This is a genomic window from Actinomycetota bacterium, from assembly GCA_035759705.1.
In the GTDB taxonomy this organism is placed as follows: Bacteria; Actinomycetota; CADDZG01; order JAHWKV01; family JAHWKV01; genus JAJCYE01.
In genome coordinates, this window is the sequence record DASTUJ010000172.1 from 1 (window position 1) to 48,775 (window position 48,775).

Here is a 48,775-nt window from a genome sequence, read left to right on the forward strand (position 1 = left end):
GGTCCAGGTGACCTGGCGCAGGTCGTGCGCCGCTTGGGAGAAAGACCAGGGAAGGCTGATCCCAACCTTCTCCTGGGCCTCGACGTGCCCGACGACGCTGCCGTCTACCGGATCAACGACGAGACGGCAATCGTCCAGACCGTCGACTTCTTCACCCCGGTGGTGGACGACCCCTACCAGTGGGGCGCAATCGCCGTCGCCAACGCTCTCTCCGACGTCTACGCCATGGGCGCTACGCCGCTGACCGGGCTGAACCGGGTGGGCTGGCCGAAGGACCTGGACATGGACCTGCTGGCCCGGGTGCTCGAAGGGGGCGCCGACAAGGCCGACGAGGCCGGCTGCGCCGTGGTCGGCGGGCACACGGTCGACGACCCGGAGCCCAAGTTCGGCATGGCGGTCACCGGGGTGGTTCACCCGGACAAGATCGTCAAGCTATCGACCGCCAAGCCGGGGATGTCGATCATCCTCACGAAGCCGCTCGGGATGGGGATCATCGCCACCGCCTGCAAGGCGAACCGCATCGACAAGGCCCTGCTGAAGCGGGGCACCACGCTTATGGCCACCCTCAACAAGGCGGCCGCCCAGGCGATGGTGGAGGTTGGCGCTGCCGCCTGCACCGACGTCACCGGCTTCGGCCTCCTGGGGCACCTGAGGGGAATGCTGAACGCCAGCGGGTGCGCCGCCAACCTGGTGGCCGACCACGTGCCGATCCTGGACGGCGTCGGCGGCCTGGCGAAGGAGGGATTCGTCCCCGGCGGCACGCAGCGCAACCGAGATTATTTCGGACCCTTTGTAGAATTCGATTCGGACATCGACCCGATGGTGAGGATCATCCTGTTCGATGCACAAACCTCGGGAGGGCTTCTCATAGTGGTGGAACGATCCAAGCAGGACGCGATGGTGAAGGCCCTCCGCAGGCTCGGGACCCCCTCCGCATCGGTCATCGGACGCATCACCGACGGCCCGGCCGGGACGATCAAGGTGGCGGGACGCTACTGATGAAGCTGACGATCCCGCAGGACATCTACGACGGCATGATCCAGCACTGCCGGGACGACTACCCCAACGAGGCGTGCGGTTTTATCAGCGGGCTGAACGGTGAGTGCACCAAGCTCTACCCCCTGCCGAACGCTGCCGCGTCGCCGATCTACTACCGCCCGGGCGACAAGGAAATGATCGCGGCGATCAACGACATCGACGAGCGTGACGAGGAGCTGGTGGCCATCTTCCACAGCCACGTCGCCAGCGCCCCGGTGCCGTCGCCCACCGACCGGCGGGAGGCCCACTACCCCGATGCGGTCTACCTGATTGTTTCCCTCATGGACGGCGACAACCCTCTGACCAGAGGCTGGCTGATCAAAAAGCAGGACTGGCGGGACGAGACCGGGGACGTAATAGAAGTGGACCTGGTGATATCGTGAGCCAATGTCAGTAAAGGTAAGTATCCCCGCGGCATTGCGCTCCGCAGTGGGGGGATCGAAGGCGGTTGAGGCTGAGTCGGGACCGGTCAGCGCAATTCTGGCGGACCTCGGTGAGAGGTACCCGGCACTCAAGGAGCAGATCTTCACCGCCGACGGCACCCTCCATAAGTTCGTGAACGTCTACATCAACGACGAGGACGTGCGGTACCTCGAGAAGCTCGACACCAAGGTTGCCGACGGTGACACGGTCGCCATCCTGCCGGCGGTGGCAGGCGGCAGCCTCCGGGCCTAAACGCCTCCCATGCTGGTTGACAACATGATGGGACTGGTGGGGAACACCCCGCTGGTCGGCATCAACAGCTTCTCGCCCAACCCCAACGTGCGGATCTGGGCGAAGCTCGAGGGCCAGAACCCCACCGGGTCCGTGAAGGACCGGGTGGCCAAGGCCATGATCGAGAAGGCCGAGGGCGAGGGCCTGCTGAGCCCGGACAAGGTACTGCTGGAGCCCACCTCCGGCAACACCGGTATCTCCCTTGCGTTCCTGGCCAGGCAGAAGGGCTACAAGCTCGTCTGCGTGATGCCGGAGACCGCCTCCAAGGAGCGGGCCCAGATGATCAAGATGTTCGGCGGCGACATCGTGCTGTCTAACGGCATCGAGGGGTCCAACGGCGCCATCAAGCTGGCCAAGCAGATGGTGGAGGCCGACTCCAAGTACCTGATGCTCTACCAGTACGGCAACGACGCCAACCCGGGGGCCCACTACGAGACCACCGGCCCCGAGATCCTGCGGGACCTGCCCGGTGTCACTCACTTCGTGGCGGGGCTGGGGACGGGAGGCACGCTGACCGGCGTCGGCAAGTTCTTCCGGGACAACAAGCCCGAGGTACGCATCATCGCCGCCGAGCCGGAGCAGGGGGACCTGGTCTACGGCCTGCGCTCGCTGGACGACGGTTTCATCCCGCCGGTGCTCGACGAATCCGTTCTCCACGGCAAGATCAAGGTCAACTCGAACACGTCGGTGAAATTCACCCAGGACCTGGTCGCCCAGGAGGGCGTCTTCGCCGGGATCTCGTGCGGAGCGACGGTGTACATCGCCCAGAAGCTGGCCGGCAAGATCGAGTCCGGCGACATCGTCTGCCTGTTCGCCGACGGAGGGTGGAAGTACCTGTCCACCGACATCTGGGACATGCACACCGACATCGCAGCCAAAAAAGTCGAGTACATGCCCTGGTGAGTACCGGGGACGACAGGGCGATCGGCATTTTCGACTCGGGGGTTGGGGGCCTGACGGTCACCGACTCGATCATGAAGCTGCTTCCCCAGGAGAACCTCATCTACTTCGGCGACACCGCCCGCTGCCCCTACGGGCCGCGCTCGATCGACGAGGTTCACGGGTTCCTGAAGGAGATCATGGCGTTCATGTCCGAGCAGGACGTGAAGATGCTGGTGATCGCCTGCAACTCCATGACCGCCGCCTACGAGAAGTTCCGGCCGCCCCACAAGGTGCCGGTGATCGGCGTGATGGAGCCCGCAGTCCGTGCCGCCGTCCGGGCCACCCACAACGGCAAGGTCGGGGTGCTGGGGACCCAGGCGACCCTGTCTACCGGCCAGTACGAGCGGTTCCTGCAGGCTGCCGGCAAGGACCTCGAGGTGCATACCCAGGTCTGTGGAGGTTTCGTGGAACGGGTCGAGGAGGGAGACACGTTCTCCGAGGAGCTGTTCGCCCTGGCCGAGGAGTACCTCAAGCCCCTCATGGCCGCCGATGTCGACACCCTGATCCTCGGGTGCACGCACTACCCCCTGCTCACGGGGGTACTTCACTCGGTCACCAACGGCGAGGTCGAGCTGATCTCGTCCGCGGACGAGGTGGCCAAGGACATCTACTCCAAGCTGGTGGAGCTGAACCTGCTGCGCCGGGAGCGCACGGTGGGCACAAGGCGCTTCATCACCTCCGGGGACTCCGAGAGCTTCCGGGCCGTCGGGTCCCGCTTCCTGGCCGGGCTGGACAAGGTGGAGAGCATTCCGTGGGCCGACCCGGTGAGGGCGTCCGCATGACCCCCCGCACGACACCTCCGTTCGAGGCGATCGTCCTCGGAGCCAGCGGCACCTACCCGAAGCCGGGCGGAGCCACCTCGGGGTTCCTTCTGAGGGTGGGCAAGTTCACGGTGTGGATGGACTGCGGAACCGGTACCTTCGCCAACCTGCAGCGCCACACCGACTACCGCCAGCTGTCCGCGGTGGTCATCAGTCACCTCCACCTGGATCACTTCCTGGACTTCTACTCGTTCTACTACGCGATGCGGTACGGCAAGGACTCGCCCGGCCCAACCGGGCTCGAAGTCTATGCTCCGGCGGGGGCCGAGGAGCATATGGCGAAGCTCCTGTCGCCCACCTCCGACGACGGGTTCGGCGGCTTCTTCGACTTCAACCCGGTGAGGTCCGGCGACAAGATCGCAGTGCCCCCGTTTGTGTTCACCTTCAAGCGGACCGTTCACCCGATCGAGACCCTGGCGGTCAGGGTCGAGGCCAACGGGCGCTCGCTGGTCTACACCGCCGACACCGCGTGGAGCGAAGAGCTGATCGACTTCGCCCAGGGCGCCAACGTGCTGGTCGCCGAGGCCACGCTTCAGCAGCCCGACGCAGGCGGCCAGAAGGTCCACATGACCGCCGAGGAGGCGGGAAGACTGGCCCACGACTCCCGGGCCAGCCGGCTCGTCCTGACGCATCTGGCGCCCGGTCTGGACCCTACGGTTAGCATGGACCAGGCGGCCCAACACTTCCGGGGCAAGATCCTGGTGGCCGTCGACAACCTGAACATCTAGGGCTTTCGCCCGCATCGACGCCAGGAGGCACAATTCATGACTCGCAACGACGGGCGCAGCCCTGATCAGCTTCGCCCGGTGAAGGTCCAGCGCGGGTACGTGGAGTACGCCGAGGGCTCGGTCCTCTACGAGTGCGGCAAGACCCGGGTCCTGGTGAACGCCACGGTCGACGACCGAATCCCGGAATGGATGCGCGGGAGCGGCAAGGGCTGGGTCACGGCCGAGTACTCGATGCTCCCCCGGGCCACCTCCACCCGTACGCCCCGTGAGGTCAACAAGGGCAAGCTCGGCGGGCGGACGCAGGAGATCCAGCGCCTCATCGGCCGGAGCCTGAGGGCGATCTGCGACATGAAGCTGATGGGGGAGCGCACGATCTACCTGGACTGCGACGTGCTGCAGGCCGACGGGGGCACCCGCACGGCGTCGATCACCGCGGCGTACATTGCCCTGGCCGAGGCGTGCGAGGGCCTGGTCAAGGCCGGCAAGCTCGCGGCAAGCCCGGTCGTCGACCAGGTGGCTGCGGTCAGCGTGGGCATGGTGAAGGGCGTCCCGTGCCTGGACCTGGACTACAGCGAGGACTCGGCGGCCGAGGTCGACATGAACATCGTGATGACCGGGACCAACGAGTTTGTCGAGCTGCAGGGCACCGCCGAGGGCAAGCCGTTCTCGGACGACCACCTGGCCGCCCTCCTGGCGCTCGGCCGCAAGGGCATCTGCGACCTGCTGGAGATCCAGCGCAACGCTCTGGCCGAGTAGTGCTCGAGATAGTTCTGGCGACGGCGAACAAGGGCAAGATCGCCGAGATCGTTGAGATCATGTCCGGCCTGCCGGTGACCTTTGTAACCAGGGACCAGATGCCGCCGTGGCCGGAGATCGTGGAGTCGGGCGAAACCTACCTCGAGAACGCTCTGATAAAGGCGCGGGCTCTGGTCGGATTTTCGGGCAAGGCCGCCATTGCCGACGACTCCGGCATCGAGATCGACGCCCTGGACGGGGCCCCCGGGGTCCGTTCCGCCCGCTTCGCCGGGCCCGAGGCGAGCGACGACGAGAACAACCACCGGATGGCGGAGTTGCTCGCCGGCGTGCCTGCGGAGGAGCGCACTGCTCGTTACCGGTGCGTAGCGGTTCTGGTGCTGCCGGACGGGACCACGATCGACGCCGAGGGTACCTGTGAGGGCCGCATCGCTCTGGCTCCGGTGGGGGAGAACGGCTTCGGTTACGACCCGTGGTTCATCCCGTCGGAGCAACCGGAGGGTCAGGAGCTGACCTTCGGCCAGCTGCCGTTGGACTTCAAGCACAGCATCAGCCACCGCGGACAGGCACTGACCGGGCTGGCGGCAAAGATGGAGACCTCAGGCCTGACTTGATGGGCGGCCCCGGGCCCCGGCCGAACCGGCCGGGAAGTGCGGGCGAGAGGACTTGAACCTCCACGGGCTATGCCCACAGGATCCTAAATCCTGCGCGTCTGCCATTCCGCCACGCCCGCAGGCTTGGTCAGCCCGGGTGCTCACCAACTATACAAGCGGAGGTTGCTGGTGCGGATCGGGAAAATGCGAGCCCGAAATTGACCGATCCGTACTGTTCGCCGAACTCGAAAGTGTCGTTTAAAAGTGTGTCGAATCGTTTACTGAGAATTTGACTTATCGACGTTAAGCGGCGTGTATCGTCTGATCATTCGACGCAATCGCCTAAATTCGGCGATGAAGGAGCGAACCTCAAATGCTGCATTACTTCCTATTCGGAGGAGTTCGGGTACAGGGTCCCGATAAGGAAGAGCTGCCGCTGAGCCGCAAGCAATGCCAGGCTCTTGCGATGTTGATGCTTTCGCCCGGCTCAACCGTTGCCTCAGACGTGCTCGTCGACTTTGTGTGGCGCGAGAAGCTCCCCTCGAACCCTCTCAACAGCCTTCAGGATCTGATCAAGCGTTTACGCGTCCTGCTGGGCGACTTCGAACGAACCATCGTCGTGACCAGGTCCGGCGGTTACCGCCTGTTCGTCGACCCCAATCACCTGGACGTGGAGGTGTTTCGCAAGCTGGCCGGGGCGGGGCTGAAGCTGGAGCAGGCAGAACCCCTTGCCGCCAGGCTCCTGCTGGAGCGGGCGCTGGAGAATGCCCGCGGCGATCTTCCCGACATCGCCCCCGACTTTCGAGCCAGCGAGCGGATCGACGACCTCTATCACCTCCGATCCGCAGTGGTCCAGGCGCTGAGCCGGATCGACATGGCTGAGGATCCTGCCGGTCACGGCCAGTCCGACGAGGCCTTCGCGATCTGGTCCCTGGGGGGCAGCCCCGTAGGTATGGCCCTTCGGATCTCCGAGCTGGGAGAGCTCGCCCTCGCCGACCTGGTGGGGACGGTGGCCCGGTTCGGTGGCCGGCTCCACCAACTGTCCCGCGGTCTGCTGCTGGCATCGTTTGCAGAAGGCGGGAGCGCCCTTCGGGCGGCGGGTGATCTTGCCTCGGGCACGCATCCGGCTGCCTGCGCCATCCGGGGCGGCGCTATACGCCACTTTGAGTCCCCCGGTCCGGTCAACGACGTCGACCGGCTGCTGGAGCTTTCGGAGGAGCCGCAAAACGGGCAGATTTTTGTGTCGGACGAGGTACATCGGGCCGCCCCCGCTTTCGGGGGCGGGCGCACGCTGAAGCAGGTCGAGGGCGACAGGTGGATGTTCGACCTCCGGGATCGGAACCAGCAGCCGGAGCTTGGGGAGGAGTTGCCCGACTACTGCTTGATGGGCCTGCTCGGCATCACGACACACGTTCAATGTGGTTCGCCGAGGCTCTACTGGGGGAGACCGGTCCAGATGGCTCAGACGCTGGAGGAGATCTTCTCAGGCGCGAGGGACGCGCACCCGAGCTAGCGCGAGACCTCCGGCTCAGGCAAACCCCATGCGGCCGTCGTCACCGTCGGTGGGGCAGCTGTGGACCGCAGTGGCGGCCTCGGAGGCCTGCTGGAGCACCCGGAGCCCCCGGGTGGTCAGTCCCTTGATCCGTGAGATGACCGGCTTGCCGTCCTCGGTGCGCTCGGCAACCACGTCGAGGCAGCGGCTGCTCTTGAGCATCATCACGAGGTCGGTGAACTGCTCGGCCGGGGCGTCCTGCATCGCGGTGCGTACACGAGCGGTAAGGTCGCCCGGCCCTTCGGCCTCGGCGTCGAGGGTTGCCTGAAGCACCCGAACCATTCCTTCTTGAACGTCGATCATGCTTGGAATTCTATCCCCGACGGAAAACTAGATCAGGCCGAAGATGAACTGTGATGGCGACGAGTCGTCGTCCCCGGTCCAAAACTCGTGCCAGTGGATCGCAAACTCGTCCCGGGTGATGAAGCCGTCGCCGTCCAGGTCGAGCTTGTGGAAGATGTCGGACGAGTCGGCCTCCGGGCCCTTCCAGCCGGTGACCACGTGGCGGTACTCGTCCTCGCTGATCTTGCCGTCGCTGTTCTCGTCGATGGCGTCGAACATGGCGTTCGCCGTGCCGATGACGTCCGCCGACTCCGCCAGGCGATCGACGCTCAGGATCGCCTCGTCGAGGCTTACCCTGTGGTCGTGGTCCTTGTCGGAGCTGTTGAGAACCGACTTCCACCAGCCCAGCATGGTCTCCCGCATCTGGTGATACTCGTCGCTGTCCTGCATCCAGGCCCTCAAGCCCGTCCAGCGGGCGGCGAGGGCCTCGAAATCGTCCTTTTCGAGAAACCCGTCCTTGTCCACGTCCATCGCAGCGAAGACGCCTGCCACCTTGCGCCGCTGAAACTCACTTGCCATTTATCGCTCCGTCCCCGATTTCCGGCAATGTACCAGACGCAGAGCCCTGCAACACAAAGACCGAGCGCAGAGGTCGGTCTGCGCTCGGTCGGGTGGTGGGCCGCCCGGGACTCGAACCCGGAACCTTGGGATTAAGAGTCCCCTGCTCTGCCAATTGAGCTAGCAACCCGCAATCATTTTAGCCGACCGGAGGCTTTCGTCGGAGACCGGCCTCTGTCACCCCCCTGAGCTAGGGTCTGAATTCGGAAATTTGGAGGTATGCCCTGGTGGTTCGTCGCCGTAGGATTCTGTTCTGGCTGGGCTTGATGCTGGCCGTCGTGGGGGTGGTCCGGTGGGCGGGCTCCTCGGGGGCGCTCAAGGCGCCGGATCGGAGTTCTCCGCTTCCGGCTGAGGTTCCGGTCGGTGCTCAGGAGGGAAGGGTGAAGCGGATTGTGGACGGCGACACGTTGATCGTTGCTGTCGACCGCCCCGGTCCAATTCCGGCCGGAGACCACCGGGTGCGCCTGCTGGAGATCGACACCCCGGAAACCGTGCGGCCCAACTACCCGGTCCAGTGCGGCGGCGCAGGGGCAACCGAGTTTGCGAGGGCCGAGCTTCCGGAAGGCTCGGCCGTGTACCTGGTGGGCGACCGCGAGGACAAAGACGAGTTCGGCCGTTACCTGCGCTACCTCTGGGACTTCGAGGGCGAGTTCTATAACGAGAAGGCGGTTGCCGGGGGCCACGCCAAGGCGGTTCTGTTCGAGCCGAACGATCGGTACATCGACCGGATACGCCGTGCGGAGCTGTCGGCAAAGCAAACCAAAAAGGGAGTCTGGGGACAGGTCTGCGCCGCGGCGCAGTAGAGCCGGGAAGGAGCTTGGAATGAGGGGACGGCCAGTGCGGGGTGGCTGTAGGAGGCAATTGGTGGCGGCGGCACTGCTTTTGGTGCTTCTGGCAGGGTGTTCGGACGAGGGTTCGGGCGGCGGGGGGGAAGCGAGCCCCCGGAGCGCTGCATCTGGTGCCGAGGCCGTCGAGCCGGCGCTCTGTGGGACGGACGTTGTGGTCTCGGAGAAGGCGGCCGAAACGTCGGAGCCCCTTACGGTTCCCGAAATGCAAGCCCGCCTGCTGTCCCAGCCGGCGGTCAAGCCTGCCGGATTTACCTCACAGGCGGTTGTTGTGGACGAAGGTCTGGGGAGCTTCCGCATCTCGACTCCCTCCAGCTACTCACCTTTTTGGCGGAACGGAACGCCCGCCGGCGATCTCTTTGACCTTGCGGGCCCGCGCGACCGGGCGTGGGCGGACTTCTGGCAGGGCCAGATGGAGGTCGGCGAGTTGAACGCCAGGGCAATCGCGGTCGACACCTCGAAGAACGACGAGGTCTCGGCGCTGATCATCACCCTCACTCCCGGCATCGCGGAGACGGGAGATGCCATGGCCGACGTCTTTTCCGAAACCTATTCCGGCGGCGGATGGCCCATCCGGGAGGCCTGTGGCGCCCGGGCCAATGGTGAGGATGGGGCCTACGTCGAACACATCGTCCCGGCAGAGGTGGTGGACGGGCCGGCCGACCGGACGCAGCTGCAGTTCCTGATTCCGGACCCTCCCAACGACGTTCTGTGGGGGGTTACCTGCGACGTCACCGAAAAGTCGGTGGTGGAGGTCAAGAAGACCTGCCTGGAGATCGTCAGGACGTTCGAGCCGCTTCCGCCGGTCGACGCCTAACTAGGCCTTCTTCGGCTTTCGCCGGAAGATGCTGCGGCCGGTCAGGGCAATGAACAGGTATGCGCCCACCACGGCGGCAATCAGCCCGAGGGTGGTCAGCGAGCGGGTGTAGTTGCCCGGAGGGTCGGGTGCGCCGGCCCCGTCGTCGTTTCGGAACCGGTCTTCCCGGTCGCCGCTCCCGCAGAGCTCGCCGGCCTGGCACCCCTCCTGTTCGGCAGGCTCGGGGGAAGTTTCCTGAGCCAGGGCGGCGGAAGGCATAAGAAGGGTGGCAGCCAGGAGCCCCGCCCAAAACAACTGGCGCACAGACATCAGAGGACCTTCCTAACCTGGGCGAAGTGGCAGGCGACCCGGTGCCCGGGCGCGTGCTCCTCGGGCTCGGGCACCACGTCCACGCAGACCCGGGGGACGGGCCGCGGCGCGAGCTTACCGACCACAACCGTCTCCTCGGCGCCCTCGGCGCCTAGACGTTCGGCCAGGAAGCACCGAGGGTGGAAGACGCAGCCCGTAGGCGGGTTGAGGGGAGAGGGGACGTCGCCCCGCAGGATGATCCGCTCCCGTGCCCGTTCTACCTGGGGGTCGGGGATGGGCACGGCGGACAGAAGGGCCTGGGTGTAGGGGTGCATCGGCGTTTCGTAGAGCGGCAGGCGGTCCGCAACCTCCATCACCTTGCCCAGGTACATGACCACCACCCGGTCGCTGATGTGGCGCACCACCGACAGGTCGTGGGCCACGAACAGGTAGGTGAGGCCGAACTCGTTCTGCAGGTCCTCGAGCAGGTTGATTATCTGGGCCTGCACCGACACGTCGAGTGCCGACACCGGCTCGTCGCAGATGATCAGCTTCGGCCTGAGCGCAAGCGCCCGGGCCAGCCCGATCCTCTGGCGCTGGCCCCCCGAGAACTCGTGGGGGTACCGGCCGGCGTGCTCCGGACTGAGGCCGACCCGTTCCAGAAGCTCGTTGATGTAGCGGATGCCGCCCATCTCGTCGAAGATCCCGTGGATCTGGAGAGGCTCGGAGACGATCGTCCGGACGGTCATCCGGGGGTTGAGCGACGAGAACGGGTCCTGGAAGACGATCTGCATCTCCCGCCTCACGGCCGCCATCTCCTTGCGGCTGGCCTTCAAGACGTCCTGGTCCTCGAAGAACACCGAGCCCGCGGTCGGCTCGTAGAGGCGCAGCAGCGACCGGGCGACGGTCGACTTGCCGGAGCCGGACTCTCCGACCAGGCCTAGGGTCTCGCCCTCGCCGATCTCGAATGTCACCCCGTCGACCGCCTTGACCGTGCCGACCTGCCGCTTGAACAGGATTCCCCTGGTCACCGGGAAGTGCTTCACCAGGCCCTCGACCTTGAGGATCTTCTTCGGCACCGTGATGACCGGGCTCACGCGGGGATCTTCCCAGGGACATGGGGCTCCGGCAGGTCCCCGGCGAAGTGGCAGGCTGCCGGGTGGGTGGGGTCGCCGGTCCTCGGCACCAGCTCCGGGTATTCGGTGACGCACTTCGAGCGGGCATAGGCGCACCGCGGGTGGAAGGGGCACCCCGTCGGCACGTGAATCAGGCTGGGCGGCTGGCCGTAGATGGGGCTCAACCTCTCTTTGCGCTCCTGGTCCAGCCGGGCGATCGAGCCGAGCAGCCCGAGGGCGTAAGGGTGGAGGGGGTTGTAGTAGAGGTCGTCTACCCCGGCGGTCTCCACGATGTGCCCGGCGTACATGACCGCCACCTTGTCGGCGTGCTCGGCGACCATCCCGAGGTCGTGGGTGATCAATATGAGGCTCATCGCAAACTCCCGCTGCAGCGACCTGAGCAGGTCCAGGATCTGGGCCTGGATGGTGACATCGAGGGCGGTGGTCGGCTCGTCGGCGATGATCAGCGCCGGCTTCATGGCAATCGCCATGGCGATCATCACCCGCTGCCGCATCCCTCCGGAGAACTGGTGGGGGTAGTCGCCGAACCGCTCCTGGGCGTTTTGAATGCCGACCATCTTCAGCAGCTCGACCGCCTGCCGGTTGGCCTCCTTGCGGCTGTCCGAACCGTGGATCCGGAGGACCTCGGCCACCTGCCTGCCGATGGAGTGCACCGGGTTCAGGGAGGTCAGCGGGTCCTGGAAGATCATCGCGATTCGGTCGCCCCGGAGCTTGCGCATCCCGTCGTCGTCCAGGTCCAGCAGGTTGGTGCCGTTGAAGTGGATGGTGCCCGACACCACTTTGCCGGGAGGGGGGACAAGGCCCATGATCCCCAGGGCGCCAACGCTCTTGCCCGAGCCGGACTCGCCGACGATCGCCAGGGTCTCGCCCGGGTTAACCGAGTAGCTCACCCCGTCGACGGCCTTCACCAGCCCGAAGTCGGTGGGGAAGTGGATGCGCAGGTCGTTCACCTCGAGCAGGGGCACAACACCGCCCGCCGCGGCCTCGCCCGACGCCCGGGGAATCGTCCCGGCCGCTTCGCTCACCTGAGCCTCGGATCCATGGAGTCACGCAGGCCGTCGCCGACGAAGATGAAGCCGAGAACGGTGACGACGATGCCGAGACCGGGGAACATCACGAGCCACGGCTGGGTGGTCATGTAGCTCTTTCCCTGGCTGACCATGTAGCCCCAGGAGGCGTTGCCCGTGCTCACGCCGAAGCCGAGGAAGGAGAGGGCCGCCTCCACCAGGATCACCGTGCCGGTGGAGATCATGGCGAACACGATGACCGGCGCCAGGGCGTTGGGGATCACGTGGCGGGTCAGGATCCGAAGGTGCCCGGCGCCCAGCGCCCGGGCGGCCTCTACGTAGTCCGCCTCCTTCACCTGAAGGATGCTGGCGCGAAACAGCCGGGCCACGCTGGCCCAGTTGAACAGGCCGATGGCTATGAACATTGCGAGCAGCCGGGGGAACTCGTTGCCCAGGGCGACGAGCACAATGATCACTCCGACGATGAACGGGAAAGCGAAGAACACGTCCCCGAGGCGGCTGATGACCCCGTCGACCCACTTTCCGAAGTAGCCGGCCAGGGCCCCCAGAGTGAGCCCGATGGCTAGTGAGATGCTGGTCGCCACCATCCCGATGCTGATCGAGATCCGGGACCCGTAGACCACCCGGCTGAAGTAGTCGCGGCCGAGGATGTCGGTGCCGAACCAGTGTTTCGCCGATGGGGGGCGCAGCGACAGCGGCAGGTTCTGCAGCGCCGGGTCGTACGGAGCGATCAGCGGGGCGAAGATCGCGACCAGGCCCAGGGTGAGGATGATGGCGGTCCCGAGGATAGCCAGCTTGTTCTTGCGCAGCCGCCGCCAGACGTCGCCCCAGAGGGTCTGGACGGAGATGTCGCCGCCGCTCCCCGGCAGAACCAGGGCGGTCCCGCTCGGCTTGTGAGCCGCGGCGTGCTCGGCGGCAACCGCCACGCTCTCCCTAACGTGAGGGTCATTCATAACGAATCCTCGGGTCGAGGAATCCGTAGGAGATGTCGACCACCAGGTTCACGACCATGAAGGCCGTTACGAAGATGACCGTTGCCCCGATGATGATCGGGTTGTCGTGGGAGACGATCCCCAGGTAGAGCTGGCGCCCGACCCCCGGCCAGCTGAACACCGTCTCGGTCAGGATCGCCCCGCCGATGAAAGCTCCGAAGTCCAGCCCGAGGTTCGTGACCACCGGGATCATCGCGTTGCGCAACCCGTGTTTATAGGTGACCGCTCGTTTGGAGAGCCCCTTGGCGGCCGCCGTCCGGATGTAGTCCTGCTTCATGACCTCGAGCATGGTGGTCCGGGTCAACCTTGCGGTGACGGCGGTGGAGACCGACGCCAGGACCATCGCCGGCAGGATGTAGCTCCGCAGTCCCTCCGAGACGCCTGAGATGGGCAGGCTGAACGCCGTGTCCTGCAACTGGACGCCGAACAGCATCTGGAGCATGAGGCCGAGCCAGAACACCGGTATGCCGATGAGGATTCCGGTCGACACCGTGACCAGCGTGTCCCAGAACGAGTAGCGCTTCACCGCCGAGATCACCCCCGACACCAGGCCCAGGATCAGCTCCACCACGATCGCCGCCGCGGCCAGCCTCACCGACCAGGGAATGGTTTCGGCCAGGATCCGGCCGACCGGCCGGTTCAGCTGGATCGACGTGCCCAGGTCGCCCTGCGCCAGCGACTTCAGGTACAGGACGTACTGGGTGGTGACCGGCTTGTCGAGGTTGTACCGCTCCCGGATCCTCTGGGCGACCTCGGGGTTCAGGGAGCGGTCGGACCCCAGCGCCTCGGTGGGGTCGCCCGGGAGGATGAACAGGGCGCCGAAAAGCAGCAGGGTTGCCCCGAAGAAGACCAGGACCATCTGGAGCAGCCTTCGGATGATGTATCGGGGCAACCGAGTGCTTTCTTTTTAGTTGTAGCTAGCGGGGGCTAGGGTGCTGCGGTAGCGGTTGGCGTCGGACTCGGAGCGACCGACGGGCTCGCCGCCGGCTGAGTTGCCGCCGGTGTCGCCGACCCGGTGGGGCTGGCCACCCCCGAAGGGGTAGCCGATCCCGACGGGCTCGCCGATTCGGTGGGGGTCTCGTCGGGCGACTCGGAGGCCTCCCCCTTGATGTAGGCGGTTCGCAGCGTCGGGTCCTCGAACGGGTCGATGGCCAGGCCGCCGAACTTGTCCAGCTTCACCAGACGGATCTGCGTCCTCCACCACATCGGGATCAGGGGCATGTCCTCGAGGGCGAGGTCCTCGGCCTCCTGGTAGAGCGCGACACGCGCATCGGACTCGAGCTCGGCCCGGGCCTCGAGAATCAGCTTGTCGTACTCCGGGTTGTTGTAGTTGGGCTTGTTGTCTGAGCTTGTGGAGAACAGCAGTGGGTAGAGGAAGTTGTCCGGAGTTGGGTAGTCCAGGCTCCAGGCCAGGCGGTTCGCACTTGCCGGCGCCCCGCTCTTCATCCAGCCGGTGTAGCCGGCGCTGCCGGTGAACTGGGTGGTGGCCGGGATGGCCTCGACCGGGATCCCGAGCGTCTGGCTGATCTGCTGCGCAACCGCCGCCATCCACTCGTCGTGTCCTGCTCCGGCGTTGAAGTGAAGGGTCAGCTTGTCGAGGTTCACGCCGGACTGCTCGAACAGCTGCTTGGCCCGGTCCGGGTCGTGCTCGCAGTACTCGCAGGGACCGTCCGCTCCGTCGACGCGGGAGCCGGGCATCAGCTCGGGAACGATGGCGGCCGCGGGTGTCCTAAGGCCGAAGAAGACGGCATCGCTGATCGCCTGGCGGTCTATTGAGAGCGAAACCGCCTGGCGGAACAGCTTGTTGTCCATCGGAGCGTGCTGCAGGGTGAAGGCGAGGTAGTCGAACCCGGCCATGTCCCGGATCAGGTAGTTGTCCTCGTTCTGCTGGCGGGCTTCCTGGGTCTTCGGCGGCGGGATACGGGTCCAGTCGAGGTTGCCGGCCTGCCAGTTGACGTAGGCGGTGTCCAGGTCGGCGGTGATCACGAAGTTCACCTGGTCAAGGTATGTCTCGTCTCCGTAGTACTCGTCGTTGCGGACGAGCGTGATCGATTGGTTGTGCTTCCAGGCTTCCTTCAGCTTGAAGGGGCCGTTGCCTATGGGGAACTCGGCCCAGCTGGGCTGCTGTGCGGCCATCGCCTCTTCGGAGGGGATGGGGTAGAAGGGGTTGTGGCCGGCCTTGACCGGGAACTCGGCGTCGGCGGCGGTGAGGGTGAACTTGAGGGTGTAGTCGTCAACTGCTTCGATGCCTTCGACATCCGGAGCGCTGCCGGCAGCGTGCTCGGCGACGCCCTTAACCCCGTCCAGGTGGTAGCCCAGCCCGTCGGGGTTGTTGTACAGGTCGGGGGAGGCGGCGCGGGTTGCACCGCGGACGAAGCTCTCGGCGGTGACTTCCTCGCCGTTGGAGAACTTGGTGCCCTCGCGGAGTTTGAACGTCCACTCGGTGGCGTCGTCGTTGGACTCCCACTCGGTGGCGACCCTGGGCTCCAGGGCTGCGGTTTCCTGGTCGTAACCGACCAGGCCGTCAAAAACCAGGCGGACGATACGTGCATCCTCGGATCCTGAGGAGAGGGGCGGGTCCAGTGAGCCGGGCTCCTGGCTCTCGACCCGTATCTCGCCGCCGCGGGTGGGCTCTTCGCCTCCTGTGGAGCCCCCGTTGTCGTCGTCCCCGCCCGAGTCACCGCACGCGGCGCCCAGCAGGGCAATCAGGAGCAGTACGGCCAGTAGGGCCATGTGCGGGGAGCGGCGCCGCCGCTCGGAGTGGTGGATGGGCGTAGAGGATTTCCGAGCGAGCATGTAGCCTCCCTTGCTGAAGCGAACCGACCGAACATGCGTTACCTACCCAGCGATTTGGGATCTAAGCAATTCGGGTGGAGGTCGGCGCCGTGCGACATTCTTGAACGTGCCGCACGGCGCCGAAGTGGGGTGACCGACGGGATTTGAACCCGCGACATCCCGGACCACAACCGGGTGCTCTACCAGCTGAGCTACGGCCACCATGGGGGTAGATGCTCCGGGCGGAGCACCTTCAAAGCCCCCAAGATGGTAGCACCGCGCCGCCCTGCCTTAAGGCGTTACCCTTCCCGGCATGCGCAAAACTGCTGAGGTCGTGGTCGTCGGCGGCGGGGTGATCGGCTGTTCGGTGGCGTCCGAGCTGGCCCTTGCCGGGGCCGACGTGCTGCTTCTCGAGAGCCGGGAGATCGCACACGGCGCCTCCGGCCGCAACCACGGCCTGGTTTTTTACCCCCAGAATCCCCTGACCGACCCGCTTTACCGCCTGTCGCACGACATCTACCGGGGGATCGCAGCCTCCAGTGAGCTCGACATCTCGCTTGACCCGGATCCGGTGGGGTTCATCATCCTCGTGAGCACCGAGGAGCAGTGGGCCGCCGCGGAGACCGAGGCCAAGGCGTGCGCAGTCGGCGGTATCCGGATCGAACGAATGGACGGCGAACAGCTCCGCGCGGCGGAACCGAACGTCGCCGAGGACCTGCTGGGCGGCTGGTTCATAGAGGACGGCTACCGGCTGGACCCTCGGGCGCTGACGATGGCGCTCGTGCTGAACGCCCGGGCCGCGGGGGCCGAGGTCCGGACCCACGTGGACGTGAAGCAGATCCTGGTGCGTGAGGGCAGGACGGCCGGCGTCGTCTGCGACGACGGCGTGGTCTCGGCCGAAACGGTGGTCCTGGCCGGGGGGCCCTGGTCCCCCAAGCTGGCCCGGTCGGCCGGAGTGGACCTGCCGGTGTCCGGGGCCCGGGGCTGGCTGATGCTCGTGGCGCCCCAGGGCCACATCTGCGACCACCTGCTGGAGTCCTCGGGCTGGCACCTGATGGCCGGCGACCCGGGGCCGAAGATGATCACCGCCGCCGGCTACGGCGAAGGAAGGCTTTCCGAGCCGGACATCGGCCTGTTGATCCAGCCGAGCGCCCACGGGAACCTGCTGGTGGGCGGCTCCCGCATCCCGTCGCTCCGCCAGGACCCGGAGGGCTCCGAGGTCTCTCAGATCATCGCCCGCAAGGCGGTCGCTGCCGTTCCCGCACTGGCCGGCGCCGAGATCCGTGAGGTGTGGTCGGGCGTCCGGCCGATGAGCCGTGACGGCCTGCCCATCTTGGGGTGGGCGCCCGGGGTGGAGGGCCTGTACATCGCCACCGGCCACGGAGGCCAGGGGGTGATGCTGGGGGCCGGGTCGGGCCGCCTGGCGGCAGAGATGATTACCGGAGGCACGCCTTTTACCGACCCCCGACCCTTCGCGGTCGATCGACAGATCTAGGCAAACTCTTAGGAAGTTCTCAATCGGAGTTCAGAACGCCGGACGCATAATTGGTCCCATGAAATCTGCCGCGGCCGTTCGCCGTCTTCCCGCCCGCACCATCGGAACTTTTGCTTTCGCCGCCACCCTGCTTTTCACCCTTCTGGCCCCCGCTCCCGCCCTTGCGCAGTCCCCCACCCCGAGTGAGTCTCCCTCCGCCGGTGAATCCCCCCTAACCGACGCCCGGCCCACCCTGGGCATCCTCGGACTGAGCGCGCCGGACGGCAGGGGAGTGACGGTGGCAAGGGTCGTTCCGAACTCGGGCGCCGACGATGCAGGACTCCAGTCCGGCGACCTGATCACCGACATCGAGGGTAGGAAGCTCGCCACCATAGAGGACCTGACCTCGGCCATCAGCGGGTTCCAGGTCGGCGACACCATCACGTTGACCTACGAGCGGGACGGCCAGAGTCAGACCTCGGAGGCCGAACTTGGATCCAGCCGGGCGAACCGCGGTGCCAACCCGTTCCAGATCCCCAACTTCGAGCCCCGGTTCCCCGAGGACGCCCCCGACGCTCCCAGGAACCCCGACGCTCCCCGGCGACCGGACCGACCCAACCTGAGGACGAGCCCGGTCAACGACACCGACTACCGCCCGGTCATCATCCTGTTCGGCCTGTTGATCACCGCCGCGCTGGTCGCCCTGATCGTGCTGCAGCTTCGAAAGAACCGGCCGGTGAGCGAGACCGTCCAGACCTCGGCCTACGTGCCGCCGGCTGCGGCGACCCACTCCAACCCGCTCGACGTCCTCAAGATGCGCTACGCCAAGGGCGAGATCACCCGTGACGAGTACCTGACGATGTCGTCCGACCTGAACGGCGCAGGGGCACCGGCCGGCGAGAGCCCAACCCAGGAACTCTAGCTTCTAGGAGTTTCGCTCCAGCAGCACGCTCATCCCGTCGGACTGCTGGGACATCCGTCCGAGGAACAGGCTCCCCTTGGCCATCAGGTGCACCCGCTGGGCGTCCCCGGTGGTCAGCCGGCGCAGAGCGTGGGGCAGGTAGCAGACGGCCGAAGCCAGGTGCCCCTGGGTCGGTGAGAACCCGGGCATCCCCTTGGCGGCGGCGAACGCGGCCATCTCGTCCCGGGGGATGTCGCCCCGGCGAACGGCCAGCCCGGCGATCATCTTGTAGTTGCGCTCAGGAACGTTGCCGGAGCCCTGCGGTTCGGTGATCTCCGGGTCGTGGAGCTCGGTGGCAAAGTCGTCGACGTCGGCCATCTTCAGGCCGTTCCGCTCCAGCGGCTCGACCGCCAGGGCCTCCATGATTGCCTGGTTGGAGCCGCCGTGCGCTATCCGGTGGCGCCCCACGGCGTCCAGCCGGATGGAGGGAGACGACCCGTCGTTCGCCTCGATCAGGAAGGCACACCCGCCGACCACGTCCTCCATGACCGGCAGTTCCTTCGCCAGGTGGCCCTGGAACTTCATGCCGAGCTTGGGCAGCGACCCTCCGGCGGCGACGGCAACCCGCTTGAACACGCCGGCCTTCACGAGCGACGCTGCGATGACCAGTGCCGGGATCGGAGCGGCGCAGAAGTTCTTGACGTCGCAGCCCGAAGCCTGACGCAGTCCGGCCACGTCGGCCATGGCTTTGGCCATGTTGCCCCCGCCCCTCTGGTAGCGGTCGCCGACCGCCTCCTCGGCGCAGGAGATGACGTAGTCGATGCTGTCGGGGTCCAGGTCGTTGTCCTCCAGCAGGTGCATCAGCGCCAGGGCTCCGCTGGCCTTGTTGACCAGGTTCTCCAGCATCACGTTGGCGGCGAGAGACTCGTCCTCGGAGTGGGGGCACTGGATGGTGCCGACGATGTTGTCGACCGGCCAGTAGAGGTTTAGCGCTCCGGACGTTCCGGCCTGGCCGGTGATGTCCCGTTTGCCGACCGAAGCCAGCTTGTCCAGGTTGAACCGCTTGGCCAGGGGGTGGGACGACAGGGCGGTCGCAGCCCGGTCGGCGGCGCCGGTGGTGAGGGCGATCAGGTCGAACTCGTCGACTGCGGCCATCAGCCCCAGGAACTCCTCCTCCGGCATGATCTCGCCGTCCGGGCCGTAGCGGGAGGCGCCGTCCATCTCCAGGCGGACGCGGGGCCGCTCGGGCATCTCGCGTGGGTGGATCGCGCCCAGGTACGCCTGGTGTGAGGGGTAGGCCATTGCCTGATCGAAGGAACGCAGGTTGGCGAGGAACTTCGCCTGGACCTCTTCGTTCTTCGGAAGCTCCCGGCTCGGCTTCGAGCCGTGGCGAGCCATCCCGGGCAGGTGCGCCAGCACCTGGGAGGCGGCGGAGATTACTGGTTGGTCGCTCATAGGGCTAATTGTCTCCTGGTTTGAAAACTGTCGGCTTCGAGACGGGGGTGGAGACGGCCTTGAGCGCGGTCTGCACCAGCAGTCTCCGCCACGCCTTCTCCTCCTCCGGCCCCAGGGCCGGATCGCCGGCGGGGTAGGGGATGCCTCTGGTTGGCACTACCCTCGGAGCACCCACCCGAATCGCAATCGGCACGAGGTTGCACAGCAGAGCGGTCGGTATGCCGGACCTCTCCAGCTCTTTCGCAAGCGTTGACCCGCAACGCGTTCCGGTGCCTCAGGTGGAGGTCAGGATCGCAGCCTGGACCCCCTGCTTGCGCAGAGCAGCGGCCCACTCCACGCCGTACCTGGCACCGTCGGCCACCGAGGTGCCGTTGCCGGTGGTGACGAAGTACTCGGCGTACAGGTCTCCGATCGCTCCCTCTTCCTTCAGCTCGCGGGCGACGTCCAGCGGCAGGATGCGGTTGGGATTCTCGTTGGCGACGACCGTCGAGAACCCGCCGTGGACCGACACGTGCGAGCCTTCCTCGATTGCTTCTTCAAGCGGGTAGCGCAGCCATTTGGTGGCGCGGGCCGACTCCAGCCGGCCGGGGTTCCCGGCGGGAACCAGGCCGCCCTCGGTCAGCAGTGCGATCAACGCGTTCGACGGGTCGGAGATCGGGCCGGCCGGGGCGACTGCGCCGAAGTCGGGCATTGGAATTTCGGTGGCGGATCGGTCGCCGGCGAGGCGGGCCAGCGCGAGGTCGACCGCCCGGGAGGCGGCGTTCTTGTCCGCCAGACGGTTTTTTCGGGGGATCGACCCGACGAGGCCGTCCTCGGCGGTCAGTGTCTCGCCCGACGCCAGCTTTTTGACCGCTGCGGCGACCTTTACCAGGGTTGCGCCCATCTCCCGGGCCGTAAGGCCCGTGGCAACGACCGGAGCCGGAGCCGCTTCGGCGACACCGGGGTTCTCGGCGTGCATTGCGGCCAGCGACAGCAGGCCGGCTTTGTGGGCGGCCGCGGCCACCCGGCCGCAGGCGATCCCGTACCGGCCGCTGGTGAAGGCGGGCCCGGCGACCAGCATCTCGGCGCCGGTCTGCTGGATCAACGCCAGGATCTCGCCCGGGGCGCCTTCGTTGGAGGCGGCGTAGTCGTCCCCGCAGAACACCGTGGCGACGATCTGGTGTTCGTCGCCCAACAGCGACGCCAGCTTGCGCCCGGGCCCGGTGGGGGCCTCCCGGACCTCGGGTCCGACCGTGGCCTTCTCCTCCCCGCCTACGCCGGCGAAGAACTGGTTCACGTAGTGGACGATCTTCATTCGGACACCTCCGTAGCGCAGGTTAGGCGGCCGAGGCCGATGGGGCTGAGGCTCCCGTAGATTGCAGCCACCGGCAGGACCATCTCGGCGTTGGCGTCGAGGCCGTTCAGGTCGACGGTTTCTCCGCCCAGCGCTTTGTCGACCGCATCCAGCGTGATCCGCTCGTCGTAGTTGCCGGTGCTGACCATCGCGGTGGCAGTGGTCGGGGGTCCGACTACCGGGGGCCCGGTGCCGTCGGGGCCGCTCATCTCGGCAAAGATGCCGATGCCGACCAGCCCCATGCCCTCCATGGCGTCGATCTTGAGCGAGATGTCGGAGTCGGCGTTGCCGCCCCCCTCCTTGGTGACTATGGCTGCGTCCAGGCCCATTGCGCGGGCCAGCCGGGCGGCGTGGGCGGCGGTGAGCTCCTTCAGCGTCTGGTCGACGGGCTCGGGCGACAGGATCACTCCGCCGAAGACCAGGTCCTTGCCGTCCCGCTCCCGCAGGGCCGCCACCACCGGGTTGTTCTGGTGGACGAACGTCGGGTTCTTCAGCCCCGGGTGGCCGTACTGGCCGCTGACGACGGCTCCGTCGTCGAGCTCGTTGGGATCGATGGCGGTGGGCAGGGAGGTGGCGAGGGTCCGGCCGTAGACGAAGACGTCCTTGAAGGCGCCCTGGGTCTGCAGGTTGACGATTGCGCCTACCCGGGGAAGGTCGGATCCGGTGCCGGGTCTCATCGCCGGCAGTTCCTGGACCTCGTCGGGATCGGATTCGAGCGCCAGGTCGGCCAGCGCCACCGCGACGCGCATCGCGCCGAGCCGCAGCGCTTCGTCGACCTGGGGCCATCCTGCGCCTTCGGCGGGCTCGAACTCGATCACCAGGTTGTTGGTCGACCCCAGGAAGCTGAGCTCGGCGGCCGGGCCCGACATCTGAACCATCCCCTCCTGCGCCCGGGGGAGCTTGCCGGCGACGACCACGGCGACCCCCTTCAGGACGTGCGTCTCGCCGGTGCCCTGGGGGAGCGCCGGGCCGAGGAAGCCGGGGAAAATCCCGCCGCCGCCCGGCCCCTTGGTGCGGGGCTCCAGCGAGTCGAGGATCTTGACGATGCGGACGCTGTCGCCGGGACAGGCCCAGGTCAGCCTGGTCGAAGCCAGCGCCGGGCTCGCCAGCAGGGACTGCAGGTCGTCCTCGGACGCGACAAGCTCCCCGCCGTTCAGCCCGGGGGTGTCCCCGAAGCTCGCCGACCGGACGTTGTGGACGAGTCTTTTCAGGCCGTCAAAGCCGTTTTCTTCTGACACGAGGTCTCCTGCCGAGGGTTGCCTCCCCAGAGATTAACGAAAGTGGTTCTTTAACGCCGAAAGCGCGGCGTGGTGGCCGCACATCCCGTGTACGCCGCCCCCCGGCGGGGTGGAGGAGGAGCAGAGGTAGAGGCCCTCCACCGGGGTCGAGTACGGGTCGATCCGGGGCACCGGCCGGGTGAACAACTGGCGGAGGTCCTGGACCCCGCCGTTGATGTCCCCGCCGACGTAGTTGGCGTTCTCCCGCTCCAGGTCGGCCGGGCTCCGGGTGCACTTGGCGAGGATCAGGTCCTTGAAGCCCGGCGCCTGCCGTTCGATCTGCTCCTCGATGTGGTCGGTCATGTCGACGTCGTAGCCGTTCGGGACGTGGCAGTAGCCCCAGAGCGTGTGTTTGCCCTCGGGCGCCCGGCTGGGGTCGGCCACGCTCTGCTGGGCGATGATGCAGTACGGCCGCCCGACGTGCCGGTTCTCCCAGACCGCCCTCTCCGAGGCGGCGATCTGCTCGAAGGTCCCGCCCAGGTGGACCGTACCCGCCTCCCGGCAGAACCGGTTCCTCCAGGGCACCGGCCCGTCCAGCGCCCAGTCGACCTTGAAGACCGACGGACCGTACCGGTAGCGGCGGAGCAGGAAAAGGTAGGGCTTCGGCAGCCGGTCTCCCGCCATCCGTTCCAGTTGACGGGGGCCGAGGTCGAGCAGCGCCACCTTGTGCGGGGGCAGGTCGTCAAGGCTCTCCACGCGCCGGCCGGTCACCACCTGCCCGCCGTGCGACTCGAGGATCGAGACCATTGCGTTCGCCAGCCTCTGCGTCCCTCCCTTGGCCACGGGCCACCCGACTGCGTGGCCGAGGATCGCCAGGATCAGCCCGAAGCCGCCGGTTGCCAGCTTGTCCAGAGGCAGGATCGAGTGGGCGGATACCCCTGCCATAAGTGCCCGGGCCCTCTCGTCCTCGAACATCGTCGCCAGCCCCTTCGCCGACCTGATGGCGTGGACCCCGAACCGGCCGGCCGAGATCGGGTGCCTGGGCGGCCGGGCCGGGCCGAGGAACTGGTCGACCAGGTGTTTGTACGAGCGCACGAAGGGCGCCATGAGCTTCACGTAGTCGTCGGCGTCCCGGCCGAGGTGCGAGGCGGTTTGGGGAACCGACATCTCGAGGACCGCGGTCCGCCCGTCGTCCAGCGGGTGGGCCACCGGCACGCCGGGCTGCAGCAGTTCCAGCCCGTGCTCCGCCAGGGGGAGCGAGGAGAGGAAGGGCGACGCCAGGGCAAGCGGGTGGATGGCCGAGCAGATGTCGTGGACGAAACCCGGGAGGGTGAGCTCGGCGGAACGCATGCCGCCCCCGGCGGTGTCCTCGGCCTCGATGACCTGCACCGAGAGGCCTCTTTGAGCGAGGGTGATGGCGGCCGCCAGCCCGTTCGGGCCGGAACCAACGACGACGGCATCGAAGCTATCGGACAAGGTGCCTCCAGCCTAGTGCACTCCGCATGTCGTAAGTTGGTAGCGCACCAAGCCACCGACGGAGGAGAGCGATGACGAATCAGAGGGTTGGATTCCAGGGAGAGCCGGGCGCCTACAGCGAGAAGGCGGCCAGGTTTCTGTTTCCCGAGGCCACTCTGGTTCCGTTCAAGTCCTTCCACAAGGTCTTCGAGGCGACCGAGATCAGCGCCATCGACTTCGGAGTGGTGCCCCTGGAAAACTCCCACGCCGGGTCGATCAACGACACATACGACCTGCTGGTCCGGCACGGCGTCCAGATAATCGCCGAGACCATCGTGCGTATCCACCACTGCCTGCTGGCCCCGGAGGGCGTGGAGATCACCGACGTGAACTACGTCTACTCCCACCCCCAGGCCCTGGAGCAGTGCGAGGAGTTCCTCGACAGCTTGAGGGCCGACCGGATCGCGGTCTACGACACAGCCGGCGCCGCCAAGCTGATCGCCGAGGAGGACAAGCCCGGCTCGGCCGCCATCGCGTCGGAGGAGGCCGGTAGCCTCTACGGGCTGAAGGTGCTCGAGCGCGCCATCGAGGACCGGGCGGACAACTCCACCAAGTTCGTGGCGATCAGCCGCAGCGCCACCGATCAGATGGGGCCCCCCGAGAAGACCTCGATCGTTTTTGCGACCAACAACATCCCCGGAGCGCTGTATGCGTGTCTCAAGGAATTTTCAGATCGGAAGTTGAACCTGACGAAGCTGGAGAGCCGGCCTTCGGGCGCAAAGGCGTGGCAGTACCACTTCTACCTCGACTTCGACGCTCCCACCAAAGACCCGGTGGCCCAGGACCTGCTGGCCGCCCTGGCGGCGCAGACCTCGTTCCTGAGGGTGCTGGGCTCGTACCCGCACGCCGCCAGGAGCTAGGCTCCCGATCAGGGAATTAACGCGTTGAAAGGTGCGTTTTAGGCGACATGGCCAAGCTTGCACCGCCCCCGGCCTCGTTCACCGGTCCTGCGCTGAAGACCGCCCGCACCTTCTACCTGATCAACGGCTGCTACACGATCTCCGCATCGCTGATCTGGGGCGTCAACACCCTCTTTCTGCTCGATGCCGGCCTGGACATCTTCGGCACGTTCGTGGCGAACAGCTTCTTCACGGCCGCCATGGTCCTGTTCGAGGTTCCGACCGGGGTGCTGGCCGACACCAAGGGCCGGCGGGCCTCTTTCCTCCTCAGCCTCGCGGTGCTGCTGGGGTCGACCCTTTGGTACGTCGCGATCGCCGCCTCCGGTGGCAGCCTGGTCGCCTTCTGCCTGGCGTCGGTGGTCATGGGGATCGGGTTCACGCTGTACTCGGGTGCGGTAGAGGCGTGGGTGGTCGATGCTCTTAGGGCCGACGGCTACGACGGCCCCCTCGACGGGTTGTTCGCCCGCTCGGCGATCGTCACCGGCGTTGCGATGCTGGTGGGGACGGTGGGAGGAGGTTTTCTCGGGTCGGCCGACCTCTCGCTGCCCTACGTCGTCCGGGCCGTGCTGTTGGGCCTGACCTTCGTCCTATCCCTGTTCGCGATGCACGACCGGGGGTTCACGCCCCGGCCGGTGACGCTCAACCACCTGGCGGAGGAGATGAAAAAAGTCGGGCGGGCGGGCGTCACCTGGAGTTGGGGGGAGCCCCGGATCCGCCTGCTGGTCTGGGCCTCCTTCATCCAGATGGGGTTTCTGATGTGGGGCTGGTACGCCTGGCAGCCGTACTTCCTGGAGCTGCTGGACAACGACGCGGTCTGGGTGGCCGGCGCCATCGCGGCCCTGAGTGCGCTGGGAATGACCGCAGGCAACTCACTCGTGCCGCTTTTCAGCCGGATGTGCGCCAAGCGCAGCACGCTGCTGATCTGGGGAAGCGGGATTTCCAGCCTGGCGCTGATCGGCGTCGGACTGGCCAACTCGTTCTGGCCGGCGCTGGCCGCCCTGATCGTGGCTATGGTTGCCAGCGGCGTCATCGAGCCGGTGAAGCAGGCCTTCTTGCACCAGATAGTGCCGAGCGAGCACCGGGCGACGGTCGTCTCGTTCAACTCGATGTTCGGCAACGGCGGGGGCATCGCCGGCCAGACCGGCCTTGGGGCTCTTGCCCGGAGCTCCGGTATCCCCCGGGGTTACGTGGTCGGAGGGGCCGTGACTCTGCTGGCGCTGCCGATCTTCATGCGGCTGCGCAAGGTCGGTGGAATGTACGACCTCGGGTGCGACCCCGTCGCCCCTCCTCAGACCACCGCCGCACAGGGTCTGCCCGAAATCTGCTGTGTCGACACGAACGCCGGCATACCGGCAGCGGTGGGCGCCCAGAGCGGCGGGCCGTGGACCGACGAGCCGCCCGGGGACCTAGACGGCTGAGTACAGGTTCCAGGTGCCGGGCACGCCCTTCAGCTCGTGCTCGCCGGCGCTTTCGAAAGCAATTCCCGAGCCTGCAATCAGATCCTTGACCGTCGAGGACACCAGGACCCGGCCGCCGGCGGAGAGAGCGGTCACCCGGGCGGCGATGTGGACGGCCAGGCCCGATACGTCGTCGGGGTGAATCTCCACCTCCCCGGCATGCAGTCCGGCGCGCACCGCAATTCCGCTGCTGGCCGCCTCGGCGACAATGGCTTTGGCGCAGGCAACCCCGCGGGCCGGCCCGTCAAAGATAGCCAGAAAGCCGTCACCGATGGTCTTGATCTCCCGGCCCCGGAACCGTTCGAGCTGCCGCCGCACCGATGAATGGTGCTGAGTGAGCAGCTCGCTCCACCGGGCGTCCCCCATCCCGGCCGCCTTCTCGGTCGAGCCGACGATGTCGGTGAAAAGACATGTGGCGAGCACGCGGTCCAAAACCGTGTTGGGGCGGACTCCCGTAACGAACTCTTCGATCTCGTCGAACAGCGGGCCGGTGTCGCCGGCAAAAGGCAGGTGGTCGTAACCGGGCAGCTGAACGTACGTTGCGTTGGGTATCTGCTCGGCCATCCACCTTGCTCCCCGGTAGTTTGCGACCCGATCGCCCTTGCGGTGGATGACGAGGGTTGGGACGTGGATGGTCGGAAGAACCGGCCGGACGTCGATGCCCCCGAACATCTTGATGAGCTGGACCAGTGAGCCCGGGCTTGCCGCGTTGCGCTCGAACCCTCGCCACCACTCGGTGAAGGCCTCGTCCTCGGCCAGAGAGGGTGCGAACACCTCGAGAGCCACCCCGCTGCCCCACCACTCATGGACGAACTCGATGTTCATCTCCAGACCCTCCGGCTCCGGCGCCCATGGATAGTCTTCGGTGGCGGTCGCACGGGCCATGCCCCCGTACAGCACCAGGTGGGAGACCCGCTCAGGATAGGTCGCGGCAAACAGCAGGCACATCGGCACGCCCTCCGAGACCCCGAGCAGCGCCGCTCTCTCGGATCCGGCCGCATCCATGACCGCACGGACGTCGTCCATCCGGGTCTGGAGGTCGGGCAGGTCCGAGACGCGGTCGGACAGCCCGGTCCCCCGCTTGTCGAAGCTGATGAGCCGGGAGAAGGAGGCGATTCGCCGGAATGCGGTCTCCATGAGTGGGTGGCTGGACTGGTAGTCGAGATGCGACACCCAACCGCTGACCAGGACCAGGTCCGGCCCCGAGCCGGCGACGGTGTAGGCGATCGAGATGTCGCCGGAACGTGCGTACCTCACATCCATCGATCCCTCACCCCGTAAAAGGCTTCAGCAGCTCTTCAAGCTGCCGCCGGTGTTCCATCGTTTCAAATTCATGGAGCGGTTGCGAGGCCAGGACGTGCTCGGAGACCCTGCCTCCCATCCGGGTGTATACCGCCGGGTGAATGTCGCCGGTGGCGTCGGTCTCCACCGTGACCGCGACCGCGTCCGGTCCGGCGGCATCCACAAAGTGGGCCAGAGGCTGAATGCTCGCAGCGTAGAGGCCGCCCGGGCGGCGCTCGGCGACGGACGCCAGGTAGGAGCGCTGGTTCCACAGCTCCGGGCCCCGGGTGGCTTCCGAAAGCAGATGGCCGACCAGGTCGTCCGGCGCAACCTCCCGGACGGGCAACTTGACTCCGAAGTGACGTGACGCGATGTGTTCGGCCATCACCCGGGCGTTGTAGCGGAAGCCCTGGACCGCAGCCGAGTTCGAGGGGATGCCGTACTTGTTCAGGCCGCCGGCCGCCTGGGTGGCGCAGCCGGCAAAGTACAGCCCGGGCACCGAAACGCTCTCCCAGAACGGGTTGAGCGCGGGAAGCCGGCCCTCGCTGAAAACTGCCGCCCCCAGTGCGGGAAGATCCTGCATGGGGGTGGTGAACCCGGTGGCCGCGATCACCTCATCCACCTCCAGATTCATCTCTCCCGGGCGGGTGGTCCCGGAGGCCGTCACCCGGTAGCCGCCCGGTTCCCGCCTCTCGACCCGGGTGATCGCAACGTCGAGCAGGACGTTGCCCCCTCCGAACACGTGGTCCTCGTAGGGCTGGAGGTAGCGCGCCCGGGCCCCCACCGCAGCGTGTTCGACCACCGATATCCGCGCCGGCCGCGGCGACGCAAGGATGACCCGGTGGGCAACCGGCAGCATCGCATCGGCCAGCTCGAAGCCCGAGTTGCGCTTGCCGATCACAAACACCGTCTTGTTGCGATAGTGGTCGAGCGGCTTTGTGTCGACGTAGTGGGGTACGTCGTCGAGCCCGGCGCCGGGGGGCTTCCACGGGGTGGTGGTGCCGATCGCCATGATGAGGACCCGGCATGAGTACTCCCCGTCGGTCGTGGTCACAACGAAGCCGTCGTCGGTGCGGGCCGTCGAGGTCCAGCGGCAGCCGTACCGGAACTTCACGCCGCCTCTGCTGGCGAACTCGCTCAGGCCCAGCTCCATCTCCGGTCGGCTGGGAAAGTAGTAGGAGCCGTCCATGAACTGTCGAACCAGGCTGGAGTGGGCCGGCTCGGCTCCCAACAGGCTGTTCCAGTCGTACCACTCGTATTGCCGGGTTCCCGGTTCGGCCGGCGCGTAGGGCTTGGTCCAGGAGATCAGTCGCTGGAACAGAGGGTAGCGCCGGAACATCCCGCCGGGTTTATCGTCCGCGGAGATCGCGGCGTGAGCCACCCCCAACCGGGACAGGCAGTAGCTGGCCTGGAGCCCTCCCGGCCCGCTGCCGACCACGACGCACGGGTAGTCGCCCGGCGGGAAGGGCGCTAGTTCTGCCACAGAAGCGTGTTCTTCAACCTCATGGCCTCGGCTTGCAGCAGGCGGTACATCACCTTCGGGTGTGCATGCAGGAAGGCCTCGGTCGCCGGGCCGGCCAGAACCAGGCACTGGAGCGGGTCGAGCGCGACCACATCGGCGGTCGGTAGCTCTCCCAGCAGCACCGAGATCTCACCGAAGAAGTCTCCCCGGCCGAGCTTGGTGACGTCCTTCCCATCCACCCTCACCATCGCCTCGCCGTCCACGATGATGTGGAACCCGGTTCCGGTGAATCCCCGGCGCAGGATCCGCTGCCCCTGGGCAAACCACTCCTCGGAGAAGGTGTGCGCGGCGGCCTCCAGCTCGGGAAGCGACAGATCCGAGAACAGGGCCAGACTCCCCAGCATCTGGACCAGGCTGCGTTGTGGCTCCATGGGGCTCCTAGAGCAGGCGGGACTTTGAGGAAAGTACATTACGAACCTTGATATAAAGACGCAATGCCCTCCGATTCAGAGCGCGCCTCGGCGCTCCAGACGATCCCGCTGTTCGCCGCACTGTCCGAAGCCACCAGGATGCGCATTGTCGAGATAGCCGGGGAGCTGGAAGCCTCCGCGGGTCAGGTCCTGGTGCAACCCAGAACCGAGGGTTCCGGAATGTTCGTGGTAGAGGAGGGCACGGTGGTGGTCGAGCGGGACGGCAAACACATCGAGCTCGGAGCCGGGCAGTTCTTCGGCGAGCTCGCCCTGCTCACCGACACCAAGCGCACGGCTCGGGTGCGAGCAAAGACCGATTCCCGCCTGCTGGCGATCGGCCGGGACGAGTTCAAAGTCCTTCTCGAGTCCGAGCCCGGTCTTGCTCTCAACATGCTCGAGGTCCTCGCTCAGCGTCTAGCCCGCTAAACGGTCCTCAGTCACCCGGGCTCCATTGGAGGCTGAACGTCGAGTGGCTCCCCGAAAAACCCTTCAGCTCGGCCGGGCGAGGCGGGCCGAACCGAAACTCCGGGGAACCCTGGACCAGCGCCTTGGTCAGCTCCGACACGAGGATCTCCCCTCCCCGGGCCTTGTCGGCAATCCGTGATGCGTAGTTCACGTGCCGGCCGAAGAAGTCCCCGCTCTGCTTGACGACCTCCCCGGTATGGACCCCGATCCGAACCCGGATGGGTGGTGACTCCGGGGACTTCGCATTTCGGGCGGCGAGTGCCTTCTGAGAGCCGATGGCCGCCGTCAACGCCTGCCGGGCGCTGGGGAAGGCCAGCATGAACCCGTCTCCCCTGGACTTGACCACGACGCCGCCGGAGCTTGCGACCTCCTGCCGGATGATCCGGTCATGGTCGGCAAGCAGATCGAGCCACAACTGGTCCCCCAACGCTTCGTTGAGCTCGGTGGAACCCTCGATGTCGGTGAAGAGGATCGTCACCGTCCCGTCAGGGGCGGCCTGCACGGAGACCGGCGAATCTTCCGACTTGCCTCCCGGCGCCACGACGGCGACGGGCCCGTTCTTCGCTTCGTCGTCCTCGCCCGGAGCCGCCAGCTCGAGCGCCATCCGGAGCGTCTGTTTGTAACCGCCGGCCTCGGATGCCGTGATCACCCGGCCGAGCGCTTTCCGGCAGGCCTCGGCGTCGCCCGGGGCGTTGCGGCGCGAGTACAGGCGGGCCTGTGCCAGTCGGGTTTGGGCGGCCAGGTAACCGAATCCGGCAGCCTCGTGCAGTTCGAGCGCGGCATCCAGGTGGTAGCGGGCGTCGTCGTAACGACCGAGGAGCGTCGCCAGCACGCCCTGATGATGATGCCCGCACCCGTTGGTGGTAACCAGGTACCCGAACATGCCGAACCGGGTTCCGAACGGGGTGATCATGTCGTAGGCGATCTCTGCGGTTGCAGTGTCGTCCAGCCGGCGGCAGACCTCCGCAGTCAGCCCCATCATCCACAGCAGTCCGAACGACGTGTTTACCGTCTCGAAGTTCTCCGAAACCACTTTGCGCAGCAGGCGAGCCGCCTCATCGCTGTCACCCTGCGCAACCACCGCGAAGATGTAAGCCGCCCAGTTCCACCGAAAGGAGTCGGGTTCGGCAAGGAACTCGGTAACCGTGTCGAGCCACTCCTGATCCTGCATCTCGTACGCCAGGCAGAGACTGGCCCCCACCGTGAACCGCCAGACATTCGGGTCGCGTGCCTGGACGCCCTGGCGGATTGCATCGTGCACCAGCCCGGCGGCCTCCCCGTGCCTTCCCTCGGCGTAGCTCCAGGTCGCTTGGAACAAAGGGCTGAACCAGCTGTAGAGGGGCAGCCGCGCCTCGGCGGCCAGCTCGGCATACTGCTCGACGTCCCGGCGCGCCTCGGGGATCCGGTTGATGAAAAACAGCGCGATCATTCGCAGCCGCAACCCGAGGAGCCGGCGTTCGACGTCCCCGGCCCTGGTTGCAGTCTCGATGAGCTCGGTGGCCAGCTTGACCTGGGTGTGGGTCTCCCTTCCCTCGCCGAGCGCGATGATCCGGGCGTACAAAGCCTGGGCGGTCGCCTGCGGGTCGCCCACCCGGCGCGCCATGGAGACCGCCTCCCGGGAGAGCTCGTCCTCCTTGTAGCTGGTGGCGACGTCGAACCTGTAGGCCTCCCCCAGCCGCGCCAGCAGCCGCACGCGGAGGGCGGAATCCTGCCCCGCGGTGGCTGCAATCGCCGCCTCCAGGGTTTCTACGAGCTCCCGGCTCACCGAGCCCACCCCGGTGAGAATGTCGCCGATCCCCAGCGCCGCCTCCGCCATGAGCTCGACGAGACCGGACTCCGAGGCCTGCCTGAAGGCTGCCTGGAAGTTGTGGTGGGCCGCCGCCGGGTCGGCTGCGCTGATCTGCGCCCTGCCCATCGCCAGGAGGAGCTTGCACCGGTCCTCCTCGATGCCGGCTCCGGCTTCGATCAGATCGAGTGCCTGGAGGGCGTGGTCGTACTGTTCGGCGGCCTGCTCGAAGGCCAGCTGGTGCATCGCCTTGTCACCCGCCCGGCGGGCGTATGCGATGGCCTTGTCGACCCCTCCCAACGCCGAGGCCTCGAAGTAGTGGTGCGCCAGCTCGAAAAGGTAACGATCCGGGTCATCGCCTGCCAGCCGCTCCAGGGCCTCACCGGTCGCTTTGTGCAGCCGCAGTCTTTTGGCCGTCGAAAGCTCCTCGTAGAGGGTCTCCCTGATCAGCGCGTGGGCGAAGCGGTACCCGCCCCCGGCGGCCGGGTTGAGCACCCGGGCCCCGACGGCTTCGTCCAGAGCTTCCAGCAGGGTCTCGGTGGGGGTGGAGGCCAGCAGCTCGATCGCAGGAAGCTCGAACTCCCGGCCGAGCACTGATGCCAGAGTCAGCACCCGGTTGCACTCCTGTGAAAGCAGATCGAGACGCCGCCCGATCACCTCCTTGACCCCCTGGGGGATGGTCAGGCTCCACGTGCTGCCGGTCCTCGCCGAAAGCCTGCCCTCGGAGGCCAGGAGCCGAACGGTTTCGATGATGAAGAACGGGTTCCCTTCGGTCTCCGTCGCGATCGCCTTGACCAGGGAGTCCTCCGGGTCGGACCCGGTCGTGAGCTTGATGTAGCGGGCAAGGTCGGCTTCGGTCAGGCCCCGCAGGAGGATCCGGCGGGTGTTCGGCTCCCGGATGATCGAGGCGAGGCTCTGAGCCAGCGGGTGCTGCCGCCCGAGCTCGATGTCCCGGTAGGTGCATACGACGAGTATCCGGGTGTCCCGCAGCTGGCGGCTGACGAAGTCCAGGAGCAGCAGCGACGGCTTGTCCGCCCAATGCATGTCGTCCAGGAAGATCACCATCGGCTGGGAGCGGGAGGCGTTCTTCAGGAAGTTGGTCACCGAGTCGAACAGCTGGAAGCGTGAGGCCTCCAGGTCCGAGCCTGCCGGGCTCTGGACGTCGGGAAGAGCCTGCCGGACGTCGGAGACGATTTCCGCGATGTACCCGGCGCCGGACCCCATCTCCGAGGCCAGCGCCTGCGCCGAACGGTCGTGAACCGTCGACCGGATGACCTGGATCCAGGGCCAGTATGCCGGCGCCCCCTCGCCTTCGTAGCAACGGCCGGTCGCCACCTGGGCGCCCTTCATGCGGGCGTAGGTAAGCAGCTCCTCGGCCATGCGGGTCTTGCCGATGCCGGGCTCTCCCACCAGGAGGGCGACCCCCCCGGAATTCTTGCGGGCGGCGTCGAACATCAGCCGGAGCTGCTGGCTCTCGGCCTCCCGCCCCACGAATATTCCGCCGGCCAGCCGGTCGAGGGGATTCTCCTGGACCTCTACCTTTTCCGCCGAGGTTGTCGCCTCGTGCTCGAGGTCTCCCAGCCGGTCAAGCACGTCGGCCGCGCTTTGGGGGCGGTCGTCCGGCGACTTCGCAAGGAGGTCGAGGATGAGCTGCTCCAGTCCGGGCGACAGGTTCGGGTTGTGCCAGGTGGGTGCCACCGGCGCGGTGTTGATCTGCTGCGAAATGACCGCAATTGCATCGTCCCCGGCGAAGGGAGGCTTGCCGGTGGCCGCCTCGTAGAGCAGAGCACCCAGCGAGTAGAGGTCGCTGCGAGAGTCGACGCTCCCTCCGGTTGCCTGCTCGGGCGCCATGTATGCGACCGTGCCGAGCATCATGCCCTCCGCGGTAAGCCTGGCGGCCTGGGCGCCGGCGGCCAGGCCGAAGTCGCCCAGCTTCGCGGTGCCGTCCCGGGAGAGCCAGACGTTGGCCGGCTTGATGTCGCGATGGACGATGCCCTGGTCATGGACGTACTCCAGCGCGGCTGCGACCTGCCGGGCGATGGCCAGCACCCGCTCGGGGGGCAGCGCCCCGCCGGCCCGGTTCAGCTGCTCGTCCACCGAGCCGCCGGGCATCAACTCGGCGACCAGGTAGATGAAGTCCTCCTCCTCGCCGACGTCGAAGATGTTGACGATGTTCGGGTGGTCGCCCAGACGGGCCATCTGCCTGGCTTCCCGGCGGACGCGCTCAATGGACGCATCGTCCAGCCCGGCGATCCGGATCACCGAGAGGGCGACTTCCCGGTCCAGGCGGGTGTCCACCGCCCGGAAGACCTGTTTGCGGCCTCCCTGGCCAAGGAAGGATCTGGCAACGTACCGGTCGCCGCCGGCCGACGGTAGGAGGGGAGCAGCGGCCGAGGGGGGTTCGGCGACCTCCAGCCGGGTGCCGCAGGCGTCGCAGAATGCCGCCCCGCCCCGATTGTCTTTGCCGCAGTTCGGACAGATCACCGGCCCGGTCTCACCATGCTGTACTCAGCCGATCTCGAAGAATCGACATTCTCGCGCGTTCCTTCGGGATTTCGGAGGCTTGGCGGCTGTCTAGACCCTCGCCCTGGCCCGCCGGCGGCTTTTGAAGACCTCGATGAAGACCGGGATTAGGGACAGGAAGATGATGAAGATGATGATCGGCGTGATGTAGGTCTCCAGCTCCGGAAAACGTTTTCCAAGCCCGTAGCCGAGCAGGATTCCAAGGACCGACCAGATCGCCCCGCCGACGACGTTGAAGGTCACAAACGTCCGGTAGCGCATGCTCGACACGCCGGCGAGGATCGGAGTGAAGGTCCTCACGATCGGGATGAATCGCGCCAGGATCAGCGCCTTGGGGCCGTGTTTTTCGAAGAATTCGTGGCTTTTCGTCACGTTCTCCTGCTTGAAGAACCTGGAGTCCGGCCGCTTGAAGATGGAGGGGCCGACCTTGTTGCCGAACATGTAGCCAACCTGGTCACCCAGGACGGCCGCCAGGAAGACGACGAGGATCAGCACCGCCAGGTTCGGCCGTCCCGCCAGCGCCACCACCAGTCCTGCGGAGAACAGAAGCGAGTCCCCGGGCAGGAAGAACCCGAACAACAGGCCGGATTCGGCGAACACGATGGCGGCGATCACCAGAAGGAAGATGGGAGCGCCGCGCTCGAGAAGCGGCTCGAGGTCCGGGTGGAGTATCCACCGGATGGCGTCCGTTACAAATTCCAAGGGCGCCTCCGCCGGGCCGCAGTTTGTCTCACCGGCTCGATTCTATCTGCCGCTGAACACCACCCCTCACAAAAACAACCGGCCGCCCCGAAGGACGGCCGGTTTGCCTGGGAACCAAGTTAGGAAGCGAAGTCCTCCTCGCACTGCCTTTCGGTCTCGGCATTGCAGACATCCAGAGCAGCTCCGCCGTTCGCAAGGTCTTCGCCTTCATGCCCGGCCAGAGCGTCCCGTCCGCCCTCGCCGCGGAGGATGTCGTTGCCTTCCTGGCCGTAAACGGTGTCATCCCCGCCTTCACCGTTGGCCCGGTCGTTCCCCGGGCCGGCGTAGATCCGGTCGTGGCCGGAGCCCCCGAGGATGACGTCGTCGCCGGTGTTTTCACAGGTCTCGCCGTTGCCCACCTCGCCGGACTCGAATTCGCATCCATCGCCGTAGATGAGATCGTTTCCGGCCTCCCCAAAGAGCCGGTCGTCGCCCCCAAGTCCGTAGATGACGTCGTCCCCGCCGCCTCCCCGGATGACGTCGTTGCCCGGGGTGCCGCAGAGGACCTCGTCCTCCGATGTGCCTTGGATGTTGCTCCCGCTGATGTCGCAAACGAACTCGATACCGTGAACAGGCCCGGCCGTTGAAAGCACAAAGAGACCGGCCAGCAGCAGTATTGCCGGGACGGCGGCCGCCCGTCGCCCAGAACTGAAGATCGTCATGGCTCCCTCCTCAAAGTAGATGGTGAGCGGGAGGATTACCCCGATCGGTCCGGCCGAAACAGGTCCGCCCAAACCGTTGGGCCGCAAACGGATCCGGCCGCCCCGAGGGACGGCCGGATGTTTTCAGCCTGCCGGGCTAGTGCCCTGCGTGCACCCCCGACAGCTCCTTCACGACATCGGCGATGTAACCCTTGGCGTCGCCGAAGAGCATCATCGTCTTGTCCTCGAAGAACAACTCGTTCTCCACGCCGGCGAAACCGGCCGACATGCCTCGCTTCACCACCATGACCGTCTGCGCCTGGTCGGCGTTCAGGATCGGCATGCCGTAGATCGGGCTGGTCTTATCGGTCCTTGCGGACGGGTTGACCACGTCGTTGGCCCCGATGATCAACGCAACGTCCGTCTGCGGGAAGTCGGAGTTGATCTCGTCCATGTCGATCAGCCGGTCGTACGGAATGTCCGCCTCCGCCAGCAGCACGTTCATGTGGCCCGGCATGCGGCCTGCCACCGGGTGGATGGCAAACCGGACGTCGACGCCCCGCTTTGTCAGTGCGTCGTACAGCTCACGCACCTTGTGCTGGGCTTGCGACACCGCCATTCCGTAGCCGGGAATGATGATGACCGAGTCCGAGTTCTCCAGCATCTGCGCGGTTTCCTCCGGGCTGATGCTGCGAACCGAACGCTCCTCGACGTGGCCGTCCTTGATGTGCGCAACCGCCCCGAACCCGCCGAACAGCACGTTGGCGAAGGACCGGTTCATGGCCTTGCACATGATTATCGACAGGATCAAGCCGGACGTTCCGTCCAGGGCCCCTGCGATGATCAGCAGCTTGTTGTCCAGCGCAAAGCCCATGGCGGCTGCCGAAAGGCCGGCGTAGCCGTTGAGCAGAGCGATGACCGTAGGCATGTCCGCGCCGCCGATCGGGACGATCAGTGCGATACCGAAGATCAGGGTCAGCCCGATCAGCCACGGAAACAGGTGGGCGGCGCCGGGATTGACCACCAGGTACCCGGCGATGATCACCGAAGCAGCGAAGATTCCGAGGTTGATGAAGTTCTGGCCCTTGTAGAGGATCGGCTTGCTGGGCAGGATGCCCTGCAGCTTGCCGAATGCCATGAGCGATCCGGTGAACGTCAGGTATCCCAGGACCACCTCGAAACCGATAGCCGTCAGGGCGACCTTGGACAGGTTGGCGCCGTGAAGGTAGAACTCGGCGGTTCCCACGAGACCGGCCGCCAGGGCGCCCAGAGCGTGGGAGAAGGCGGTCCGTTGCGGCACCGCCGTCATCTTCATCAGAAGGGCCAGTGGAACACCGATGACTGCCCCGATGACCATGGCGATGGCGATCCACTGGAACTCGACGATCTCTTCCTTCATCAAGGTTCCGATGATGGCGAGAAGCATTCCGATCTCGCCGGCCTTGACTCCCTTGCGGGCGGTGCTGGGGTGGCTGAGCCACTTCAGCGACATGATGAACCCGACTGCGGAGATCAGGTAGACGAGATCGATCCAGCGTGTGACTCCCCCGACGGGGGCGGCTTCTGTCGCGGCGGTTGCAAGATTTAGAGGGTTCATGGCTTGACCGGCTCCTTCGTCTTGAACATCTTCAGCATCCGGTCGGTGATGAGGAATCCACCGACCACGTTTGCGAACGAGGCGGCGACTGCAATCGCACCCATCAGGGTGGCGTACGGGGCCTGGGCCGAGCCGGCCAGGATCAGCGAACCAACCAGCGAGATGGCTGCAATTGCGTTGGTGAGAGACATCAGCGGTGTGTGGAGCAGTACGGAGACCCGGCTGATCACCTGGTACCCGAGGAAGGCAGCCAGTACGAAGACGTACAGGCTATTGGTGAGTGACTCATCCATGGAAGTGGTTCCCCCTTAGAAAGACGACTGGGCGCGACTGGTTAGGTGGTTGCGTTCTCGGGTTCGGCGGCGCCGTTGGTGCTGCCAGCGGGCGGCGCGACGTTTAGGTCGGCCTTTCCATCCGGAGATGCGGCTGCGGCGGGTGCGGCGGACGGAGCACCAAGACCCAAAGCCTCACGCAGGCGGGGGAGGACAACCTCGCCGCCCCGGGCCAGCAGGGTCTCGTTGGTGATCTGGTCCTCCATGTCCCACTTGAACTCGCCGTCCTTCACCAGGTGGGTGAGGAAGGTGATCAGGTTCTTCGCGTACATGGAGCTGGCGTGGTACGGCACGGTTGCCGGCAGGTTCGTCGGGCCCATGATCGTGACGCCGTTGACCACGATGGTCTCGTCGGCCTTCGTCAGCTCGCAGTTGCCGCCTCGCTCTGCGGCAAGGTCGACGATGACCGAACCCGGCTGCATCTTCTCCACCATGTCGGCGGTGATCAGCACGGGAGACCTCTTGCCGGGGATCGCAGCAGTGGTAATAACGACGTCGATGTTCTCGACCACGCTGGTCATGAGCTCCCGCTGCTTTTTGAGGAAGTCTTCGCCCATCTCCTTGGCGTAGCCGCCCTTGTCCTCGGCGTCCGCAGAGTCGATCTCCATCTCGACGAACTTGGCGCCGACCGACACGACCTGCTCCTTGACGGCAGCGCGGACGTCGTAGGCCTGCACGACGGCCCCGAGGCGCTTGGCGGTGGCGATGGCCTGAAGGCCCGCCACGCCGGCGCCGATGACGAACACCTTGGCCGGGCGAATCGTCCCGGCGGCGGTGGTCAGCATGGGGAACATCTTCGGCATCGTTGCGGCGGCCAGTACCACGGCCTTGTAGCCGCCGACTGTGGCCTGGGAGGAAAGCACGTCCATGCTTTGGGCTCGGGTGATACGGGGCATGAGCTCGACCGACAGGATGGTGGCTCCCGTGCCCGCCATCTCCTTGATGCCTTCGGCGTTTCCGAGCGGATCGGTGAAGCCCACGACGACCTGGTCCTTCTTCATGAGACCGAGATCCGAACGGCCTTCTTTTGAGTTGGAACCGAACGTCTGGACCTGAACCACGATGTCGGCCCCGAAGGCGTCCTCGCGGGTCCCGATCTTGGCTCCCTTTGCCTCGTACTCAGAGTCTGGGAACCCGGCTGCTTCTCCGGCGCCCGATTGAACGATCGCGTCTATCCCTGCCTTAGACAGAGCTTGTAAAACACCCGGTACCAAGGCCACTCTGGCCTCGCCCGGGAAGGTTTCGGTTGGCACGCCAACCGTCAACTTCCGGTCCTCCGCCACTTTCGACCTCCTTATAGAAAACAACCCGCAGATGGGGATGTCGCCGGGCCCGGCTAGGCGCGGCGAATTAATGCGAAAAAGTGCTTGCGTAGGCTACTGGATATCGGAGGGCAAAATCATCTTTGTCCTTTGATTGGAAGCTGATGGGAAGCACGGGCAAATCAGCGTCCCCGAACCGGCTCGAAAAGACCCGGCGTATTGCCGCCGCCCGGTATTGCCTTATACTTTTTGAGCAGAGTTTTTAAAGCGTTCTGAGCGCCAACAGTTTCATTCCAAAAAAGTGGGCTTCCGGCCCATTTTTGGTTTTCTGGAGCAGGTGGGTTTCAGCCGGACGGCGGGCCATGCGGGCCCGAGTGGTCGACCGGCGCTTCCAGCGGGGCTCGTTCCGGCTGGATGACAACTTAAGGAGGTGGCTATGCCCCGGCTTGAAGTGAGCCCCGAGGTCCGTGCCATCTGCCAGACGGTTGCCGATCGCCGGAACGTGGAACTGGTTGACGTCCGCTACGGTCGTTCGGGTCGGGACGTCACGCTCGAGGTGATCGTCGACCGAAACGGTGATGTCGATTTCGACCTGATCACCGAAGTTTCCAAAGATCTTTCAGACGCTCTGGACGAGGACGAGGACCTCATCGAGGGCAGCTACATGCTCGAGGTCTCCTCGGCCGGTTTGGAGAGGCCGCTGATGAAGCCGGCCGACTACGAGCGATTTGCCGGGCACGAGGTCAAGGTCGTGTGCCGGGAGCCGGTGGACGGTAGGAACCAGTTTCGGGGACCTATCGCCGCAGCAGGAGAAGACGCGTTCACCCTGGACCTGCGTGACCGTGGCCTGGTTGAGATTCCGTACGCCGTCGTTAAAAAGGCCCACCTGTGGGTCGACTGGGAAGAAGAACTCAAAAGGGCGGAAGAGATCCGAATTGATGAGGGCGACGAGGTACCGCAGCGTCGCCGTAAGAAGAAGTCGTTGGAAGGAAGAGGTCGTTAGATGAATCCAATTGATATGGATGCTCTTCGTCTGGTTGAACGCGAAAAAGGCATTGCGTTCGAAAGCGTTGTCGTAGCTCTCGAACAGGCGCTCGCCGCCGCGTACAAAAGGTCCCCTGAGGCCGCTGCCCCCGAGGCGCGGGTTGAGATCGACCGCCAGTCCGGCGAGGTCGTGGTCTACGCCCAGGAGGTCGAGGAGATCGAGGAGTCCGGCGAGTTCAAGGTCACCAAGGAGTGGGAGGCAACGCCGCCCGACTTCGGCCGTATCGCCGCTCAGACCGCCAAGCAGGTCATCCTCCAGAGGATTCGTGAGGCCGAGCGTGAGGTTACCTACGGCGAGTACTCCGGCCGTGAGGGCGACATCGTGACCGCCATCGTGCAGCAGGCGGACCCCCGCTACGTCCTTTTGGACCTGGGCAAGGGCGTTGAAGCATTGCTGCCCCAGCAGGAGCAGGTTCCCGGGGAGCGCTACGACCACGGCTCACGGGTCAAGGCGTACATCGTGGAGGTCCGCCGTTCGCCGAAGGGCCCCCAGATCGTCTGCTCCCGCACCCACCCCAACCTCATCCGCAAGCTGTTCGAACTCGAGGTCCCGGAGATCCTGGACGGCGTGGTGGAGATCAAGCAGGTTGCACGGGAGCCCGGGCACCGCTCGAAGATCGCCGTTGCCTCCAACGACAAGAACGTCGACCCGACCGGCGCCTGCGTCGGCCCCCGGGGCTCCCGGGTCCGCATGGTGGTAAACGAGCTTCGCGGGGAGAAGGTCGATATCATTACCTGGTCCGACGACATCGGCCAGTTTGTTGCCAACGCCCTGTCGCCCGCCAAGGTCAAAGAGGTCCAGATCGACCCCGAGACCCAAACGGCCGAGGTTACGGTTCCCGACTTCCAGCTTTCCCTGGCTATCGGCAAGGAGGGGCAGAACGCCCGCCTGGCCGCCCGCCTGACCGGCTGGAGGATCGACATCAAGAGCGAGACCCAGGCGGCGAACGAACAGGCTGCCAGCGCCGCGGCCGAAAAGATAAAGGCGGCAAAAGCTGATGCCGCGGCCGGGGGTTGAACGAAGCTGCTGCGGATGCCGGACGCGCCGGGAAAAAAAGCAACTGGTTCGGTTTGTTGAGGTGGCGCCGGGCCGGGTCGAACTAGACCCGGAAGGCACCGCCGGGGGCAGGGGAGCGTACGTGTGTCGCTCGATCTCCTGTATGGAGCTGGCCTTCAAACGCGGCGGTCTGGCAAGAACATTAAGAACCGCGATACCTGGAGAGCAGGCAGCGGCCCTAAGGATGAGGTTCGTGGGATATCTTGGAGTTATCGATGACTAGCATCAGAGTTCATGAAGTAGCAAAACGATTAGGCCTCTCTTCTAAAGAGACGGTTGAAAAATTCCTCGCGCTCGGAGTTCCGGTAAAGGGCCACTCCTCCTCAGTCTCTGAGGCCGATGTCACCAAGCTTGCCAAGACCCTGAACGGCGACGCGAAGGCCGCCCCCGCCGCTCCCCCGAAGGCCGCAGCCGCCAAGCCGGCGGCAAAGGCCGCTCCCCCAAAGGCGGCGCCCGCCAAGGCAGCGCCGGTCAAGCCTGCCGCGGCCGCAAAGCCTGCTGCGGCAAAGCCGGCGGCCCCGGCGGCGAAGGTTGCGGTTCCCGCCCCCAGTCCCGAGCCCGCCAAGCCCGCAGCCCCGGCCCAGCCGGCGGCCCCTGCAAAGCCGGCAGCCACCCACCAGGCTCCGCCGGCCGCCCCTCCCTCTCAAGCACCCCGCCCCGCGCAGAACCGTCCGGCGCAGGGTGCCGCACGACCCGCGCAGGGTGGCGGACGCCCCGACAACCGCGGAGGCCAGGGATCCAACCGTCCCGGCGGCAGGCAGCAGGGCCAGGGACAGAACCGCCAGGGTGGAGGGCGTACGCAGGCTCCCTCACGATCCACCCAGCCGGCCGCCCCGGCCTCTCCCGCACCGGTGGAGACTCCGGCGCCGGTGGAGACCGCCGCCGCATCGTCCAACGGCGCCATCCACGTTCAGCACGGAGTGACCGTCGAGGACCTGGCCGACAAGCTCAACCGTTCTCCCGGGGAGATCATCAAGACCCTTCTGATGCTTGGTGAGATGAAGACCATCACCCAGTCGCTTTCCGACTCCCTGGTGGAGATCGTCGCCGAGGAGTTCGGCGTCAAGGTCGAGATTCTGTCGGTGGAAGAGGAAGCCAAAGAGCAGGAGGACGAGTCCGAAGCCCCCGACGACCCGGCGAACCTGGAGCCCAGGGCGCCTATCGTCACCGTCATGGGGCACGTCGACCACGGCAAGAGCTCCATCCTTCAGCAGTTCCGCAAGAAGGAGATGCTTTCTTTGGAGGCCGGCGGCATCACACAGGCCATCGGCGCCTACCAGGTCCACACCTCCGACGGCCGGACCGTCACCTTCATCGACACCCCGGGTCACGAAGCGTTCACCCAGATGCGTGCCCGCGGCGCCCAGGTCACCGACATCGCGATCCTGGTGGTGGCGGCGGACGACGGCGTCCAGCCCCAGACCATCGAGGCGATGGACCACGCCAAGGCGGCCGGTGTGCCGATCATCGTTGCGGTCAACAAGATCGACAAGCCCGAGGCCGACCCGATCCGGGCGCGCCAGCAGCTGGCCGAGCACGGCCTGTCCCCGGAGGAGTGGGGCGGCGACACAGTGTTCGTCGACGTGTCCGCCAAGGCCGGCACGAATCTGGACGACCTGCTCGAGATGATCCACCTGGTCACCGACATGCAGGAGCTGAAGGCCAACCCGAACACCACCGCCCGCGGCGTGTCCGTGGAAGCCCACCTGGACAAGGGACGAGGCCCGCTGGCCACGCTGATCGTCCAGAAGGGCACCCTGAACGTCGGCGACCCGGTTGTCTGCGGCGCCGCATGGGCCAAGGTCCGGGCGCTGACCGACGAAGCCGGCAAGACCGTCAAGAAGGCAGGTCCCTCGCAGCCGGTCCTCGTGACCGGTTGGTCCAAGGTACCGCTGGCCGGCGACGAGTTCCGAGTCGTGGCCGACGAACGTGAGGCCAAACGCATCTCCCAGGAGAGAGAGGTCAAGCTGCGCCAGGCGGAGTTCGCCGAGGGCGGCAAGGCCATGAGCCTCGAGGAGCTGCTTTCCAAGGCCCGCGACGGAGACACGCCGGAGCTGAAGCTGATCGTCCGTGCCAACTCGCAGGGAGCCATCGAGGCGCTCTCCGAGTCCATCGACAAGCTCGACCAGTCGCTGGTGCGCACTGTGATCCAGCGCAAAGCCGTCGGCGCCATCAACGAGAACGACATCTGGATGGCCAAGGCCTCCGGCGCGATCGTGGTGGGCTTCGCCGTCCGCCCCGACACCGGCGCCCGCCAGCTGGCGGAGAAGGAAGGCGTGGACGTCCGGCTCTACGAGGTCATCTACCAGCTGCTCGACGACATCACCAAGGCCACGCACGGGCTGCTCGCCCCGCTGGAGGAGGAGGTCGTCATGGGCACCGCCGAGGTCCGGGACACCTTCAAAACCCCGAAGGCCACGGTCGCCGGAAGCTACGTCACCGACGGCAAGGTCGTCCGCAACTCCAAGGCCCGGCTGCTGCGTGACGGCAAGGTCATCCACACCGGGGAGATTTCGAGCCTCCGGCGCTTCAAGGACGACGTCCGTGAGGTCACCTTCGGCTACGAGTGCGGCATCACCATCGCCGGGTACAACGACATCAAGATCGGCGATGTCATCGAGACCTACGAGGTTCGTGAGGTCGCAAGAACCTGAGGCCGCCAGGCCGAAGATTCTTGCGACGAGTTAGACAGCCGGCCGAAGGCCGTCCATGCTTTAAGTCATGTACGTAGGGGTCGCAAGGTTCGATTTCCTGGTCCCCGGGTCCACCTCATTGAAGGAAAAGCGAAGGGTTGTTCAAAGCATGATCGGGACCCTGAGCTCCAAGTTCAACGTGGCGGTGGCCGAGGTGGAACACCAGGATCTGCGCCAGAGGGGGACCCTGGGGATCTCGTGCGTGTCGAACTCGTCGTTTCACGCCCAGAAGATGCTGCACGAAGTCGAGCGGTACCTCCGGGGGAGGTACGAGGTGGAGATCGTGGATGTCGACATTGAGGTGATGGTCCCGGATGCCTAGGAATTATCCGCGCTCCAACCGCGTTGAAGAGTTGGCTCGTGAGGTGCTGAGCGAGGCGGTCCGCGAGATGAAGGACCCCCGGGTGGGGTTCGTCACAATCACCGGGGTCAAGATCGAGAAGGACATGCGGGTGGCCCACGTCTACGTGAGCACCATGGGGACCGAGTCGGAGCGCAACAACACCCTGTCCGCACTGAAGCACGCCAAGGCGCACCTCCGGTCGACGATGGGCCGGGAGATCAGGCTCCGCCGGGTGCCCGAGATCGACATAGTCGAGGACACGACGGCAGAGACGTCGCAGCGCCTCGAAGAGCTGCTGCGGGGGCTTGGAGTGTCGCAGGCCCCCGACACCGGGTCGCTGGCCGACAAGTACAACCTGCCCGAGGACGAGGAGACACCGTGATCGCAGAAACCGAGTGGACCCGGGCGGTAGACGCCCTGCGCAACGCGGGCGAGGTGGCGATCTCGTGCCACGTCTCCCCCGACGGCGACGCGTTCGGGTCGATGCTCGGGCTCGGCCTTCACCTCGAGAGCCTGGGCAAGAAGGTCTGGATGAGCTGGGGGAGCCCGGAGGCTCTGATCCCCGACAACTACAGTTTCCTGCCCGGGGTCGACAAGATCGTTCCCCAGGACCGGTTCCCGGACAAGGTCGAGGTCTTCGTCGCGATCGACTGCGGTGACCAGCGGCGGCTCGACCTGCTGACGTCCAAGTTCCTGGCGGCGGGGACCAGGCTGAACATCGACCACCACGTCTCCAACACCAACTACGGAGACATCAACCTCGTCGACCACCACCGGGCGTCCTCGGCCGAGCTTGCCCTCGAGCTGATCCAGCGGATGGGCGGCGAGGTCACGCCGGAGATTGCTACCAACCTCTACACCGGAGTGGTCACCGACACCGGGCGGTTCCAGTACTCCAACACCTCGCCGGCGACCCTGCAGGCGGCGGTTGAGCTGCGGGAGGCGGGTGCCGACCACCTGACCGTCGCGGAGCAGATCTTCGAGTCGGCCCCGTTCGACCAGCTGCGCATCCTGGGCAAGGTGCTCGCCCGGGCGAAGCTGGAGGACGGCGTGGTCTACAGCTGGCTGCTGACGGAGGACCTCGAAGGGCTCGGCCTGGAGATCGCCGAGGACTTCATCGACTTCCTCAAGGTGGTCAAAGAAGCCGATGTCGCGATGATCCTCAAGGAGCGGCCCGAGGGCGGCTGGCGGGCGTCGCTTAGGTCCCGAACCGAGATCGACGTGTCGGCCGTTGCCCAGTCGTTCGGCGGAGGCGGCCACACCAAGGCGGCCGGCTTCAGCATCCGGGGCGAATTGGACGACGTGCTGTCCCGGATCAGGCAACGGCTCGCCGAAGCGAAGGCCCCGGCGGCACAATGAGCGACGAGGCAGCGGTCTCCGGGCTGCTGGTTGTGGACAAGCCCGCCGGCATCACGTCGCACGACGTGGTCAACCGGCTGCGGCGGGTCTACGGCACCAAGAAGGTCGGCCACGCCGGCACGCTGGACCCGATGGCGACCGGCGTCCTGATCATGGGCATCGGCAAAGCCACCCGGCTGTTGAACTTCCTGCAGGGAACCGCCAAGGAGTACCGCGCTACTGCGCGCTTCGGGGTGACCACCTCCACCGAGGACGCCGAGGGCGAGGTCCTGGCCGAGACCGCGTGCGACCTGGACATCGAGCGTGTCCGGGAGGCAGCGGCGAAGTTCGTCGGCGAGATCAGCCAGGTGCCCCCGATGGTGTCGGCGATCAAGGTCAACGGCGAGGCGCTCTACAAGGCCGCCCGCCGGGGCGAGGAGGTCGAACGGGAGCCCCGGACGGTGCGCATCTACGCGCTGGAAGTCGAAAGCTTCGACCCGGAAAGCCAGTCCGCAACCCTGTACGTCAAGTGTTCGAGCGGCACCTACATCCGGACCCTGGGCGCCGACCTGGGCGCTGCGCTCGGTTGTGGTGCTCACCTGACGGCGCTCAGGCGGCTGTCGGTTGGGTCGTTCAAGGAGTCCGAATCGGTGCGGTTGGGGGACCTGCAGGAGATGGAGAGGGCGGACGCCGAGGCCCGCATCCTGCCCATGCACGAGGCCATGCGTGACTTCCCCCGCCGGGTGGTCGACGAGGCCGAGCTGGACGACGTCAGCCACGGTCGAGAGCTGGTCGCCCAGCAGGCCCCAATGAGGCTCGGAGAGCTGCCCATGATGTCGATGAAGCGCACCGGCGACCGGCCCGCCCACGAAGCCGGAATGACCGCCGGTATCCCGGTCGGGATCATCGGACCGGACGGCGAGCTGGTAGCGGTGTACCGGCGGTCGGCCAAGGGCCTGAAGCCGGCGGCGGTGCTGATATGAAGGTCGTCCGGGGCGGGGAGCCGGCCGACACGCCTACCGCAGTCACCATCGGCAACTTCTACTGCGTCCACCGGGGCCACCAGTCGCTGATCCGCAAGGTCAAAAAGCACGCACAGGAGCTCGACGCCCTCGCCACGGTGATCACGTTCGAGCCGCACCCGCAGAAGGTTCTTCGCGGCATCGGACCTCCCGGCCTGGTGACCGCCGAGGGCAAGCTGGCGCTGCTGGAGCAGGCCGGGGTCGACCAGGTGGTGATCCTGGACTTCACTCCGGAACTATCCCGGGTAGAGCCGGAGGAGTTCATCGAGAGGATCCTGGTGAAGGAGCTGGGCGTGAAGGCGATAGTGGTCGGCTCGGACTTCCGCTTTGGCCGCTACGCCCGGGGCGACGTGACGATGCTCAAGTCGTTCGGCAAGCGCCTGGGATTTCTCTTCGAGCCCGCCCGCATGGCGGAGGCCGAGGGCCAGACGATCTCCAGCACTGCAATCCGCCACGCCCTGGCCGAGGGCGACGTCCGCTGGGCCGCCAAGGCGATGGGCCGTCCCTACCGGCTGCCGGGCAAGGTCGTCCACGGCGCCGGCCGGGGAAAGGGCCTGGGCTACCCGACCGCCAACCTGAACCCGCCGCCCGAGATTTGTGTGCCGGGAGCAGGGATCTACGCCGGCTACACGGTCGACCAGGGCCGGAAGCGCCCGAGCGCAATCAGCGTCGGCACCAACCCGACGTTCGGGCAGAACCCGCTGAGCGTGGAGTCGTTCGTGATCGACTTTGAGGGCGACCTGTACGGCCACGACGTCGAATTCGAGTTCATCGCCCGGCTCAGGGACCACATCGCGTTCCCGAGCGTGGAAGCGCTGAACGAGGCGATAGCCAACGACGTAGAGGAAGCGCGCAGGATCCTGGGCGTCTAGGGTCGGCCGGACGCCCCCGATGGGGTGCCGCACATTCCGCAGTAAAGCGCCTTGTACGCGATGGGTGCGTTGCACGAATTGCAGTAGTGGACCGCCCGGCTTCGGAAACCGAAAAGGTGAAGTGGAAGACCGAGTGCCGCCAGGCCGGCCGGGAAGAGAATGAAGTAGTACAGCGAGGGTTCGAGGATCGAATCGCCCGGTTCCATTCCCTCCGGCCACATTCCGGTGACGATTGCAACCGTCATGAGGTACAGGCCGGCCAGATCCTTCTTCCACGTTTGGCGCCAGCTTGCAGCCGAGAATGGGTATGGCGGCGTTGTCACGAGCTGCCCGAATAGACATACGGACAGAGCCAGTACCAGGCCTGCTGAAATCGAAAGACCAATGCTTAAGCCGCCAAGAATTCTGAACGCGGTCATGGCCAACCCAAACCCGGCGGGTATCAGGAGCCAGTAGCGCCCGATACGAACGACCCGGCCGCATGACGGGCAACGATTCACCCCCACCGGGCAAGCGGTGCCGCAGTGCATGCAGTACATCGTTCGACCGGTGATAGGAGGACTCCCTGTTGGCGACCCAACGACCAGCCCGTTAGCCTTTCGAGGGTCCGAAAACCGATCGAAGGGTTCCAGTGTGCGCTACCGGATCGTCGATGTGTTCACCGACAAGCCGTTTTCCGGCAACGGGCTTTGTGTGGTCCTGGACGAATGTCCCGAACACCTGATGCAGGCCGTTGCTCGTGAGGCCAACCTCAGCGAGACCACCTTTCCCACGGTCACCGGCGAGGACTCCTACCGAATGCGGGTGTTCACCCCGGCGGGCGAGCTGTCGTTTGCCGGCCACCCGTCGATCGGGACTGCCTGGGTCCTGGGCCCCCGCACCTGGACCCAGACCACGTCCGGCGCCACGGTAACCGTCGAGGCCGACGCCGAGGGGGCCGAGATGACCCAGCCGGACCCCACCATCACCCGGGTTGACCCGGCCGGCATGGCGGAAGCCCTTGGGCTCATCGGTCTGGAGGGCGCCTGGCTCTCGGAGGCGGGAGGCACCAACCACGTGCTGGTTCCGACCACCGGCCCTCTGGAGGACATCCAGCCCGACCTGGTGTCGGTCGAGGCCCTGGCCGCCCGGGCCGGCGGCATCAGCCTCTGTGCCTTCCGCCGGCTTGACGACAGGAACCTTCACGCTCGGGTCTTCGTTCCCTCAGCGGGCATAACCGAGGACCCCGGCACCGGGTCCGCCGCCGGACCCATCGGTCTTCTGGCCCGGCGTCTTTGGGGCGTGGACCAGAATCTGACCATCCGGCAGGGCGACGAGATCGGGCGGGCGTGCCGGATCCAGGTACGGGCACTCGACGGCGACATCAGGGTAGGCGGAAGGGTGGTTGCCTCGGCCGAGGGGCGCTGGCTGGTCTGAGGGTCCTACAGACGTAGTGCCACATGGCACTATCGGCGGCAGTCGGAGCTGCCGATACTTACCAGATGACCAGAAACCTGAAGATCACTCTTGCCGCGATCGCCGCTGGCACTGCACTTGTTCTGTTGTCGTTCGTGGCAGTCTCCTTCGGCTCGCAGGTACAACCGCCCGAAGAGGTCTCCGTCTCAAGCAGGATCGCCGAAACCGTCGCCCGGACGACTGAAATCGCTTTGGCGGAAGCCGAGGCTTCGCAGCCC

Annotated in this window: 49 protein-coding genes and 3 tRNA genes; 27 read left to right on the top strand and 25 right to left on the bottom strand. The window is 66.2% G+C overall.

Annotated features, from left to right (window positions below):
• From selD to VFV09_11635, 8 genes are all read left to right on the top strand, one after another.
• On the top strand, positions 1-999 hold a 999-nt coding region (gene selD / locus VFV09_11600), incomplete at its 5' end, for a selenide, water dikinase SelD (protein HEU4868361.1).
• On the top strand, positions 999-1,421 hold the full coding sequence (locus tag VFV09_11605) for a M67 family metallopeptidase (protein ID HEU4868362.1): 423 nt from the start codon (positions 999-1,001) through the stop codon (positions 1,419-1,421). The genes selD and VFV09_11605, both read left to right, overlap by 1 nt.
• 4 nt (positions 1,422-1,425) lie before the next feature.
• A complete protein-coding gene (locus VFV09_11610) occupies positions 1,426-1,713 on the top strand; it encodes a ubiquitin-like small modifier protein 1 (GenBank protein HEU4868363.1) in 288 nt (95 codons plus the stop codon).
• A 9-nt stretch (positions 1,714-1,722) separates the two neighbouring features.
• The gene (locus VFV09_11615) at positions 1,723-2,655 is read left to right on the top strand and encodes a cysteine synthase family protein (GenBank protein ID HEU4868364.1); all 933 of its coding nucleotides are present in this window, start codon (positions 1,723-1,725) and stop codon (positions 2,653-2,655) included.
• A complete protein-coding gene (gene murI, locus VFV09_11620) occupies positions 2,652-3,476 on the top strand; it encodes a glutamate racemase (GenBank protein ID HEU4868365.1) in 825 nt (274 codons plus the stop codon). Before VFV09_11615 ends, murI begins: the two co-directional genes overlap by 4 nt.
• Complete coding sequence (locus VFV09_11625) at positions 3,473-4,243, top strand: MBL fold metallo-hydrolase (GenBank protein ID HEU4868366.1); 771 nt, start codon at positions 3,473-3,475, stop codon at positions 4,241-4,243. The genes murI and VFV09_11625 overlap by 4 nt, the downstream gene beginning before the upstream one ends.
• Positions 4,244-4,279: 36 nt before the next feature.
• Positions 4,280-4,999, top strand: coding sequence for a ribonuclease PH (rph, locus tag VFV09_11630; protein HEU4868367.1), 720 nt, complete (start codon positions 4,280-4,282; stop codon positions 4,997-4,999).
• The gene (locus VFV09_11635; protein ID HEU4868368.1) at positions 4,999-5,610 is read left to right on the top strand and encodes a non-canonical purine NTP pyrophosphatase; all 612 of its coding nucleotides are present in this window, start codon (positions 4,999-5,001) and stop codon (positions 5,608-5,610) included. The genes rph and VFV09_11635 overlap by 1 nt, the downstream gene beginning before the upstream one ends.
• A 37-nt stretch (positions 5,611-5,647) precedes the next feature.
• On the opposite strand, the gene VFV09_11640 is transcribed toward VFV09_11635, so the two are convergent.
• Positions 5,648-5,729 (bottom strand) — tRNA-Leu (locus VFV09_11640).
• Positions 5,730-5,962: 233 nt separating this feature from the next.
• Here VFV09_11640 and VFV09_11645 point away from each other — a divergent pair.
• On the top strand, positions 5,963-7,102 hold the full coding sequence (locus tag VFV09_11645) for a winged helix-turn-helix domain-containing protein (GenBank protein HEU4868369.1): 1,140 nt from the start codon (positions 5,963-5,965) through the stop codon (positions 7,100-7,102).
• A gap of 15 nt (positions 7,103-7,117) precedes the next feature.
• Here the strand turns inward: VFV09_11645 and VFV09_11650 are convergent, their stop codons facing one another.
• The 3 genes from VFV09_11650 to VFV09_11660 form a co-directional block, all read right to left on the bottom strand.
• Positions 7,118-7,444 carry a hypothetical protein gene (locus VFV09_11650; protein HEU4868370.1) on the bottom strand — a complete coding sequence of 109 codons (327 nt, stop codon included), beginning with the start codon at positions 7,442-7,444 and terminating at the stop codon, positions 7,118-7,120.
• A 27-nt stretch (positions 7,445-7,471) separates the two neighbouring features.
• A complete protein-coding gene (locus VFV09_11655) occupies positions 7,472-8,002 on the bottom strand; it encodes an EF-hand domain-containing protein (protein ID HEU4868371.1) in 531 nt (176 codons plus the stop codon).
• A 93-nt stretch (positions 8,003-8,095) separates the two neighbouring features.
• Positions 8,096-8,171: transfer RNA gene (locus VFV09_11660), tRNA-Lys, on the bottom strand.
• A 97-nt stretch (positions 8,172-8,268) separates the two neighbouring features.
• Between VFV09_11660 and VFV09_11665 the strand changes: the two genes are divergently transcribed.
• Both VFV09_11665 and VFV09_11670 read left to right on the top strand, forming a co-directional pair.
• The gene (locus VFV09_11665; protein HEU4868372.1) at positions 8,269-8,844 is read left to right on the top strand and encodes a thermonuclease family protein; all 576 of its coding nucleotides are present in this window, start codon (positions 8,269-8,271) and stop codon (positions 8,842-8,844) included.
• A 61-nt stretch (positions 8,845-8,905) separates the two neighbouring features.
• On the top strand, positions 8,906-9,703 hold the full coding sequence (locus VFV09_11670) for a hypothetical protein (GenBank protein ID HEU4868373.1): 798 nt from the start codon (positions 8,906-8,908) through the stop codon (positions 9,701-9,703).
• Here the strand turns inward: VFV09_11670 and VFV09_11675 are convergent, their stop codons facing one another.
• The 7 genes from VFV09_11675 to VFV09_11705 all read right to left on the bottom strand — a co-directional run bounded on the left by VFV09_11675 (position 9,704) and on the right by VFV09_11705 (position 16,144).
• Positions 9,704-10,012, bottom strand: coding sequence for a hypothetical protein (locus tag VFV09_11675; protein HEU4868374.1), 309 nt, complete (start codon positions 10,010-10,012; stop codon positions 9,704-9,706). It lies immediately after the preceding gene.
• On the bottom strand, positions 10,012-11,088 hold the full coding sequence (locus VFV09_11680) for an oligopeptide/dipeptide ABC transporter ATP-binding protein (protein HEU4868375.1): 1,077 nt from the start codon (positions 11,086-11,088) through the stop codon (positions 10,012-10,014). Before VFV09_11680 ends, VFV09_11675 begins: the two co-directional genes overlap by 1 nt.
• Complete coding sequence (locus VFV09_11685; protein HEU4868376.1) at positions 11,085-12,131, bottom strand: ABC transporter ATP-binding protein; 1,047 nt, start codon at positions 12,129-12,131, stop codon at positions 11,085-11,087. Before VFV09_11685 ends, VFV09_11680 begins: the two co-directional genes overlap by 4 nt.
• Before the next feature lie 17 nt (positions 12,132-12,148).
• Positions 12,149-13,108, bottom strand: coding sequence for an ABC transporter permease (locus VFV09_11690; GenBank protein HEU4868377.1), 960 nt, complete (start codon positions 13,106-13,108; stop codon positions 12,149-12,151).
• Positions 13,101-14,039, bottom strand: a complete 939-nt coding sequence (locus VFV09_11695; GenBank protein HEU4868378.1) for an ABC transporter permease — start codon at positions 14,037-14,039, stop codon at positions 13,101-13,103. Before VFV09_11695 ends, VFV09_11690 begins: the two co-directional genes overlap by 8 nt.
• A 35-nt stretch (positions 14,040-14,074) precedes the next feature.
• Positions 14,075-15,943 carry an ABC transporter substrate-binding protein gene (locus VFV09_11700; GenBank protein ID HEU4868379.1) on the bottom strand — a complete coding sequence of 623 codons (1,869 nt, stop codon included), beginning with the start codon at positions 15,941-15,943 and terminating at the stop codon, positions 14,075-14,077.
• A gap of 125 nt (positions 15,944-16,068) precedes the next feature.
• Positions 16,069-16,144: transfer RNA gene (locus VFV09_11705), tRNA-His, on the bottom strand.
• Positions 16,145-16,235: 91 nt separating this feature from the next.
• Between VFV09_11705 and VFV09_11710 the strand changes: the two genes are divergently transcribed.
• Positions 16,236-17,417 carry an FAD-dependent oxidoreductase gene (locus VFV09_11710; protein HEU4868380.1) on the top strand — a complete coding sequence of 394 codons (1,182 nt, stop codon included), beginning with the start codon at positions 16,236-16,238 and terminating at the stop codon, positions 17,415-17,417.
• 58 nt (positions 17,418-17,475) lie between these two features.
• The gene (locus VFV09_11715) at positions 17,476-18,318 is read left to right on the top strand and encodes a PDZ domain-containing protein (GenBank protein HEU4868381.1); all 843 of its coding nucleotides are present in this window, start codon (positions 17,476-17,478) and stop codon (positions 18,316-18,318) included.
• Positions 18,319-18,321: 3 nt separating this feature from the next.
• On the opposite strand, the gene grdC is transcribed toward VFV09_11715, so the two are convergent.
• Genes grdC through VFV09_11735 form a run of 4 tightly spaced genes read right to left on the bottom strand, consistent with a single transcriptional unit; the run spans position 18,322 to position 23,778 of the window.
• Positions 18,322-19,752 carry a glycine/sarcosine/betaine reductase complex component C subunit beta gene (gene grdC, locus VFV09_11720; protein HEU4868382.1) on the bottom strand — a complete coding sequence of 477 codons (1,431 nt, stop codon included), beginning with the start codon at positions 19,750-19,752 and terminating at the stop codon, positions 18,322-18,324.
• A gap of 4 nt (positions 19,753-19,756) precedes the next feature.
• Positions 19,757-21,046 carry a glycine/betaine/sarcosine/D-proline family reductase selenoprotein B gene (locus VFV09_11725; GenBank protein HEU4868383.1) on the bottom strand — a complete coding sequence of 430 codons (1,290 nt, stop codon included), beginning with the start codon at positions 21,044-21,046 and terminating at the stop codon, positions 19,757-19,759.
• Positions 21,043-22,323, bottom strand: a complete 1,281-nt coding sequence (locus VFV09_11730) for a glycine/sarcosine/betaine reductase component B subunit (protein ID HEU4868384.1) — start codon at positions 22,321-22,323, stop codon at positions 21,043-21,045. Before VFV09_11730 ends, VFV09_11725 begins: the two co-directional genes overlap by 4 nt.
• 33 nt (positions 22,324-22,356) lie before the next feature.
• Positions 22,357-23,778 carry an NAD(P)/FAD-dependent oxidoreductase gene (locus tag VFV09_11735; protein HEU4868385.1) on the bottom strand — a complete coding sequence of 474 codons (1,422 nt, stop codon included), beginning with the start codon at positions 23,776-23,778 and terminating at the stop codon, positions 22,357-22,359.
• A 71-nt stretch (positions 23,779-23,849) separates the two neighbouring features.
• Here VFV09_11735 and pheA point away from each other — a divergent pair, with 71 nt between their 5' ends.
• Both pheA and VFV09_11745 read left to right on the top strand, forming a co-directional pair.
• Positions 23,850-24,677: a prephenate dehydratase gene (gene pheA, locus VFV09_11740; protein ID HEU4868386.1), complete on the top strand. Its 828-nt coding sequence runs from the start codon at positions 23,850-23,852 to the stop codon at positions 24,675-24,677.
• A 47-nt stretch (positions 24,678-24,724) separates the two neighbouring features.
• Positions 24,725-26,134: an MFS transporter gene (locus VFV09_11745; protein HEU4868387.1), complete on the top strand. Its 1,410-nt coding sequence runs from the start codon at positions 24,725-24,727 to the stop codon at positions 26,132-26,134.
• Here VFV09_11745 and VFV09_11750 read toward each other — a convergent pair.
• From VFV09_11750 to VFV09_11760, 3 genes are read right to left on the bottom strand one after another with little or no spacing between them, the layout of a single operon-like run.
• Positions 26,123-27,436 (bottom strand): adenylate/guanylate cyclase domain-containing protein, encoded by a 1,314-nt coding sequence (locus VFV09_11750; GenBank protein ID HEU4868388.1) that lies wholly within the window; start codon positions 27,434-27,436, stop codon positions 26,123-26,125. The two genes, VFV09_11745 and VFV09_11750, sit on opposite strands and share 12 nt — an antisense overlap.
• Before the next feature lie 7 nt (positions 27,437-27,443).
• Positions 27,444-28,937 (bottom strand): NAD(P)-binding domain-containing protein, encoded by a 1,494-nt coding sequence (locus tag VFV09_11755; protein HEU4868389.1) that lies wholly within the window; start codon positions 28,935-28,937, stop codon positions 27,444-27,446.
• The gene (locus VFV09_11760; protein ID HEU4868390.1) at positions 28,925-29,347 is read right to left on the bottom strand and encodes a cyclic nucleotide-binding domain-containing protein; all 423 of its coding nucleotides are present in this window, start codon (positions 29,345-29,347) and stop codon (positions 28,925-28,927) included. The genes VFV09_11755 and VFV09_11760 overlap by 13 nt, the downstream gene beginning before the upstream one ends.
• A 63-nt stretch (positions 29,348-29,410) precedes the next feature.
• Here VFV09_11760 and VFV09_11765 point away from each other — a divergent pair, with 63 nt between their 5' ends.
• Positions 29,411-29,812, top strand: a complete 402-nt coding sequence (locus VFV09_11765) for a cyclic nucleotide-binding domain-containing protein (protein ID HEU4868391.1) — start codon at positions 29,411-29,413, stop codon at positions 29,810-29,812.
• A 7-nt stretch (positions 29,813-29,819) separates the two neighbouring features.
• On the opposite strand, the gene VFV09_11770 is transcribed toward VFV09_11765, so the two are convergent.
• The 6 genes from VFV09_11770 to VFV09_11795 form a co-directional block, all read right to left on the bottom strand.
• Positions 29,820-34,121, bottom strand: a complete 4,302-nt coding sequence (locus VFV09_11770; GenBank protein HEU4868392.1) for a protein kinase — start codon at positions 34,119-34,121, stop codon at positions 29,820-29,822.
• A gap of 90 nt (positions 34,122-34,211) precedes the next feature.
• On the bottom strand, positions 34,212-34,862 hold the full coding sequence (locus VFV09_11775) for a VTT domain-containing protein (protein ID HEU4868393.1): 651 nt from the start codon (positions 34,860-34,862) through the stop codon (positions 34,212-34,214).
• 119 nt (positions 34,863-34,981) lie between these two features.
• Positions 34,982-35,563 (bottom strand): calcium-binding protein, encoded by a 582-nt coding sequence (locus VFV09_11780; GenBank protein HEU4868394.1) that lies wholly within the window; start codon positions 35,561-35,563, stop codon positions 34,982-34,984.
• A gap of 136 nt (positions 35,564-35,699) precedes the next feature.
• Entirely contained in the window at positions 35,700-37,139 is a 1,440-nt protein-coding gene (locus tag VFV09_11785; protein HEU4868395.1) for an NAD(P)(+) transhydrogenase (Re/Si-specific) subunit beta, read from the bottom strand.
• Positions 37,136-37,432 carry an NAD(P) transhydrogenase subunit alpha gene (locus VFV09_11790; protein HEU4868396.1) on the bottom strand — a complete coding sequence of 99 codons (297 nt, stop codon included), beginning with the start codon at positions 37,430-37,432 and terminating at the stop codon, positions 37,136-37,138. The genes VFV09_11785 and VFV09_11790 overlap by 4 nt, the downstream gene beginning before the upstream one ends.
• Before the next feature lie 41 nt (positions 37,433-37,473).
• Positions 37,474-38,754 (bottom strand): Re/Si-specific NAD(P)(+) transhydrogenase subunit alpha, encoded by a 1,281-nt coding sequence (locus VFV09_11795; GenBank protein HEU4868397.1) that lies wholly within the window; start codon positions 38,752-38,754, stop codon positions 37,474-37,476.
• 415 nt (positions 38,755-39,169) lie between these two features.
• On the opposite strand from VFV09_11795, the gene rimP reads away from it, so the two are divergent.
• The 9 genes from rimP (at position 39,170) to VFV09_11840 (ending at position 47,102) form a co-directional block, all read left to right on the top strand.
• A complete protein-coding gene (gene rimP / locus VFV09_11800; GenBank protein ID HEU4868398.1) occupies positions 39,170-39,736 on the top strand; it encodes a ribosome maturation factor RimP in 567 nt (188 codons plus the stop codon).
• Positions 39,737-40,795 (top strand): transcription termination factor NusA, encoded by a 1,059-nt coding sequence (gene nusA / locus VFV09_11805; GenBank protein HEU4868399.1) that lies wholly within the window; start codon positions 39,737-39,739, stop codon positions 40,793-40,795.
• The gene (locus tag VFV09_11810) at positions 40,776-41,057 is read left to right on the top strand and encodes a YlxR family protein (GenBank protein ID HEU4868400.1); all 282 of its coding nucleotides are present in this window, start codon (positions 40,776-40,778) and stop codon (positions 41,055-41,057) included. Before nusA ends, VFV09_11810 begins: the two co-directional genes overlap by 20 nt.
• A complete protein-coding gene (gene infB / locus VFV09_11815) occupies positions 41,050-43,488 on the top strand; it encodes a translation initiation factor IF-2 (GenBank protein ID HEU4868401.1) in 2,439 nt (812 codons plus the stop codon). The genes VFV09_11810 and infB overlap by 8 nt, the downstream gene beginning before the upstream one ends.
• A 67-nt stretch (positions 43,489-43,555) precedes the next feature.
• Positions 43,556-43,849, top strand: a complete 294-nt coding sequence (locus tag VFV09_11820) for a DUF503 domain-containing protein (protein ID HEU4868402.1) — start codon at positions 43,556-43,558, stop codon at positions 43,847-43,849.
• Positions 43,842-44,252, top strand: coding sequence for a 30S ribosome-binding factor RbfA (gene rbfA / locus VFV09_11825; protein HEU4868403.1), 411 nt, complete (start codon positions 43,842-43,844; stop codon positions 44,250-44,252). The genes VFV09_11820 and rbfA overlap by 8 nt, the downstream gene beginning before the upstream one ends.
• Complete coding sequence (locus VFV09_11830) at positions 44,249-45,229, top strand: bifunctional oligoribonuclease/PAP phosphatase NrnA (GenBank protein HEU4868404.1); 981 nt, start codon at positions 44,249-44,251, stop codon at positions 45,227-45,229. The genes rbfA and VFV09_11830 overlap by 4 nt, the downstream gene beginning before the upstream one ends.
• Positions 45,226-46,191: a tRNA pseudouridine(55) synthase TruB gene (gene truB, locus VFV09_11835; protein HEU4868405.1), complete on the top strand. Its 966-nt coding sequence runs from the start codon at positions 45,226-45,228 to the stop codon at positions 46,189-46,191. The genes VFV09_11830 and truB overlap by 4 nt, the downstream gene beginning before the upstream one ends.
• Positions 46,188-47,102, top strand: a complete 915-nt coding sequence (locus VFV09_11840) for a bifunctional riboflavin kinase/FAD synthetase (protein HEU4868406.1) — start codon at positions 46,188-46,190, stop codon at positions 47,100-47,102. The genes truB and VFV09_11840 overlap by 4 nt, the downstream gene beginning before the upstream one ends.
• On the opposite strand, the gene VFV09_11845 is transcribed toward VFV09_11840, so the two are convergent.
• Positions 47,099-47,521, bottom strand: coding sequence for a hypothetical protein (locus VFV09_11845; protein ID HEU4868407.1), 423 nt, complete (start codon positions 47,519-47,521; stop codon positions 47,099-47,101). The genes VFV09_11840 and VFV09_11845 overlap by 4 nt on opposite strands.
• 214 nt (positions 47,522-47,735) lie before the next feature.
• Here VFV09_11845 and VFV09_11850 point away from each other — a divergent pair, with 214 nt between their 5' ends.
• Positions 47,736-48,518, top strand: a complete 783-nt coding sequence (locus tag VFV09_11850; GenBank protein ID HEU4868408.1) for a PhzF family phenazine biosynthesis protein — start codon at positions 47,736-47,738, stop codon at positions 48,516-48,518.
• A gap of 65 nt (positions 48,519-48,583) precedes the next feature.
• Positions 48,584-48,775 (top strand): hypothetical protein (locus VFV09_11855; protein HEU4868409.1); only part of this gene is annotated, 192 nt, incomplete at its 3' end.

What these genes read in the sequence shown, in the direction of transcription:
- VFV09_11605 (HEU4868362.1), top strand. Translation starts at nt 999, where the DNA reads ATGAAGCTGACGATCCCGCAGGACATCTACGACGGCATGATCCAGCAC.
- VFV09_11610 (HEU4868363.1), top strand. Translation starts at nt 1,426, where the DNA reads ATGTCAGTAAAGGTAAGTATCCCCGCGGCATTGCGCTCCGCAGTGGGG.
- VFV09_11615 (HEU4868364.1), top strand. Translation starts at nt 1,723, where the DNA reads ATGCTGGTTGACAACATGATGGGACTGGTGGGGAACACCCCGCTGGTC.
- VFV09_11625 (HEU4868366.1), top strand. Translation starts at nt 3,473, where the DNA reads ATGACCCCCCGCACGACACCTCCGTTCGAGGCGATCGTCCTCGGAGCC.
- rph (HEU4868367.1), top strand. Translation starts at nt 4,280, where the DNA reads ATGACTCGCAACGACGGGCGCAGCCCTGATCAGCTTCGCCCGGTGAAG.
- VFV09_11645 (HEU4868369.1), top strand. Translation starts at nt 5,963, where the DNA reads ATGCTGCATTACTTCCTATTCGGAGGAGTTCGGGTACAGGGTCCCGAT.
- VFV09_11650 (HEU4868370.1), bottom strand. Translation starts at nt 7,444, where the DNA reads ATGATCGACGTTCAAGAAGGAATGGTTCGGGTGCTTCAGGCAACCCTC.
- VFV09_11655 (HEU4868371.1), bottom strand. Translation starts at nt 8,002, where the DNA reads ATGGCAAGTGAGTTTCAGCGGCGCAAGGTGGCAGGCGTCTTCGCTGCG.
- VFV09_11675 (HEU4868374.1), bottom strand. Translation starts at nt 10,012, where the DNA reads ATGTCTGTGCGCCAGTTGTTTTGGGCGGGGCTCCTGGCTGCCACCCTT.
- VFV09_11690 (HEU4868377.1), bottom strand. Translation starts at nt 13,108, where the DNA reads ATGAATGACCCTCACGTTAGGGAGAGCGTGGCGGTTGCCGCCGAGCAC.
- VFV09_11700 (HEU4868379.1), bottom strand. Translation starts at nt 15,943, where the DNA reads ATGCTCGCTCGGAAATCCTCTACGCCCATCCACCACTCCGAGCGGCGG.
- VFV09_11710 (HEU4868380.1), top strand. Translation starts at nt 16,236, where the DNA reads ATGCGCAAAACTGCTGAGGTCGTGGTCGTCGGCGGCGGGGTGATCGGC.
- VFV09_11715 (HEU4868381.1), top strand. Translation starts at nt 17,476, where the DNA reads ATGAAATCTGCCGCGGCCGTTCGCCGTCTTCCCGCCCGCACCATCGGA.
- grdC (HEU4868382.1), bottom strand. Translation starts at nt 19,752, where the DNA reads ATGAGCGACCAACCAGTAATCTCCGCCGCCTCCCAGGTGCTGGCGCAC.
- pheA (HEU4868386.1), top strand. Translation starts at nt 23,850, where the DNA reads ATGACGAATCAGAGGGTTGGATTCCAGGGAGAGCCGGGCGCCTACAGC.
- VFV09_11745 (HEU4868387.1), top strand. Translation starts at nt 24,725, where the DNA reads ATGGCCAAGCTTGCACCGCCCCCGGCCTCGTTCACCGGTCCTGCGCTG.
- VFV09_11750 (HEU4868388.1), bottom strand. Translation starts at nt 27,436, where the DNA reads ATGGATGTGAGGTACGCACGTTCCGGCGACATCTCGATCGCCTACACC.
- VFV09_11760 (HEU4868390.1), bottom strand. Translation starts at nt 29,347, where the DNA reads ATGGAGCCACAACGCAGCCTGGTCCAGATGCTGGGGAGTCTGGCCCTG.
- VFV09_11765 (HEU4868391.1), top strand. Translation starts at nt 29,411, where the DNA reads ATGCCCTCCGATTCAGAGCGCGCCTCGGCGCTCCAGACGATCCCGCTG.
- VFV09_11780 (HEU4868394.1), bottom strand. Translation starts at nt 35,563, where the DNA reads ATGACGATCTTCAGTTCTGGGCGACGGGCGGCCGCCGTCCCGGCAATA.
- VFV09_11785 (HEU4868395.1), bottom strand. Translation starts at nt 37,139, where the DNA reads ATGAACCCTCTAAATCTTGCAACCGCCGCGACAGAAGCCGCCCCCGTC.
- VFV09_11790 (HEU4868396.1), bottom strand. Translation starts at nt 37,432, where the DNA reads ATGGATGAGTCACTCACCAATAGCCTGTACGTCTTCGTACTGGCTGCC.
- rimP (HEU4868398.1), top strand. Translation starts at nt 39,170, where the DNA reads ATGCCCCGGCTTGAAGTGAGCCCCGAGGTCCGTGCCATCTGCCAGACG.
- nusA (HEU4868399.1), top strand. Translation starts at nt 39,737, where the DNA reads ATGAATCCAATTGATATGGATGCTCTTCGTCTGGTTGAACGCGAAAAA.
- VFV09_11810 (HEU4868400.1), top strand. Translation starts at nt 40,776, where the DNA reads ATGCCGCGGCCGGGGGTTGAACGAAGCTGCTGCGGATGCCGGACGCGC.
- infB (HEU4868401.1), top strand. Translation starts at nt 41,050, where the DNA reads ATGACTAGCATCAGAGTTCATGAAGTAGCAAAACGATTAGGCCTCTCT.
- VFV09_11820 (HEU4868402.1), top strand. Translation starts at nt 43,556, where the DNA reads ATGTACGTAGGGGTCGCAAGGTTCGATTTCCTGGTCCCCGGGTCCACC.
- rbfA (HEU4868403.1), top strand. Translation starts at nt 43,842, where the DNA reads ATGCCTAGGAATTATCCGCGCTCCAACCGCGTTGAAGAGTTGGCTCGT.
- truB (HEU4868405.1), top strand. Translation starts at nt 45,226, where the DNA reads ATGAGCGACGAGGCAGCGGTCTCCGGGCTGCTGGTTGTGGACAAGCCC.
- VFV09_11840 (HEU4868406.1), top strand. Translation starts at nt 46,188, where the DNA reads ATGAAGGTCGTCCGGGGCGGGGAGCCGGCCGACACGCCTACCGCAGTC.
- VFV09_11845 (HEU4868407.1), bottom strand. Translation starts at nt 47,521, where the DNA reads ATGACCGCGTTCAGAATTCTTGGCGGCTTAAGCATTGGTCTTTCGATT.